The 55,769-nt window shown below is 66.6% G+C and carries 54 protein-coding genes, 3 tRNA genes and 1 riboswitch (2 of these 58 cut by a window edge); of the genes, 19 read left to right on the top strand and 38 right to left on the bottom strand.

All coding sequences use genetic code 11. The annotated features are described in order from the left end of the window. The 12 genes from NU688_RS05610 to NU688_RS05555 all read right to left on the bottom strand — a co-directional run. Positions 1 to 178 carry the 5' portion of a MotA/TolQ/ExbB proton channel family protein gene (locus NU688_RS05610; protein WP_257859533.1) on the bottom strand. It extends 296 nt beyond the left edge of the window, so 178 of the gene's 474 nt are visible here — the first part of the coding sequence; its start codon is at positions 176 to 178; its stop codon lies off the left edge, out of view. Beyond that, positions 178 to 870 carry a 5,6-dimethylbenzimidazole synthase gene (gene bluB, locus NU688_RS05605; protein WP_257859532.1) on the bottom strand — a complete coding sequence of 231 codons (693 nt, stop codon included), beginning with the start codon at positions 868 to 870 and terminating at the stop codon, positions 178 to 180. The genes NU688_RS05610 and bluB overlap by 1 nt, the downstream gene beginning before the upstream one ends. Before the next feature lie 5 nt (positions 871 to 875). Next, the gene (cobO, locus tag NU688_RS05600; RefSeq protein ID WP_013541785.1) at positions 876 to 1,445 is read right to left on the bottom strand and encodes a cob(I)yrinic acid a,c-diamide adenosyltransferase; all 570 of its coding nucleotides are present in this window, start codon (positions 1,443 to 1,445) and stop codon (positions 876 to 878) included. An 11-nt stretch (positions 1,446 to 1,456) separates the two neighbouring features. Next, positions 1,457 to 2,233: an ABC transporter ATP-binding protein gene (locus NU688_RS05595; RefSeq protein ID WP_257859530.1), complete on the bottom strand. Its 777-nt coding sequence runs from the start codon at positions 2,231 to 2,233 to the stop codon at positions 1,457 to 1,459. Then, entirely contained in the window at positions 2,230 to 3,240 is a 1,011-nt protein-coding gene (locus NU688_RS05590; protein ID WP_257859529.1) for an iron ABC transporter permease, read from the bottom strand. Before NU688_RS05590 ends, NU688_RS05595 begins: the two co-directional genes overlap by 4 nt. An 11-nt stretch (positions 3,241 to 3,251) precedes the next feature. Further along, a complete protein-coding gene (locus NU688_RS05585) occupies positions 3,252 to 4,121 on the bottom strand; it encodes an ABC transporter substrate-binding protein (RefSeq protein ID WP_257859528.1) in 870 nt (289 codons plus the stop codon). Continuing rightward, entirely contained in the window at positions 4,121 to 4,696 is a 576-nt protein-coding gene (locus NU688_RS05580) for a bifunctional adenosylcobinamide kinase/adenosylcobinamide-phosphate guanylyltransferase (RefSeq protein ID WP_257859527.1), read from the bottom strand. Before NU688_RS05580 ends, NU688_RS05585 begins: the two co-directional genes overlap by 1 nt. Then, complete coding sequence (locus NU688_RS05575) at positions 4,686 to 6,113, bottom strand: cobyrinate a,c-diamide synthase (protein WP_257859526.1); 1,428 nt, start codon at positions 6,111 to 6,113, stop codon at positions 4,686 to 4,688. The genes NU688_RS05580 and NU688_RS05575 overlap by 11 nt, the downstream gene beginning before the upstream one ends. Next, complete coding sequence (locus NU688_RS05570) at positions 6,098 to 8,059, bottom strand: TonB-dependent receptor domain-containing protein (protein WP_257859525.1); 1,962 nt, start codon at positions 8,057 to 8,059, stop codon at positions 6,098 to 6,100. The genes NU688_RS05575 and NU688_RS05570 overlap by 16 nt, the downstream gene beginning before the upstream one ends. Positions 8,060 to 8,160: 101 nt before the next feature. Beyond that, a riboswitch (cobalamin riboswitch) is annotated at positions 8,161 to 8,428 on the bottom strand. Between the two features lie 63 nt (positions 8,429 to 8,491). Further along, complete coding sequence (locus NU688_RS05565) at positions 8,492 to 9,025, bottom strand: RidA family protein (RefSeq protein WP_374684618.1); 534 nt, start codon at positions 9,023 to 9,025, stop codon at positions 8,492 to 8,494. Positions 9,026 to 9,087: 62 nt separating this feature from the next. Further along, complete coding sequence (locus NU688_RS05560) at positions 9,088 to 9,510, bottom strand: cytochrome c (RefSeq protein ID WP_257859524.1); 423 nt, start codon at positions 9,508 to 9,510, stop codon at positions 9,088 to 9,090. 25 nt (positions 9,511 to 9,535) lie between these two features. Next, positions 9,536 to 11,134: a flavin monoamine oxidase family protein gene (locus NU688_RS05555; protein ID WP_257859523.1), complete on the bottom strand. Its 1,599-nt coding sequence runs from the start codon at positions 11,132 to 11,134 to the stop codon at positions 9,536 to 9,538. Between the two features lie 115 nt (positions 11,135 to 11,249). Here NU688_RS05555 and NU688_RS05550 point away from each other — a divergent pair, with 115 nt between their 5' ends. The 4 genes from NU688_RS05550 to NU688_RS05535 all read left to right on the top strand — a co-directional run bounded on the left by NU688_RS05550 (position 11,250) and on the right by NU688_RS05535 (position 13,400). Further along, entirely contained in the window at positions 11,250 to 11,474 is a 225-nt protein-coding gene (locus NU688_RS05550; RefSeq protein WP_013541792.1) for a hypothetical protein, read from the top strand. Beyond that, positions 11,471 to 11,803: a cell division protein ZapA gene (locus NU688_RS05545; RefSeq protein WP_257859522.1), complete on the top strand. Its 333-nt coding sequence runs from the start codon at positions 11,471 to 11,473 to the stop codon at positions 11,801 to 11,803. The genes NU688_RS05550 and NU688_RS05545 overlap by 4 nt, the downstream gene beginning before the upstream one ends. 282 nt (positions 11,804 to 12,085) lie before the next feature. Further along, positions 12,086 to 12,907, top strand: coding sequence for a sulfite exporter TauE/SafE family protein (locus NU688_RS05540; RefSeq protein ID WP_257859521.1), 822 nt, complete (start codon positions 12,086 to 12,088; stop codon positions 12,905 to 12,907). A 67-nt stretch (positions 12,908 to 12,974) separates the two neighbouring features. Further along, positions 12,975 to 13,400: a universal stress protein gene (locus NU688_RS05535; RefSeq protein WP_257859520.1), complete on the top strand. Its 426-nt coding sequence runs from the start codon at positions 12,975 to 12,977 to the stop codon at positions 13,398 to 13,400. A 3-nt stretch (positions 13,401 to 13,403) separates the two neighbouring features. On the opposite strand, the gene NU688_RS05530 is transcribed toward NU688_RS05535, so the two are convergent. Then, positions 13,404 to 14,366 (bottom strand): helix-turn-helix domain-containing protein, encoded by a 963-nt coding sequence (locus NU688_RS05530; RefSeq protein ID WP_257859519.1) that lies wholly within the window; start codon positions 14,364 to 14,366, stop codon positions 13,404 to 13,406. Between the two features lie 167 nt (positions 14,367 to 14,533). Here NU688_RS05530 and NU688_RS05525 point away from each other — a divergent pair, with 167 nt between their 5' ends. The 3 genes from NU688_RS05525 (at position 14,534) to NU688_RS05515 (ending at position 18,423) form a co-directional block, all read left to right on the top strand. Further along, positions 14,534 to 15,568, top strand: coding sequence for a carbon-nitrogen hydrolase family protein (locus tag NU688_RS05525; RefSeq protein WP_257859518.1), 1,035 nt, complete (start codon positions 14,534 to 14,536; stop codon positions 15,566 to 15,568). A 16-nt stretch (positions 15,569 to 15,584) separates the two neighbouring features. After that, entirely contained in the window at positions 15,585 to 16,646 is a 1,062-nt protein-coding gene (locus tag NU688_RS05520) for a phenylacetaldoxime dehydratase family protein (RefSeq protein WP_257859517.1), read from the top strand. 73 nt (positions 16,647 to 16,719) lie between these two features. Next, positions 16,720 to 18,423, top strand: coding sequence for a serine hydrolase (locus tag NU688_RS05515; RefSeq protein ID WP_257859516.1), 1,704 nt, complete (start codon positions 16,720 to 16,722; stop codon positions 18,421 to 18,423). 13 nt (positions 18,424 to 18,436) lie between these two features. Here NU688_RS05515 and NU688_RS05510 read toward each other — a convergent pair whose 3' ends face one another. The 9 genes from NU688_RS05510 to NU688_RS05470 form a co-directional block, all read right to left on the bottom strand. After that, entirely contained in the window at positions 18,437 to 19,069 is a 633-nt protein-coding gene (locus NU688_RS05510) for a DUF4189 domain-containing protein (protein ID WP_257859515.1), read from the bottom strand. A 143-nt stretch (positions 19,070 to 19,212) separates the two neighbouring features. Further along, positions 19,213 to 20,748 carry a malonyl-CoA synthase gene (locus NU688_RS05505; RefSeq protein WP_257859514.1) on the bottom strand — a complete coding sequence of 512 codons (1,536 nt, stop codon included), beginning with the start codon at positions 20,746 to 20,748 and terminating at the stop codon, positions 19,213 to 19,215. A gap of 23 nt (positions 20,749 to 20,771) precedes the next feature. Further along, entirely contained in the window at positions 20,772 to 21,572 is an 801-nt protein-coding gene (locus NU688_RS05500; protein ID WP_257859513.1) for an enoyl-CoA hydratase/isomerase family protein, read from the bottom strand. Further along, on the bottom strand, positions 21,569 to 22,552 hold the full coding sequence (locus NU688_RS05495; protein WP_257859512.1) for a tripartite tricarboxylate transporter substrate binding protein: 984 nt from the start codon (positions 22,550 to 22,552) through the stop codon (positions 21,569 to 21,571). Before NU688_RS05495 ends, NU688_RS05500 begins: the two co-directional genes overlap by 4 nt. A gap of 78 nt (positions 22,553 to 22,630) precedes the next feature. Then, entirely contained in the window at positions 22,631 to 24,097 is a 1,467-nt protein-coding gene (locus tag NU688_RS05490; RefSeq protein WP_257859511.1) for a malonyl-CoA decarboxylase, read from the bottom strand. Positions 24,098 to 24,143: 46 nt separating this feature from the next. Next, positions 24,144 to 24,812, bottom strand: coding sequence for a GntR family transcriptional regulator (locus tag NU688_RS05485; RefSeq protein ID WP_257859510.1), 669 nt, complete (start codon positions 24,810 to 24,812; stop codon positions 24,144 to 24,146). Positions 24,813 to 24,981: 169 nt separating this feature from the next. Continuing rightward, on the bottom strand, positions 24,982 to 25,806 hold the full coding sequence (gene lgt / locus NU688_RS05480; protein ID WP_257859509.1) for a prolipoprotein diacylglyceryl transferase: 825 nt from the start codon (positions 25,804 to 25,806) through the stop codon (positions 24,982 to 24,984). A 57-nt stretch (positions 25,807 to 25,863) separates the two neighbouring features. After that, positions 25,864 to 26,133 (bottom strand): hypothetical protein, encoded by a 270-nt coding sequence (locus tag NU688_RS05475; RefSeq protein WP_013541809.1) that lies wholly within the window; start codon positions 26,131 to 26,133, stop codon positions 25,864 to 25,866. A gap of 32 nt (positions 26,134 to 26,165) precedes the next feature. Then, entirely contained in the window at positions 26,166 to 26,939 is a 774-nt protein-coding gene (locus NU688_RS05470; RefSeq protein ID WP_257859508.1) for an SDR family oxidoreductase, read from the bottom strand. Positions 26,940 to 27,071: 132 nt separating this feature from the next. Here NU688_RS05470 and NU688_RS05465 point away from each other — a divergent pair, with 132 nt between their 5' ends. Next, entirely contained in the window at positions 27,072 to 28,004 is a 933-nt protein-coding gene (locus NU688_RS05465) for a LysR family transcriptional regulator (RefSeq protein ID WP_257859507.1), read from the top strand. Here the strand turns inward: NU688_RS05465 and NU688_RS05460 are convergent. Beyond that, positions 28,001 to 28,933 (bottom strand): LysR family transcriptional regulator, encoded by a 933-nt coding sequence (locus tag NU688_RS05460; RefSeq protein ID WP_257859506.1) that lies wholly within the window; start codon positions 28,931 to 28,933, stop codon positions 28,001 to 28,003. The genes NU688_RS05465 and NU688_RS05460 overlap by 4 nt on opposite strands. A gap of 100 nt (positions 28,934 to 29,033) precedes the next feature. On the opposite strand from NU688_RS05460, the gene ilvD reads away from it, so the two are divergent. Continuing rightward, positions 29,034 to 30,728: a dihydroxy-acid dehydratase gene (gene ilvD, locus NU688_RS05455; protein WP_257859505.1), complete on the top strand. Its 1,695-nt coding sequence runs from the start codon at positions 29,034 to 29,036 to the stop codon at positions 30,726 to 30,728. 4 nt (positions 30,729 to 30,732) lie between these two features. On the opposite strand, the gene NU688_RS05450 is transcribed toward ilvD, so the two are convergent. Together NU688_RS05450 and NU688_RS05445 are read right to left on the bottom strand one after the other, a co-directional pair. Then, positions 30,733 to 31,557, bottom strand: a complete 825-nt coding sequence (locus NU688_RS05450; RefSeq protein WP_257859504.1) for a DUF3592 domain-containing protein — start codon at positions 31,555 to 31,557, stop codon at positions 30,733 to 30,735. 54 nt (positions 31,558 to 31,611) lie between these two features. Beyond that, the gene (locus NU688_RS05445; RefSeq protein WP_257859503.1) at positions 31,612 to 31,866 is read right to left on the bottom strand and encodes a TIGR04438 family Trp-rich protein; all 255 of its coding nucleotides are present in this window, start codon (positions 31,864 to 31,866) and stop codon (positions 31,612 to 31,614) included. A 108-nt stretch (positions 31,867 to 31,974) separates the two neighbouring features. Here NU688_RS05445 and NU688_RS05440 point away from each other — a divergent pair, with 108 nt between their 5' ends. After that, positions 31,975 to 32,283, top strand: a complete 309-nt coding sequence (locus tag NU688_RS05440) for a c-type cytochrome (protein ID WP_257859502.1) — start codon at positions 31,975 to 31,977, stop codon at positions 32,281 to 32,283. Positions 32,284 to 32,289: 6 nt separating this feature from the next. Here the strand turns inward: NU688_RS05440 and NU688_RS05435 are convergent, their stop codons facing one another. Both NU688_RS05435 and acs read right to left on the bottom strand, forming a co-directional pair. Beyond that, positions 32,290 to 32,796, bottom strand: a complete 507-nt coding sequence (locus tag NU688_RS05435) for a LapA family protein (protein ID WP_257859501.1) — start codon at positions 32,794 to 32,796, stop codon at positions 32,290 to 32,292. A gap of 123 nt (positions 32,797 to 32,919) precedes the next feature. Next, a complete protein-coding gene (acs, locus tag NU688_RS05430; protein WP_257859500.1) occupies positions 32,920 to 34,917 on the bottom strand; it encodes an acetate--CoA ligase in 1,998 nt (665 codons plus the stop codon). A 146-nt stretch (positions 34,918 to 35,063) separates the two neighbouring features. On the opposite strand from acs, the gene NU688_RS05425 reads away from it, so the two are divergent. Continuing rightward, positions 35,064 to 35,699: a YqhA family protein gene (locus NU688_RS05425; protein WP_257859499.1), complete on the top strand. Its 636-nt coding sequence runs from the start codon at positions 35,064 to 35,066 to the stop codon at positions 35,697 to 35,699. Between the two features lie 21 nt (positions 35,700 to 35,720). On the opposite strand, the gene NU688_RS05420 is transcribed toward NU688_RS05425, so the two are convergent. After that, complete coding sequence (locus tag NU688_RS05420; RefSeq protein ID WP_257859498.1) at positions 35,721 to 36,638, bottom strand: LysR family transcriptional regulator; 918 nt, start codon at positions 36,636 to 36,638, stop codon at positions 35,721 to 35,723. 102 nt (positions 36,639 to 36,740) lie between these two features. Here NU688_RS05420 and NU688_RS05415 point away from each other — a divergent pair, with 102 nt between their 5' ends. Further along, positions 36,741 to 37,358, top strand: coding sequence for an NAD(P)-dependent oxidoreductase (locus NU688_RS05415; RefSeq protein WP_257859497.1), 618 nt, complete (start codon positions 36,741 to 36,743; stop codon positions 37,356 to 37,358). A gap of 59 nt (positions 37,359 to 37,417) precedes the next feature. On the opposite strand, the gene fumC is transcribed toward NU688_RS05415, so the two are convergent. Continuing rightward, a complete protein-coding gene (fumC, locus tag NU688_RS05410; protein WP_257859496.1) occupies positions 37,418 to 38,815 on the bottom strand; it encodes a class II fumarate hydratase in 1,398 nt (465 codons plus the stop codon). A 507-nt stretch (positions 38,816 to 39,322) separates the two neighbouring features. On the opposite strand from fumC, the gene proV reads away from it, so the two are divergent. From proV to NU688_RS05375, 7 genes are all read left to right on the top strand, one after another. Then, positions 39,323 to 40,576: a glycine betaine/L-proline ABC transporter ATP-binding protein ProV gene (gene proV / locus NU688_RS05405; RefSeq protein ID WP_257859495.1), complete on the top strand. Its 1,254-nt coding sequence runs from the start codon at positions 39,323 to 39,325 to the stop codon at positions 40,574 to 40,576. A 21-nt stretch (positions 40,577 to 40,597) separates the two neighbouring features. Continuing rightward, on the top strand, positions 40,598 to 41,767 hold the full coding sequence (gene proW / locus NU688_RS05400) for a glycine betaine/L-proline ABC transporter permease ProW (protein WP_257859494.1): 1,170 nt from the start codon (positions 40,598 to 40,600) through the stop codon (positions 41,765 to 41,767). Between the two features lie 23 nt (positions 41,768 to 41,790). Then, positions 41,791 to 42,801: a glycine betaine/L-proline ABC transporter substrate-binding protein ProX gene (proX, locus tag NU688_RS05395; protein WP_257859493.1), complete on the top strand. Its 1,011-nt coding sequence runs from the start codon at positions 41,791 to 41,793 to the stop codon at positions 42,799 to 42,801. Positions 42,802 to 42,877: 76 nt separating this feature from the next. Further along, complete coding sequence (locus NU688_RS05390; RefSeq protein ID WP_257859492.1) at positions 42,878 to 44,431, top strand: fumarate hydratase; 1,554 nt, start codon at positions 42,878 to 42,880, stop codon at positions 44,429 to 44,431. Further along, entirely contained in the window at positions 44,428 to 45,225 is a 798-nt protein-coding gene (murI, locus tag NU688_RS05385) for a glutamate racemase (RefSeq protein WP_257859491.1), read from the top strand. Before NU688_RS05390 ends, murI begins: the two co-directional genes overlap by 4 nt. A gap of 13 nt (positions 45,226 to 45,238) precedes the next feature. After that, complete coding sequence (locus NU688_RS05380; protein ID WP_257859490.1) at positions 45,239 to 46,021, top strand: hypothetical protein; 783 nt, start codon at positions 45,239 to 45,241, stop codon at positions 46,019 to 46,021. Positions 46,022 to 46,109: 88 nt separating this feature from the next. Then, positions 46,110 to 48,308, top strand: a complete 2,199-nt coding sequence (locus NU688_RS05375; RefSeq protein ID WP_257859489.1) for an Ig-like domain-containing protein — start codon at positions 46,110 to 46,112, stop codon at positions 48,306 to 48,308. Position 48,309: 1 nt separating this feature from the next. On the opposite strand, the gene NU688_RS05370 is transcribed toward NU688_RS05375, so the two are convergent. The 9 genes from NU688_RS05370 to tig all read right to left on the bottom strand — a co-directional run. After that, on the bottom strand, positions 48,310 to 49,614 hold the full coding sequence (locus tag NU688_RS05370; protein WP_257859488.1) for an MFS transporter: 1,305 nt from the start codon (positions 49,612 to 49,614) through the stop codon (positions 48,310 to 48,312). Positions 49,615 to 49,647: 33 nt separating this feature from the next. Next, entirely contained in the window at positions 49,648 to 50,289 is a 642-nt protein-coding gene (locus NU688_RS05365) for a DUF6806 family protein (RefSeq protein ID WP_257859487.1), read from the bottom strand. 21 nt (positions 50,290 to 50,310) lie between these two features. After that, positions 50,311 to 50,402, bottom strand: a tRNA-Leu gene (locus NU688_RS05360). Positions 50,403 to 50,500: 98 nt separating this feature from the next. Next, positions 50,501 to 50,574, bottom strand: a tRNA-Cys gene (locus tag NU688_RS05355). A 63-nt stretch (positions 50,575 to 50,637) separates the two neighbouring features. Beyond that, positions 50,638 to 50,713, bottom strand: a tRNA-Gly gene (locus NU688_RS05350). Between the two features lie 54 nt (positions 50,714 to 50,767). Beyond that, positions 50,768 to 53,209, bottom strand: coding sequence for an endopeptidase La (gene lon, locus NU688_RS05345; protein ID WP_257859486.1), 2,442 nt, complete (start codon positions 53,207 to 53,209; stop codon positions 50,768 to 50,770). 10 nt (positions 53,210 to 53,219) lie between these two features. Further along, positions 53,220 to 54,485, bottom strand: coding sequence for an ATP-dependent Clp protease ATP-binding subunit ClpX (clpX, locus tag NU688_RS05340; protein ID WP_013541833.1), 1,266 nt, complete (start codon positions 54,483 to 54,485; stop codon positions 53,220 to 53,222). 108 nt (positions 54,486 to 54,593) lie between these two features. Beyond that, the gene (clpP, locus tag NU688_RS05335; RefSeq protein ID WP_257859485.1) at positions 54,594 to 55,202 is read right to left on the bottom strand and encodes an ATP-dependent Clp endopeptidase proteolytic subunit ClpP; all 609 of its coding nucleotides are present in this window, start codon (positions 55,200 to 55,202) and stop codon (positions 54,594 to 54,596) included. A gap of 113 nt (positions 55,203 to 55,315) precedes the next feature. Continuing rightward, positions 55,316 to 55,769: the 3' end of a trigger factor gene (gene tig, locus NU688_RS05330; RefSeq protein WP_257859484.1), read on the bottom strand. It continues 866 nt past the right edge of the window; 454 of the gene's 1,320 nt are visible here — the last part of the coding sequence; its start codon lies beyond the right edge, outside the window; it ends in the stop codon at positions 55,316 to 55,318.

Raw genomic sequence — 55,769 nt, 5'->3', positions numbered from 1 at the left:
CATCGGCGTGGCGCTGCAACGCGAGCACCCGCGACGGATCGCGGCGGCGCTGCAGGTACTCGATGCCGAAGGCGCCGAGGCAATACACCGCATAGACAAAAGACAGCAGCACGCCGAGCGTCACCGGCCAGAGGAACAGGCGCGCGAGTTCGAAGAGAACGGTATCGAAGGCCGGCATCAGGCGGGTTCCACGGCGGATGGGGTGAGAGAAAACAGGTCCGACGGCCGGCCCCAGCATTCATCGAACACCAGCGCCGAGAGCGGCTCGCGCTTCGCCCAGCGTTCCCGCTGCAGCATCGGCTCTTCGTAGAAATCGTGCACCGGGCCGAGACACAGCAAGGCGATGGGCTCGGCGCCTTCGGGCAGGCCGAGCAAGGCGCTCAACTCGACCGGATCGAACAGCGACACCCAGCCCATGCCCAGCCCTTCGGCGCGCGCCGCGAGCCAGAGGTTCTGGATCGCGCAGGAGGCCGAGGCCAAGTCCATCTGCGGCAGGGTGCGGCGGCCGAACACATGCTTGTCGCGATCGTCGGCGAGCGACACGGCCAGCAGCTCGGCCGCATCGAGCAGGCCCTGTACCTTCAGGCGCATGAACTCGTCTTCGCGCTCGCCGAGGGCACGCGCCGTGAGCACACGTTCGCGCTCGACCGCGTCGTGCAGGCGCCGGCGCAATGCGGTGTCGCGGATGCGGATGAAGCGCCACGGCTGCATGAAACCGACGCTGGGCGCCTGGTGCGCCGCTTCGAGCAGCCGGCACAACACCTCGGGCGCGACCTCGCCACCCGCGAAGTGCCGCATGTCGCGCCGCTCGCGGATGGCGCGGTACACCGCCTTCGCCTCATCGGCCGCGAATGCGTGCTGCTGCGCCATCGCGCTCAATCCTCGATGCCGCGCTGGGCCGGGATGCCGGCCTTGAACGCGTGCTTGACCATCGTCATCTCCGTCACGGTATCGGCCAACTCGATGATTTCGGGCGGACAGCGGCGGCCCGTGAGCGCCACGTGCACGTGCTTGGGCCGCGCGCGCAGCGTTTCGAGCACGCCTTCGAGCGGCAGCCAGCCGTAGATCAGCGGATAGGTGATCTCGTCGAGCACCACCAGGAAGAACTCGCCCGACAGGATCGCCGCCTTCGCCTTCTCCCACCCGTCGCGCGCAAGCTGCCCCGAGCGTTCAAGGTCCTGGCTCTTCCAGCTGAAGCCGTCGCCGAGCCCTTCGATCGGAATGCCGATCTGCTCGAACATGCGGTGTTCGCCGAAGCGCGCCGACGGCACCTTCATGAACTGGTAGATCTTCACGGCCTTGCCGCGGCCATGGGCGCGCAGCGCGAGGCCGAAGGCGGCCGTGCTCTTGCCCTTGCCATCGCCGGTGTTGACGATGACGATGCCGCGGCGTTCGCCCTCGGGCTTCTCGTAGGGCTTTTCGCTGGGGGGAGTTTCGATCTGCATGTGTGTGTTCCTTATTTCGGCAGTGCGATCCACTGGTCTGCCACGCGGTGCACGCGGATGCGGTGGTCGAACACCTGTTCGAGCGCGGTGTGGGTGGCCGGGTCGTCGCAGCCGCCGTGGTGCACCACGCGGCCCTTGTCCATCACGACCATTTCATCGGCCGCCAGCGCCATCGGTAATTCGTGCAGCACGCTGACCACGGTGCGGCCCCCGGCCACGAGGGCGCGGGCGGTCTGCATCCAGTCGGCCTGGTGCGGCGGGTCGAGGTTGGCAAGCGGCTCGTCCATCAGCAGCACCTGGGCCTCGACCGCGAGCGCGCGGGCGAGCAGCACGCGCTGGCGCTCGCCGCCCGAGAGCTGGCCGAGCGGGCGGTCGCGCCAGTCCCAGGCCTGGGTGCTGCGAAGGGCACGCTCCACGGCCTCGCGGTCGGCCGCGCTCGGGGCAGCAAGCCAACGCTGGTGCGGCAGGCGGCCGAGCATGGCGACGTCGTAGACCATCAGGTCATCTGCACTCGCCTCGCCCGTGCCGCTCTGGCCGAGCCAGGAGAGCCGCTGTGCGCGGATGCGGGCCGGGATTTTTCCCTGCGCCTCGCCGAGCAAATGCACTTCACCCCGATGCGCGAGAAGGCCCGCAAGCGCTTTCAGCAGTGTCGACTTGCCCGCACCGTTCGGGCCGACGATGCTGGTCCAGCGGGCGGACGAAAGCGCAAGGTCGATGCCGTGCAGCACCTCGGTCGTGCCGAGCGTGGCGCTGACACTGCGCGCTTCGATGGCTGGTGTGCCGCTCACGACAAACCTCCGCGCGCACCGCGACGATGCATGAGCCACAGCAGGTAGCTGCCGCCGAGCACCGCGGTGAGCACGCCCACCGGCAATTCCTGCGGCGCGATGAGCCAGCGCGCCAGCAGGTCGGCCGCCATCAGCAGCAGGCCGCCCATCAGCGCCGCGAGCACGATCAGCCGTGCATGCGTGGTCTTGACGACCGAGCGCACGAGGTGCGGCGCGGCCAGGCCGACGAAGGCGATCAGGCCGGTCTGCGCCACAGCCGCGCCGGTGGCCAGCGCGAGCACCACGACCAGCGCCGCGCGCATGGCGCCGAGCGGCAAGCCCAGGCTCCGGGCCGTCGCCTCGCCGAGCGCCAATCCATCGAGCACTGGCGCGAGCGCCCATGCGGCCAGCAGGCACACCGCGCAGACCGCGCCCATCACTGCACAGGCGCTCCAGCCGACCAGGCCGGTGCTGCCGAGGATGAAGCCCTGGATGGCCTGGAGGATGTCCGCCGAGGCGATGGTGATCAGGTCTTTCGCGGCGCCGAGCACCACGCCGACGATCACGCCCGCGAGCAGCAGCCGCAGCGTCTGCTGCACACCGCGCGCCAGCGTCAGCGTGAGCAGCACCGCGAGCACCGCGCCGATGAAGGCCGCGCCGGTGAGCCCGAGGCGCATCACCCACTGCGTGCTCGCGGCCGAGCCCCCAAAAAGCATCAGCGCCACCGCCACGCCCAGCGACGCGCCCGAGGCGCTGCCGAGCAGATAGGGATCGGCCAGCGGATTGCGGAACAGCCCCTGCGCCACCGCGCCCGCGAGCCCGAGCAGTGCGCCCGCGAGCCATGCACCGAGCGTGCGCGGCAGGCGGATGTCCCAGACGATCTGCAGCGCGATCGGGTCGTGCCGCGCGGCCAGCAGGCTCTCGAAGCCGGTGCTGCCGATGCCGAGGCCGAACAGCAGCAGCGCGACGCCCAGCACCAGCAAGGCCGCACCGAGCAGCACGATGCGGCGCAGGTGCGCGGTATGCATGCGCGCGGCGTTCACTTGCCCTTGTCCACCAGGCATTGCGCCATCAAGCGTGCCGCTTCGTCCATGCGTGGGCCGGGGCGCACGAGCACGTCGGATTGCAGCGCATCGAAACGGCAGATGCGGCCTTCGCGCACCGCGCGGATGCCGCCCCAGCCGGGCCGTTGCTCCAGCCCCTGCGCGCTGCGCACGCTGACCATGATGAGGTCGGGATTCGCACGCACCACGTACTCGGGGTTGAGCTTGGGAAACGGCCCGAGCTTCGCGGGCACGATGTTCTTCATGCCCAGCCGCGTGAGCGTCTCGCCGATGAACGACGACTCGCCCGCCGCATAGGGCGTGCTGTTGACCTCGAAGTACACGCGCTTGCCCTTCGCGCTCGCAGGCACCGACTGCGCCGCCGCCGACACGCTGGCATCGATCACGCGCCAGACGCGCGGCGCCTCGTGCGTGCCGAGCACCTGGTCGAGCTTGTCGAGCACGCGCTGCACATCGGCATGGCTCTTGGGTTCGAGCACCAGCACCTTGAGGCCCAGCGCCTCGAGCCGCTGCGTGACGCGCGACGATTTGGCCAGCAGCACCGCATCGGGCCTGAGCGCGACGATGGCTTCCACGTTGGGGTCGATGCCGCCGCCCATCTGCGGCAAGGCGCGCACCGCGGCGGGCGAGTTGGAATAGTTGTCGACACCCACTAACCGCTCGCAGGCGCCGAGCGCGCAGACGGATTCGGTGAGCGATGGCAGGAGCGAGACGATGCGCTGCGGCGGCTGCGGCAGGCTCACGGTGGTGCCGCGTTCGTCGACCACATCGAAGGCGTGCGCGGCGAGCGCGCACAGAGACAGGCCGATGGCGGCCAATAGCGAGGGAATCCGGTTCATCTTCATCAGGCGGGCGCCTTCAGGCTCAGCGGCAGGCCGGCCGCCATCAGCGTCACGCGGCTGCAGGCGGCGGCCACGTCCTGGTTCAGGCGGCCCAGCGCATCGACGAAGGCGCGCGTCTCGCGGCCGAGCGGAATCACGCCCAGGCCGATCTCGTTGCCGACCAGCACCACCGGTCCGCGCGCCTCGCGCAGCGCGATCTTCAGCATGGTGGCGTGCGCCGCAGGGGTGCGCGTCACCGGCCGCGCGGCTTCGGAGCGCATCGGCATCAGCAGGTTGGTGAGCCAGAGCGTGAGGCAGTCGACCACCACCAGCGTCTCGGGCGCGCTCTGCGTGACGATGGCGCGCGCGAGCTCGACCGGCTCCTCGATGGTTCGCATGCCGGGCACGCGCTCGGCGCGGTCGGCCTGGTGGCGGACGATGCGCTCCTGCATCTCGTCGTCGTAGGCCTGGGCGGTGGCGATCAGCACGGCGCGGTGGGTGCCGGGCGCGGCGGCCAGCCAGTCGATGGCGCGCTGCTCGGCGCGGCGCGACTTGCCGCTCTTTTGCCCACCGAGGATGAATTCGTGCTCAACGGTCATCGACCTCTTCCTTTGCTGCGTCGTTGCCCAGCTCGATCGGCATGGCGCCGAAGAGCCGCGCCGTGGCCTCCGGGCTGGAAGCGAACCATGCGTGGAAATAGCTGGCCCGCACCGGGCCATGCACATAGAAAGCCTCGCCGCCGCGCGCACCGACGGCCTGCGTGGCGCCGGGCCGGGCGGTATGGGCGGAAGGAACGAGCGGCGTTTCGCAGCTCGAATAGTGGAACGTGTGGCCGCGCAGGGTGTGGCTTCCAAGTCGAAGCTGTTGCGGTCCGAGGCCCGCGAGGCGCTTCTGCATGGTCACGCGGCCGGGGAGCAAACCCCACACGCGATGGACCTGCTGCGGCTCCGCATCGGTGTGCACGGCCAGTTCATCGAACAGCGCCATCATGCCGCCGCACTCGGCCCACACGGGCTTGCCTGCGGCGGCATGCGCAGTCAGGGAGGCACGCATCGATTCGTTCGCCGACAGGGCTTCGGCATACAGCTCGGGATAGCCGCCCGGGAGCCAGACGGCATCGCAGACCGGCAGTGCATCGCCCGCCAGCGGCGAGAAAAATGAAAGCCGCGCACCGAGTGCCGCGAGCACATCGAGGTTGGCGGGATAAATGAAGGAGAAGGCTGCGTCGCGCGCAATGGCGATCGTGCGGCCCGCCAGCAGTTGCGTCGTGGGCGCGCCTTGCGCCGTGGCCGCATCGAAGCGCACCTGCGGCAACTGCGAGACCGGCAATTGGCCCAGCGGCGTTTCAGTCAGCACATCGGCGGCTGCATCGAGCCGCGCCATCGCGTCGTCGAGTTCACTCACGCCGACGAGTCCCAGGTGCCGCTCGGGCAACGCGAACCTCGCATCGCGCGGCAAGGCGCCCATCCATTGCGAGGGTTCGCGCAGCGCGTCCTTCAGCATGCCCGCGTGCCGCTCGCTCGCCACGCGATTGGCCAGCACGCCGGCCCACGGCAGGCCGGGCTTGAAGTTCTGCAATCCATAGGCCAGCGCCCCGAAGGTGCCCGCCATCGCACGCGCGTCGATCACGGCCAGCACCGGCAGGCCGAAGCGCTCGGCCAGATCGGCCGCGCTCGGCGTGCCGTCGAACAAACCCATCACGCCTTCGACGATCACCAGATCGGCCTCGGCCGCCGCGGCATGCAAGCGCGCCCGGCAATCGGCTTCGCCCGTCATCCACAGGTCGAGCGAATGCACCGGCGCGCCGGTGGCGAGCGCCAGCCAGTGCGGATCGAGAAAGTCCGGCCCGCACTTGAAGGCCCGCACCCGCCGGCCCTCGCGCGCATGCAGCCGCGCGAGCGCGGCGGCCACCGTGGTCTTGCCCTGCCCGGAGGCGGGCGCGGCGATCAGCACCGCGGCACAGGTGGCTGCGGTGCCGTCGTGTCGTGGCGAGAGGTCGTTTACTGCGGTGTCCACTTGAGGCCGAGGTAGGCGCTGCGGCCCCCGTTGGCGTAGAGGCGTGCGTACTGGTAGTCCTTGTCGCCCACATTGTCGATGCGGGCCACGAGGTTCAGGTCCCGTGTGATCTGCGTACTGGCCGACAGGTTCAGCAGCGTGTAGCCGCCGAGCTTGACCTTGTTGGCCGAGTCGTCGTAGCGCTGGCTCGAGGCCTGCACTTCGGCGCCCAGCGTCCAGCCTGCCACGCGCCAGTCGGCGCCCAGCGTGCCGTGGCGCTTGGCGCGGCGTGCGAGCAGGTTGCCGGTTTCGGCGTCCTTGGGGTCCTGCACGTCGAACGAGGCGCGCAGCGTGACGTCGCCAATGCGCTGGCTGGCCGACAGCGTGGCGCCCTGCAGGGTGGCGCGCTTCACGTTGGTGTAGCAGCCGAACGACGAGGCGCAGCCGGTGGCGGTGCCCACGAAGTCGATCATGTTGCGCACACGGTTGCGGTAGACCACGATGCCGGCGGTGGTGCCGTCCTTGGCGTAGTTCAGGCCCAGTTCGACGTTGCGGCTGTCTTCGGGCCGGAGCGTCGCCACGCCGTATTCGCTGAAGCGCTGATACAGCGTCGGCACGCGGAAGGCTGTGCCGGCCGATGCGGTGAAGCGCAGCGACGGCAGGATGGCGAAGCCGTAGGCGGCGCTGCCGGTGGTCTTGCCGCCGAACTCGCTGTCCTTGTCGCGGCGCACATGCAGTTGCAGCGAATGGGGGCCCTGCACGAAGCCGTAGCCGAGCGCCAGCGCGTTCTGCGAGCGGTCTTGCGAGAGCAGCTTGGCCGAGGTGGTAGGTGCGTTTTCCAGCGCGTCTTCACGGCGTTCCAGCGTGGCCGTCACCAGGTGCGGGCCGAAGCGGAATTCGTTCTGGAACAGGTAGCCGCGCAGGTTGGTTTCGGTGCGGTAGAACGAAGGCTGCGTCTTGTAGACCGATTGCGAGTCGGTCACCTGCACGCGGGTGCTGTAGATGTCGTTCCACTTGGCCGACCAGGTGAGGCCGGCGGTGCGCAGCGTGTTGTTCGAGACGTCGTTCCTGAAGAGGATCGGCGGCCTGGTCCTGAAGCTGACCGCGTTGTCGTAGCCGGCTTCGATGTTGCTCTGGAGCAAGGTGGCGTCGATGCGCTGGTCGGGCGTGATCTGGAAGCCCAGCTTCAGGTTGCCCGAAGTGCTGCGGTAGCCATCGCGGTCGGGGCTGGTGAAGCCGTCCTTCGAGGGCGTGCGCTTGTCGGCAGGCTGCACATTGAAGCCCTTGCTCTCTTCATGCGCGACGCCAAACGAATAGTCGAACAGGCCCGACTTGCCGCTCACGCCGCCTTCGATCTTGCGCAGGCCATGGCTGCCGAAGCCGATGCCCGCATAAGGCGACACGCCCTCTTCGCCGCGCTTGGTGAAGAGCTGGATCACGCCGCCGATGGCGTCCGAGCCATACACCGCGGCGGCCGGGCCGCGCAGCACTTCGATGCGGTCGATCTGCGCGAGCGGAATGCCTTCCCAGCCGGCACCGCCGGTCGATTGCGAGTCGATGCGCACGCCGTCGAGGTAGACGGCCGTGAAGCGCGTCTCGGCCCCGCGGATGTACAGGCTGGTGGTGTTGCCCACGCCGCCGTTGCGCGTGATCTCGATGCCGGGCTGGCGCGCCAGCACGTCGGCCACGCCGGTCGCGCCGCTGCGCTCGATGGTTTGGCGATCGATGATGGACACGTCGCCCACCAGGTCCGACAGCGGCTGCGGCGTGCGGTTGGCCGTGACCACCGTTTCGCCCAGCGTGGCTGCTGCTTTTTCCTGCGCATTCGCCAGGGTGGGCAGTTGGAACAGTGCAAGGCCGCCGAAGGCCGAGGCCAGCGCGAGCGGCAGGCAGGCAAGGCCGCGATGGCGGATGGGCGCAGGCGCGCGACCGCGAGCAGCGCGGGAATGAATAACGCAGGAAATCATGAGTGAGCCGAACGAACGTCAATGCCCCTGGCCGGCCTCCCCGCCGGCGCCCTGGGCGCAATGACCGCCGCGGGCATGAACCGGTTCTATTCGTTCATGCATGCGGCAGCCGCCTTGTTGGCCGGTATCCGGGCTGGCAGAACGGCCCCTGTCGCCTTCCCAGGCGCCTGTTTCAGGGCGCCCAGTGGCTGGATGGAAAGGGGTGGCGCCTTGCGGCGCCGTCTGCTTGACCGTTGCGGGGGCAGCGCAGGCGGCTTCGGCCTTGGTCCGATGTCCGGGTTTCCGGATCTCTCGGGGCGTTCACTCCTGCTTCCCGTTGAACTGCGCCGTGTGAACCACGGCGCGAGCACCAACGGGCGGGATTTTAGGCCCTGGGGCGGTTCGGCTAAGTCGAAAGTTGTGGCTGCTGTGCCACTCTGGTCGTTGGCGGGGCTACTTCGATTTGGCCGGACGGACCGCCATCACCTCGATCTCGACCAGGTAGGCCGGGTTGGCCAGTGCGGCCACCTGCATCGTCGAGCGCACCGGCAGCTTGGGCTGCGCGGTGGTGCCGAAGAACTGGGTGTAGCCCTCCATGAAGCCGGCGAAGTCCATCTTGTTGTCCTTGGCCGGGTCGCCCACCAGGAACACCTGCATCTTCACCACGTCGCCCATCGTGAGACCAAGGCCCGTGAGGCTCTTCTCGATGGCCTTGAGCACGCCGACGGTCTGGCCCTTGGTATCGCCGCCATACGCAGCGACGGTGTTCTTGGGCGCGGCCGGATCCTGCAGCGGCGGCACCTGGCCCGAGAGGTAGACATTGGTGAACGAAGAAGGAACTTCCACTGCCGCCGCGATCGGGAAGGTGGAGTTCGGAATGCGGTGGCGAATGATTTCGTCGGCCGCATGTGCAGCACCGCAAGCGGCTGCGAACAGGGCGGCGGCGAGCGCCAGTTTCTTCGTCTGGGTGATAAGGGTCATGGTCATGCGTGTTGTCTCTCTGCTGGGTGGATGAATCAAGGAAGGATCTGCCGGATGTCGCGATGAAGTCAAGGCCGCAGCTTCTTGACGCTCTCCGCGGGAATGGCATCCGCGTACTGGTTGCCGAAATGCGTGCGCGTATAGCCGACCACCGCGGCGATCTGCTCGTCGCTCAGCATCTTGCCGAAGGCGGGCATGCCCTTCTGGCCGTTGATGACCACGTAGAGCGGGTACTCCGCGCTCGCGAGCCGCGGATTCGATGCGAGCGGCGGGTAGGCGCCCGCGCCCTTCGCGCCCTGCCCCTGCGCCATGTGGCAGCCCTGGCAGGTGGCGCGGTAGATCGACTCGCCCGAGCTCTCCTGGAACCGGGGGCCGACGGAGAACGTGGGCTCGGGCGATTGCGCAAAAGCTTGGCCGCTCATCGCGGCGATGGCGCCGAACGAAAGGCCGAGCAGTGCGCGCTGGAAGGTCGTGGGGTTGCTGTTGTTCATGGTGGGTGTGTCCTTCACTCGGCCGTTACGCGGCGACGGCGCGGGCGTGCAGCCGCTGGATGGCGTCGAGCGACGAGAGCAGCGCGCCCTCCTGCCAGGCCGGAATGTAGGAAGCGTGTTCGCCCGCGAGCGCGATGCGCCCGTCGACCTGGCACAGGTTCTTGTAGTGCTTCTGGCGCGTCTCGTCGGTCCACATGCCGTAGCAGCCGTGCGAGCCCGGCACGCGGTGCCAGCCGACCGAGATGCCGTTGTCGAATTCGCGTGCGTACTGCGGGTGCAGTTGCGTGCCGAACTCGACCGCGCGGCGCACGCGCTCCTCGGGTGCCATCGCGGTGAATTCGTAGGAGTTCGGGCCGTCGAACACGTAGGCGCCGAGCACTACGGCCTTGCCCTTGGCGCCGTAGCGTGTCGAGGGGTACGAGATGCGCGAGATCGGGAGGTCCGTGTAGCTGATGCCGCCGTAGATGTGCTCGTCTTCTTCCCAGAAGCGGCGCTTGAACTGCAGGCCCACTTTCACCGATGCGCCATAGGGCACGGCGTTGATCGCCTCCTGCATCGGGGCGCCGACCTGGATGTCGATCTGGCTCAACACCGACAGCGGAATGGTGCACAAACACCAGTCGGCCTTGGCCTGCGTGACCGCGCCGCCCTTGGCTTCGTCGGTGTAAGTGACAGTGACGCCGCGGTCGTTCTGCTCGATCTTCGTGACCTTCGCACCGTAGCGGATGAGGCTGCCGACTTCTTTCTGGAAAGCCTTGGCGATCATGTCCATGCCGCCCACGGGCTGGAAGATCGCGCTCTGGAATTCGTAGTCTTGTCCGCTTGCGATGTAACGCCAAAGGCTTGATTGCAGCAGCTCGCTCATGTCGAGCGGCTTCGAGGGCTTGGCCAGCGGCATGAGGCCGCCGCCCGCATCGACTTCGTAGCCGCGGCGGTCGCTGCTGATGGTGCCTTCGCGGTAGCGGAACTGCGTATCGAGCGCGCCCCAGCGGCGCAGGCCCTCGAGCAGTTTTTCCTTGTCTTCTTTCGTCAGGGCCGCATCGAGGTTGCCCTGCTGCGTCGCCTTGCCGAGCAACTCGGCCACATAGCCCTGGTAGTCGGCCTGCACATGGCGATAGCGCTGCGGCTTGCCGCCATAGGCCTTGGTCGAATGCACGAGCGCGTTGTAGTTGACTTGAATGAAAGGCTCGAGCGCAACGCCCAGCCGCTTGCAGTAGCCGAGCACCGCGTGGTGATGAAAAGGTATGCGCCACGGACCGGGATTGAAGTACTCGCCCTTCGCGAAACCGCACTGCTGCACCGCGCCACCGAGTTCGGTGAAGGTGTCGCCGCCGCGCAGCGTCCAGCAGCGGCCGCCTGCACGGTTGCTGAACTCGAGCACCTTCACCGAGTAGCCCGCGGCGCGCAGCTCGAGTGCAGCGGCCATGCCGGCCAGACCTGCACCAAGAACCAGCACCGAAGCGCCCTTCTTTGCACCATCGAGTTTCGGAGGGCCGCTGTAGTTGGACTCGGCAGCGAAACCGAGAGAAGTCATCGCCTGGTACATCGCGCCGCCGCCGGCGGTCTTGCCGATGAGCGTGAGCAGATCACGCCGACTGAATAGAGTGTTGTTCTTCGTGGTCATGAGGTGGCTATAAATGTTTGAAAGGCCACTGCGAAGGCAGCAGAATCCATGCCAGACAAGGCACCGCGCGCCCTGCCGGCGGGCCCCATTCCCCGGGAAACTACAATCGCCAACCATGCCCGCCTCCAGCCCCATCGATCAGATCGCCGAGCGTGTGGAACGCTTGCTCGTGCGTCACGAAGAGGTACAGCGCACCAATGCGCTGCTCCAGGAACAGGTCGATGCGCTCGTGCGCGAACGCGACGGGCTCAAGTCGCGACTCGCCGCGGCACGCACGCGCCTGGATGCACTGCTCGAGCGGCTGCCGGCTGAACCACCTCCCGAAGACTCCACCGCATGAAGCAGATAGAAGTACAGATCATGGGCCAGAGCTATTTGCTCGGCTGTCCCGACGGCGGCGAGCCGCAGTTGCGCGACGCGGTCGAACGCGTGGATGCCGCCATGTGCAAGATCCGCGATGCGGGAAAAGTCAAGGCGCGCGATCGCATCGCGGTGCTGGCTTCATTGAACCTGGCCTTCGACCTCGCGGCGCAGCAGGCGGCTGCAGTTGCGGCGCCTGCCGCGGCGCCCGCGCCTACCACGGCTGAGCCCGGAGAAGTCGATGCCAAGGCGGCCCAGCTCATTCAAAAGCTCGATCAGGCGCTGGCCGGCGATGGTCATTTGCTCTGAATGAACACCATGGACTCATACGGAGCGTAAAATCCGAACTGTCTGCGGTGCGCGTCGGGCTTAATATTTCCTTGTTCCAATGCTCTCCGGAGCCGGGCTTGGTACATCGCTTGACGGGCGTGATCATCTCGCGTCAGATGAACCCGAAGTCTTGCTGCCCTCGCCCACCTGAACCCTGGTTCAGGATGCGGGTTCGGCGCCCACTTGCAGACACCTTTTTCCATCGGCACGGCCCCCAGCACACACTGCTCGGGGCCGTTGCTTTGTCCGAAGACCCGCAGCGTGACCGAATTCCTCGACCCCCTCCTGATTCTTGAACTGGCCGCGCTCGGCCTGGGCACCGGCTTTCTCGCAGGCCTCCTGGGCATCGGCGGCGGCATGCTGATGGTGCCGTTCATCACGATCATCATGGGTCACCGCGGCGTGTCGTCCGACCTCGCGGTGAAGATGGCGATCGCCACCTCGATGGCCACGATCATCTTCACCTCGGTCTCCAGCGTGCGCGCGCACCACAAGCGCGGCGCGGTGCGCTGGGACATCGTCAAGCGCCTCGCGCCCGGCATCGTGATCGGCAGCCTGGCCGGGAGCCTGGGCGTGTTCGCGCTGCTCAAGGGCACGGCCCTGGCCATCTTCTTCGCGCTCTTCGTGGGCTTCTCGGCCACGCAGATGTTCCTCGACAGGAAGCCCAAGCCCACGCGCCAGATGCCGGGCACCGGCGGCCAGCTTGCGGCCGGCGGGGTGATCGGCTTCATCTCGGGCCTGGTGGGCGCGGGCGGCGGCTTCATCAGCGTGCCGTTCATGACGTGGTGCAACATCTCGATCCACAACGCGGTGGCCACCAGCGCTGCGCTGGGCTTTCCCATCGCGGTGGCCAACGTGATGGGCTATGCGATCAGCGGACAGTCGGTGCAGGGCCTGCCCGCGGGCTCCTTCGGCTACATCTGGCTGCCGGCGCTGGTGGTGATTGCCGTCTGCAGTGTGTTCACCGCGCCGCTGGGCGCCAAGGCCGCGCACACGCTGCCCGTGAAGAAGCTCAAGCGCGTGTTCGCGAGCATCCTGTACCTGCTGGCCGCCTACATGCTCTGGAAGGGCCTTCAAGGCTGAAGTAAAGGCCCCATGGTCTGGGGTGTGACCCGTTGCGATGCGCCAGGCGCAGCCGTATAACGGTTTCATGAAAATCCTCATCGCCGTCGACGGCAGCGCCTACACCCGCAAGGCGCTGGACTACCTGGTCGCCAATCGCACGATGTTCGTGGACGGACACGAACTCGTGGTTGTCAACGTGTGCACCGGCATCTCGGGCCATGTGACGCGGCACCTCACCAAGGAGATCGTGGCGGAGTACTACGCCGAGGAGAGCGCCAAGGTGCTCGATCCGGTGAAGGCGCTCCTCTCCGAAAAGGGCATCGGCAACTACACGATCGACAAGCGCCACGGGCATGCGGCCGAGGAAATCCTCAAGTCGGCCGCCGCCGCGCAAGCCGAGCTGATCGTGCTCGGCACCCACGGCCATGGCCTCTTCGGACGCGCGCTGATGGGCTCGGTGGCCACCAAGGTGATCGGCGAGACCGACATCTCGGTCCTTCTCGTCCAGTAAGCGCTACTGCACCCGCTGCTGCCGCCACTCGCGCGGCGAGCAGCCGAATCTCTCGCGGAATGCGCGGCTGAAATGCGCCGCATCGTTGAAACCGCGCCCATACGCGATCTCCCCTACCGGCTTGCCCGCAAGCCGCGGCTCCAGCAGGTCGCGGCTGCAGGCATCGAGCCTGCGTTCCCAGATGTACTGCGAGGGCGTCAGCGGCTCGCTCTTGAACACGCGATGGACGTGGCTCGCCGACACCCCGAGCGAAGCCGCGATGCTGCCGACTGACAGCGAAGGATCGGCCAGTTGCTCGTCGATGCACCGCTTCACGCGCGCGAGGTGGTACGCCGTGAGGTTGCTCAGCGAGGGCGCACGCGCCGCCGGCAGCGTCTGCAGGCCTGCCACGAGGATGCTCTGCACGCCGTTGGCGACGGCCAGCGCCGATGCGGGCTGCAGCGTGTCGATGTCTTCGCGCAGCGTGCGGATCATGCCGAGCAAGAGATGCCCCGCGCCCTCCTTGCCCGACACCGTGGTCGCCGTCAGCGCCTCGGTGTCGCGCAGTTCGCTGCGCAGGCGCTCGCCGGGCAGCTTGAGCACGATCTGCTCGAACTTGTCGTCGAAGAGCAGCTGGTAGGGCCGCGTGCTGTCGTACAGCGCGAAGTCGCCGGCCGAGAGCACCGCATCGCGCCCGTCCTGGCGCACCACGCCACGCCCCTGCGCCTGGATGCTCACGAGGAAGTAGTCGTCGCCCGAGCGCGCGATGTGCCCGCTTGTGCGCATGACCTTCTGCGCGCCTGACTTGACCACCGACACATCGAGGCTCGGCAGCGAGTGCTGTCGGATGCTGCCTTCGAAGCGGCCGATGTCGTCCGGCCGCACCGGGTCGCACCCGAGCTGCACGTAGACGTTGCAGATCATGTCGGTCCAGTAGGCCAGGCGCTGGTCGCGCGCCACGGCATCGGTGCTGAGCAACTGGTTCATGGGGGTCCCCGGAAAGCGCGTGCAACGCTGGAACAAGAACGCCGCCAGTTCGGATCAAGGCGTTCCGCGGCGGCGAATCTACGCTTCAAGCAACCCGCATGCCACCGCGCAAACCCGCGTTTGGGGGTGTGCGAAGTTGTTTCATCCACCACCTCCGGAAGCCCGCCATGCCCACCACCGTTCACCCCCAGCTCCGCGTCGCCGCCGTGCAGGCCGCGCCCGTGTTCCTCGACCTCGACGGCACCATCGACAAGACCATCGACCTCATGGCCCAGGCCGCGGGCCAGGGCGTGAAGCTCATCGCCTTTCCCGAGACCTGGGTGCCCGGCTACCCGTGGTGGATCTGGCTCGATTCGCCCGCCTGGGGCATGCAGTTCGTGCAGCGCTACCACGACAACGCGCTGGTGGTCGGCTCGGCCGAGTTCGACCGCATCAAGGACGCGGCGCGCAAGCACCGCATCTGGGTGTCGCTCGGCTACAGCGAGAAGGCCGCGGGCAGCCTCTACATCGCGCAAGCGCTGATCGACGACCAGGGCAACACCGTGCAGACGCGCCGCAAGCTCAAGCCCACGCACGTGGAGCGCACTGTGTTCGGCGAAGGCGACGGCTCCGACCTCGCCGTGGCCGAGACGGCCATCGGCAATGTCGGATCGCTCTCGTGCTGGGAGCACCTGCAGCCGCTCAGCAAATACGCGATGTATGCGCAGAACGAGCAGATCCACTGCGGCGCATGGCCCAGCTTCTCGCTCTACCGCGGCGCGGCCTATGCGCTCGGGCCGGAGGTCAACAACGCCGCGAGCCAGGTCTACGCAGCCGAGGGCCAGTGCTTCGTGGTCGCGCCGTGCGCCACGGTCTCGCCTGCGATGAGCGAGCTGATGTGCACCGATGCCGGCAAGCAACAGATGCTGCGCACCGGCGGCGGCTACGCACGCATCTATGCGCCGGACGGCTCGCCGCTCGGCACGCCACTGGCCGAAGACCAGGAAGGCCTGGTGATCGCCGACATCGACCTCGGCATGATCTCGCTCGCCAAGGCGGCGGCCGATCCGAGCGGCCACTACTCGCGACCCGACGTCACGCAGCTGCTGCTCAACAAGACGCGCCGCGAGCCTGTGGTGCTGCAGCGCTCGCCCGAGCCCGAGAGCAGCGTGCCGGAAGCGGTGGCCGCGGGCACCGAGCCGCGCCTGCAGCTCGCTGCCTGACGCCCGGAGCCCCGCCATGGAATCCGCCATCGCCGAACACCTGAAATGCCCCCGTACGCGGCACCGCCGCGTCGAGGACGACTACACACCGCCCTACCCCGTCTGGTCGGCCCGCGCGCCGGCCTCGATGACGCAGGTGGTGATGGGCTATTTCGGCGTGCAGTCGCGCGGCCCCGAGATGCAGGGCCGCGCCTGCGCCGCGCTGATGAAGATCGCGCGCGATTTCGCGGAGCCCGACGGACCGGGCCATCACGACCTCACGCACTACGTCGATGCCGATGGCTACGACAACATGGTCGCCATCGCCTACTGGGACGACGCCGCAGCCTTCGCGCGCTGGAGTGCCACGCCTGCCATCGACGCATGGTGGCACTCCAACGAACGATTGAACGAAGGCCTCGGCTACTTCCGCGAAATCGCCTCGCCGCGCGTCGAGCACTTCGAGACGATGTTCAACACGCCGGACCGCTTCGAGGGCGTCGGCGTGGTGATGGGTGAGGTCAGCGGCGAGCTGCAGGAGCACGGCTACTGGGGTTCGATGCGCGACCGCATTCCGCTCTCGCAGACCGATGCGCTGTCGCCCTCGGGCACGCGCGCGGTCATCGCAGGCACGCCGGCATCTGGCCAGCGCGTGCGCATCGCGGGCCACGAGAACATCGCGATGATCCGCTCCGGCCAGGAGTGGACCGACACCACCGGCCAGGAACGCACGCTCTACCTGGAAGACATGGAGCCGGTGCTGCGCGAAGGCATGGATTTCTTGCGCGACCAGGGCCTGGGCATCGGCTGCTACAGCAACCGCTACATGCACCACCTCGACGCGAAGGGCGCGCCGCTGCAGAAGTCCTTCGGCCTGAGCTACTGGCGCTCGCTCGCCGACATGGAGCGCTGGGCGGAGTCGCACCCGACGCATGTCGCGATCTTCGGCAGCTTCATGCGCTATGTGCAGGCGCTGAACTTCCAGCTTCAGCTTCGCGTGTACCACGAGGTGTCGGTGCTCAAGGCAGACGAGCAGAGCTACGAGTACATCAACTGCCACGCGCGCAGCGGGCTCATGAACGGGCTCGCCGCAACTTAGGAAAGAGGCCCCGGCGGGGATTGCTTTAGGATGCGCGGCCCTCTTTCAAGGCCGCAAGGCAAGGACCCCGACCATGTGGAGCGATCTCGAAAACCTCGTCGAAGCCTCGATGCAGGAATGGAAAGTGCCCGGCCTCGCACTAGCCGTGATACAGGACGGCGAAGTGGCCCTGCTCAAGGGCTACGGCGTGCGCGACACCGACGCCGGCCTGCCGGTGACCACCGACACGCAGTTCCTGCTGTGCTCGATCACCAAGTCGTTCACCGCAGCGGGCCTCGGCCTCCTGGTCGACGAACGCAAGCTCGACTGGGACCGGCCGGTGCGTGAGGTGCTGCCCGAGTTCCGCCTGCAAGACCCGGTGGCGACCGAGCGGCTCACGGTGCGCGACCTCTTGTGCCACCACAGCGGGTTGCCGCGCCACGACTGGATCCACATGCCCGGCGACCTGAGCAACGCACAGATGCTGGCGGCGCTCAGGCATCTCGCGCCGAACAAGGACCTGCGCGACACCTTCCAGTACTCGAACCTCGGCTACCTCGTCGCGGGAATGATCACCGAGCGGATCAGCGGCCAGAGCTACGAGGAATTCACCAGCGAGCGCCTGATGAAGCCGCTGGGCTTCAGGCACTTCGGCTTTTCCATCGAGGCGCTCGGTGCCGCGGAAGACGGCGCCCGGCCGCATGCGATCGATGGCGACGAACGCCACCGATCGCCGCTGTCACCCATCCGCGCCACGCCTGCGGGCGGCATCAACACCTCGGTGGCCGACCTCGCGAAATGGGCGTGCTTCCTGCTCGACGGCAAGGTGGACGGCCGCCCCTTGCTCTCTGCGCAATCGTTGCGCGAAATGACGACGCCGCGCGTGCACATGGGCCGCTCCGAATACGCCGAGATCGGCGACTCGCACTACGGCCTGGGCCTTTTCTGCGAGCAATACCGCGGGGAGCGCACCGTGGCGCATTCGGGCTCGTGGACCGGCTGGAGCACGCTCATGACGTTGCTGCCGGAACGCCGCGCAGGCGTCGTGGTGCTGACGAACCGCACGCCGGGCGGCGCCACGCCCATCCTCACCTTCGCGGCGCTCGACCGCCTCTGCGGCCGCGAACCCATCGACTGGTTCGGCCGTTTGGCACCAAAGCGCAAGCAGGCCGTGGCACAGCAGAAGCTCGACAAGAAAGCCAGCGCGGAAGTTCGCCACAGCGAAACCCGGCCAAGCCATGCGCTCGAAGACTATGCCGGCGAGTACGAGCACCCGGCGTATGGGCGCATCCGCATCGAGCAACGAGGGGATGGGCTCGCGTGGCACTGGCGCGGCGTGGAGGACCTGCTCCAGCACCGCCACTACGACGTCTTCATCACGCCCGACCGGCCGACGATCATGCATCCGAGCGACCGGACTCTCACTTTCCGCTACGACCGGCAAGGCCGCATCGATCGCGTCGAAGTGCCATTCGAGCAGATGGTGGAGGACATCGTGTTCCGCCGCGTCGCGGCTGGCGACGTACTGGACCCGGCATTCCGTCGTCTCTGCGCCGGCGACTACCTGCACAGCGGCCGCGTGATCGAGATCCGGCTCGATGCTGGCGACCAGCTCAACATGACGATCCCGGGCCAGCCGACCTACCGGCTGCTGCCAGCCGGCGGGCGGCGTTTCAACGTCGAGACGCTCGAAGGCTTCGGCGTGGAGTTCCGCCGGCCTTCACCGGAGGTGGTGGATGCGCTCATCTTTCACGAGCCGCGCGTCACCGCGCTCGCGCCGAGGACGAGCAGTGTCTAGTTGACCTGTCGCCTCACCGCAGCCCGCGTTCCGCGGTAGCCGTCCATGAGCGCACCTGGGCTTCGTACTCGCTGGGATCCCATTTCTTCGAGGCGTTGAAATCGGACCCCACGTAGTCGTTGCCGGCGCAGATCGGCAGCTTCCACAGCCGGCACTGCCCCGCCTTGCCGCTGGCGCGGACGCAGGCGCCCATGGCCTCGCTCACCGCCTTGCGAGGATCGTTGTCGACGCCCCGGTAAGGCGTGTTCTTCCGATCGAATGCGAACCCCTGGCAGGTGTCCTTGAAGACGCCGAGCACCTTGCATTCCTTGCCGCTCCGTTCACGGCAGAAATCCAGCACGAGCTTTTGCGCGCTGTTTGAACTGAGGCTGCCCGTTCCGCCGAACAGCGACTCGTTGTCCGTCGTCATCGCGTGGGCGCCGTACTCGATGACCGGCAGGATCGGCGGTGGGGGGAGATCCCTGTAGCGCGGCGGCGGCGCCTCGGGGGCGTACTGCGGCTGCTGGTATCCGCCACCCCTGTTGCTGTTCTCGATGTAGTCGCGCGGGACGCATCCCGCGCCCGGAACGGTGGGCATGCCGGCCTGGCATTGCGCAGCGGCCGAGCCGGCCATGCAGAGCATCCAGACTGCGACGATCGCGTGCATGACGCGTAGATTCATTGAGGGCCTTCCACTGACTTTTTCGACGCGAGGAACTCGCTTCGAAATGCTAGCAGCGGGGCCGTGCAGGCACCAGTGCCGGAAGTAACGCACAGGCACCCGGCAGTGGCAACTTTCTCAGTACCTTCCTAGGCGAACAGCCCCTTGTGCTCGGCGCGCAGCAGCGCCTTTTGAACCTTGCCCATCGTGTTGCGCGGCAGCTCCGGAACGACAAAGCAGCGCTTCGGAATCTTGAAGTTCGCGAGCTTCGACTTGAGCTCCGCCACGATGGCATCGGCCTCGATGGCCGAGCCCGCCTTGGCGATCACGATGGCCACGCCCACCTCGCCGAAGTCGGGGTGCGGCACGCCGATGACCGCGCTCTCGGCCACGCCGGCCATCTCGTTGATGTAGCCCTCGATCTCGGCCGGGTAGACGTTGTAGCCGCCGCTGATGATCAGGTCCTTGCTGCGGCCGACGATGGTGATGTAGCCGCTGCCGTCGATCTTGCCGACGTCGCCGGTCTTGAAGAAGCCATCGGCGGTGAACTCCTCGGCCGTCTTCTCGGGCATACGCCAGTAGCCGGCGAACACGTTCGGGCCATCGACCTCGATGCCGCCGATCTCGTCGGTGGTGCAGTCGTTGCCCTTCTCGTCGCGCACACGCAGTTGCACGCCCGGCAACGCGAAACCGACCGTGCCGCCACGGCGCTCGCCCTGCTCGGGCTTGTAGGGGTTGGAGGTGAGCATGACCGTCTCGCTCATGCCGTAGCGCTCGAGGATGGTGTGGCCGGTGCGCTCCTGCCACTCGTCGAAGGTCTCGATGAGCAGCGGCGCCGAGCCCGCGACGAAGAGCCGCATGTTGCGCACCGCCTTGCGCGTGAGGCCGGGCTCGGCCAAGAGGCGCACGTAGAGCGTGGGCACGCCCATGAACACGGTGGCCTCGGGCAGCTTGGCGACGATGCGCTTGGGGTCGAACTTCGAGAACCACAGCATCTTGCTGCCGTTGAGCAGCGCGCCGTGCAATGCGACGAAGAGGCCGTGCACGTGGAAGATCGGCAGCGTGTGGATGAGCACGTCGCCCGGCGTCCAGCCCCAGCAGTCCTTGAGCACCTCGGCGTTCGACAGCAGGTTGCCGTGCGTGAGCATCGCGCCCTTGCTGCGGCCGGTGGTGCCGCTGGTGTAGAGGATGGCGGCGAGGTCGTCCGCCGACTTCTTGGCCGGCGTGTGCTTGTCGCTGCACTGCGCCGCCACTTCGAGCAACGTGCCGGTGCGGTCGTCGTCCAGCGTGAACACGTGTCGCGTGCCCGCCGCGTTGGCGATGGGCCCGACCCACGATGCATTGCGGCTGGTGCACACCACGACTGCGGGCTCGGCGTTGCCGATGAAGTATTCGATCTCCGCGCTCTGGTAGGCCGTGTTGAGCGGCAGGAACACATAGCCCGCGCGCAGCGTGGCGAGGTACAGCAGCATCGCCTCGACCGATTTCTCGACCTGCACCGCGATGCGCGCGCCCTTCTCGAGCTTCAGCGCATCGAGCAGGTTGGCGATCATCGCGCTCGCGCGTTCGAGGTCGCGCCACGAATAGAACAGGCCGTTGTCGGTCTCGACCGCGATGCCGTCGAGGTCGGCGGGAAAGGCCGCGCGCAAGGCGGCGAACAGGTTGGCGTTGGTTGGCTTCTTCATCGCTTCGTCTTTGAACCGGTACTTCAGAAATTCGGGGTGCGCTTGGCAAGGAAGGCAGCGATGCCTTCGCGGTGCTCGGCGGAATCGGCGTAGTCGTAGGCCGTGGCGAGCAGGCTCTCAGTGGATGGCCCGCCAGCCTTGAGCATGGCGAAGGTGTGCTTGTGCAGGCGTGCGGCCTGCGGCGCGAGCGCGGCGATGCGGTCGGCATGCACCTGCACGGCCGTCGCGACCTCGTTGTCGGGCAGCACCTGCAGCAGGAAGCCCGCGTCGTACAGGCGTTGGGCGCCATGCACGCCAGCGGCCAGCAGCATGTCGCGCGCGAGCACGTCGCCGATGGCGCCATGCACAAGGGCCGCTTCGCGCGGCGCCATGGGAAAGCCCAGCTTGGCAATCGGCGCACCGAACTTTGCGGAGGCCCCGGCAATGCGGATGTCGCAGCAGCTCGCGATCTCGATGCCGGCGCCCATGCAGGCGCCTTCGATCTGCGCGACCAGCGGCACCGGGCAATCGAGCAGCGCCTGCAGCGCGGCCCAGACTTCGTTCTCGTGGAATTCGCGCAGGCTCGGCTCTTCGAAGCGGAACGACGGGTATTCGGAGATGTCGCCGCCCGCGCAGAAGGCACCGCCCTCCCCGCGAATCACGATGCATCGAAGACCCGCATCGTCCAGGCCCGCGAACACGGCGAGCAGCGCGCGCCACATCGCGCGCGTCATCGCATTGAGGCGGCCCGCATTCGACAGCGTGACGACCGCCACAGCGCCTTCGCGCTGCACCGATACGGACGCGCGTTCGCGCCTGGGCGACGCAGTGCCCGCAGCCGTCATTCGAGCTTGGTGCCCGACGCCTTCACGACCGTGGCCCAGCGCTTGATTTCGGAACTGACGAAGCTGCCGTAGGCCGCCATGGTGAGGGTCGGAATCTCGGAGCCGTTCTGCGCCCAGATGGTCTTGAGCTCGTCGGTGGCGAGCGCCTTCTTCATGTCGTCGATGGCGCGCGCCTGCGCGTCGGCGGGCGTGTTCTTGGGTGCCCAGAGGCCATACCAGGTGGTCACGGTGTAGTCGGGCAGGCCCACTTCGGCGGCGCAGGGCACGTCGGGGAAGGCCGGATTGCGCTTGGTGCCGGCGACCATCAGCGCCTTGATGCGGCCGCTCTTGATGTGCTGGGCCGAAGAACCCAGGCCGTCGAACATCAGGTCGACGTTGCCCGAGATCAGGTCCGACAGCGCCGGGCCCGCGCCGCGGTACGGGATGTGGGTGATGAAGGTGCCGGTCTGGATCTTGAAGAGCTCGCCCGCCAGATGGTGCGAGGTGCCCGAGCCGGCCGAGCCGTAGTTGAACTTGCCCGGGTTGCGCTTCACCAGCGCGATGAATTCCTGGATGGTGTTGGCCTGCACGCGCTTGGGGTTGATGACCACCACCTGCGGCACGTTGGCCAGCAGCATCAGCGGCACGAAGTCCTTCTCGATGTCGTAGTCGAGCTTGGGGTACACCGAGGGTGCGATCGCGTGGTGCACGGCGCCCATGAAGAGCGTGTATCCATCGGCCGGCGCCTTGGCCGCGATGCTCGCGCCCAGCGTGCCGCCGGCGCCGCCCCGGTTGTCGATCACCAGCGTCTGCCCTGCCACCTTGGTGAACTGGCCTGAGAGCGGCCGCGCGAAGGCGTCGGTGCCGCCGCCCGCGGGGAACGGCACGATCATCGTCACCGGTTTGGTTGGCCAGCTCTGCGCGCGCGCGGCGCCGCAAAGAACGGCCGCACCGGCGGCGGCCACACGCAGAACGTCACGTCGCTGAAAACTCTGGTTCATTTGCCTCTTCTCCTGTGATTGTGGATTTTGCCGCCCGATGCGGCGGCGAGTGCTCTTTTCGTACCCGGTTTTTCGGACTCAGCCTTTTTTGAAGAACAGGCTTTCGATGTCTCCCGATACCGCGACCTTGCCGTCGCCCAGCCAGGTCCGATGCTTGTCCAGGCGCTTGAGGTCATAGAGATAGTTGACCATGAGCCCGTACGACTGCTTCTGCCCCTTGGGCGACGGATCGCCGGCCCAGTTCAGCCGCTCGACCCGCGCACCGTTGCCCAGGTGGAAGCGCGCGACCGGGTCGGCCGGCGTGCCGTCGACCAATGCGTGGCCCAGGTACTCGGCAGCGGCCTGCAGCAGCCATTGGCGCAGCGGCGACTTGGCATCGAAGGTGGCGGCGGCTTCCACAGCGGCGAGCAGGCGCTCGGCCGTGGGCGGTACGGAGCCGACGAGGCGGCCGAGCTCGGCCTCGCGCTTTTCGTCCAGGCGAGGCATGAGATCGGCCGCGTTCTTGGCGAGCCAGGTGCGAAAGCCCGGAATCGGCGAAAGCGTGGCGAAGGTCTTCAGGCGCGGCAGTTCGTCCTGCAGCGTCTCGACCACGCGCTTGATGAGCGAATCGCCGAAGCTCACGCCGCGCAGGCCGTTCTGGGTGTTGCTGATCGAATAGAAGATCGCGGTGGTCGCCTTGGCGGGCAGCACCGGCACGGCGGCCTCGTCGAGCAGCGGCGTGATGCCGTCGCTGATGCGGTCGACCAGCGCCACTTCGACAAAGATCAGCGGCTCGTTGGGCAGGCGCGGGTGGAAGAAGCCGTAGCAGCGGCGATCGCTGTCGTCCAGCCGGTTCTTCACATCGGACCAGCTCTTGATGTCGTGCACCGCCTCGTAGCGGATGAGCTTCTCGATGAGCGAAGCCGGCGAATCCCAGTCGATGCGGCGCAGCTCGAGAAAAGCGACGTCGAACCAGGTGGAGAAGAGTTGCTCGAGTTCGGCATCGAGCGACAGCAGGCGCTTGTCGGCCTTCAGGCATGGCAGCAGGTCGGCGCGCAGGTCGACCAAAAAGCGCATGCCCGTGGGCTCGACCGCGAAGCGCTGCAAGAGGCGCATGCGCGGCGAGACGAGCGCGCGGCGCAACTTCAATTCGGCCTGCCCTTCGTCGGGCGTGCCGACCGCGGCCTGGTGCTGGTCGCGCGCAGTCTTGAGCTTTTGCGCATCGGCGGCGAAGTGCTCGCTCATCAGTGCCCAGTAGTCGCGGCGCTCTTCGGGCGTGGCCGCAGCGTAGGCCTGCGCGATGGAATGGGCCCGGCGGCCGCCTTCGACCTCGCTCACGCGCGGATCGATCACCGCCTGCAGGTCGGCGAGCACGCGGCGCAGTGCGCGCGGCGACAGGGCCTCGTCGGCCTTGCGCAGCGTGACCTGCAGTCGCTCGGCGGTTGTGCGCTCGCTGGGCTTGAGCGTGTTCTTGGTCACGCTCTTTGCCACGCTCTCGGGCGCCACGGGCACCTTGGACTTTTCGCCAGAACGCAGCCGCGCCTGGAACCATTCGGTCGCACTCATCGATGGACTCCCCTGTAGATGGGCTCGGGCGCGCCGCGGCAAATGGTCACGGCATCACCCTGGATTTCTGTTGCCGCGCGACCTCGCGCAGCGCCTCGCGCTGGCGTGTCAGGTGCGTGCGCATGGCGGCATCGGCGCCTTCGCTGTCGCGCGCCTTGAGCGCCGCGAACACGGCCAGGTGCTCTGACAGGCTCTGGTCGAGCCGGCCTGGCGCATGCAGCTGCTGCAGGCGCGCGAGCTTCAATATCTTGCGCAGGTCGCCGATCACCTGCGCGAGCCACCGGTTGTCGGCGAGCTTGATGATCGCCTCGTGAATGATGTGGTTGGTGGCGTAGTAGTCGTTGATGCGGCGCGCCTTGGCGTGGCACTCCAGGCGTTCGTGCAGCCCGTCGAGCTCGTGCAGCTCGGCATCGCTCGCGTTGCGGGCGGCCTCGTAGGCGCAGCGGCCTTCGAGCAGCGCGATGACCGGGAAGATCTCGTCGAGGTCGCGCTCGGTGACTTCGTTGACGAAGCAGCCGCGCCGCGGTTCGTGCCGAAGCAGGCCTTCGGCGGTGAGCACCTTGAGCGCCTCGCGCAGCGGCGTGCGGGAGATGGAAAGCCGCTCGCACAAGGCCACTTCGTCCAGGAAACTGCCCGGCGCCAGCGCGCCCTCGAAGATCTGCTCGCGCAGCGTGGCGGCGACTTCGTCGTGCAGGGAGTTGGGGACCAGGCGCATGGGGATTGGGGCTTTTGACCTCGGGTGTCTCGGCGTAATTTCCTGTAATTACGCGTAATTGTGAGCGCGCAAACAATGTTGCGCAAGTGTCACGGGCACCCCGCGCGGCCCGTGATTACCCTGAGATTGAGATTGCCCGGAGCGCTCGGGCTGCCCCGGAGCGCTCAGCTCAGGCGCGTGCGGCGACCGTCTTCGTGCGACCGAACCAGAACCACAGCGCAATGCCGCCAATCACCATCGGCACGCTGAGCCACTGCCCCTGGCTCAGGCTCAACGCCCTGAGGCCGAGGAAGTCGTCGGGCTCGCGGAAGTACTCGGCAAAGAAGCGCAACGCGCCGTAGCCGATCAAAAACACCGAAGCCACCTGCCCTGGCTTGCGTTCCTTGCGCGCGTAGAGCCACATGATCACGAACAGCAGCAAACCTTCGAGCAGGAACTGGTAGATCTGCGAAGGATGGCGCGGCAGCATCGAGCCGCTCTGCGGAAACACCATGCCCCAGGGCAGGTCGGGACTGCTGAAGCGGCCCCAGAGTTCGCCGTTGATGAAGTTGCCCACGCGGCCTGCGGCGAGCCCGGTCGGCACGCAGGGCGCGACGAAGTCCATCACTTGCCAGAACGGCCGTGCGCGCGAACGCGAGAACCAGACCATCGCACCGACCACGCCCAGCATGCCGCCATGGAAGCTCATGCCGCCCTGCCATACGTAGAGGATTTCGAGCGGATGGGTCAGGTAGAACTCGGGCTTGTAGAACAGGCAGTAGCCGAGCCGCCCGCCGACGATCACGCCCATCACGCCGAGGAAAAGGATGTCCTCGATGTCCTTGCGCTGCCAGGCGCCCTGCCCGACCAGCGAGCGGTACGGCTCGTGGCGCAGCCGGCGGGTGCCGAGAAAGTAGAACAGCGCGAAGGCCGCCAGGTAGGTCAGGCCGTACCAGTGAATGGCAACGGGCCCGAGCTGCAGGGCGATGGGGTTGATCTGCGGATACATGAGCATCCGCCGATTGTGCCGCGCGCGAATGACGCGGCCGGCACGGGGACATTCAGGCCAATCTCAGCGCCCGAACTTCCACCACAGGAGCCCCGCCACCACGGCCGGCACCGCGAAGATCAGGAGAAAAATCGGCAGCTCCTCGGCCACCGAGTACCCCGCCTTGATCACGCCCACCGCCATGTTGATGCCGGCGCCGATGAACCACGCCGGAATGAACCACTTGGCGGCGGTGGCCAGCGCCAGCGAAGAGCCATCGCCGATGAAGCGGCTGGCCAAAAGAAACACCACCAGCAGCACGAAGCCGCCGCCCATCACCATGACTGTGTGCATATGCGTTGTCCTCCGGGGGCCATCTTGCCGGATCAGCGGGTGGTGTAGCCACCGTTGGCAAAAATCGTCTGGCCGGTGATCCACCAGCCTTCGGTGACCAGGAAGCGCACGATCGGCGCGATGTCCTCGATGTCGGTCAGGCCCTTCTTCGAGAACTTGCTGAGCGCCGCGGCGCTGCTGTGGTACTCGACGGCTTCCTTGCTCTCCTGCCCGTAGAAGAACGGCGTGTCCATCGGGCCGGGGCCGATACCATTGACCGAGATGCCGCGATCGCCGAACTCCTTGGACGCCGCGCGCGTGTAGTGCTCCACAGTGGCCTTGGAGCCCGGGTAGATCGAATAGAACGGCGTGTAGGCCGCCAGCAGCGAGCTCACGATCGTCACGATGCTGCCGCCATCGGCCATCGTGCGGCCGGCCTGCTGGATGAAGAAGAAGGCGGCCTTGGCGTTGGCGTTGAAGCTCTTGTCGTAGTCGGCCTCCGTCACGTCGAGGATCGGCTTCTTGATGACCACGCCTGCGGTGTTGATCGCGATGTCGACCTGGCCGAATTGCTTGACGGCCTGGTCGAACAGCTTGACGCTGTTCTCCACCACCGAAAGATCGCCCTGCACCAGCAGCGTGTCGGCGCCCTTGGCCTTGAGCGCGGCGGCGGTTTTTTCGGCGTCGCCACGCGAGGCGTCGCTGTTGTAGTGGATCGCGATGCCGCGGGCGCCGCCATCGACCAGCTGGTGGCCGATGAGTGCGCCGAGGTTCTTGCCACCGCCGGCGATGACGGCGACCTTGTTCTTGAGGGTGCGTGCGGACATGGATGGATCTCCTGTTGAAAAAGCGTGATGTGTGACTGGACGTCGCAGTCTATTGATTGAACGCATCGAGATAAAGCGACCCGACCTCGCTAGACTGTTCAAAAAATCACGAACAATCGAGGCAGTACCTCCATGGACCGCATCGACCTGCTCAAGGTCTTCCTGAGCGTTGCCGAAACCGGCAGCTTCACCCGCGCGGCCGACCGCCTCGCGCTGCCGCGCGCCGCCATCTCGACGGCGGTGCAGCAGCTCGAAGCGCGGCTGGGTTCGCGCCTCCTGCACCGGACCACGCGGCGCGTCGGCCTCACGCCCGACGGCGAAGCGCTGCTGGAACGCGCACGTGCGCTCGTCACCGACATGGAAGACATCGAGCAGCAGTTCCTGCCGGCGCACAGCAACGTGAGCGGACGGCTCAAGGTCGATGTGCCGAGCCGCATCGCGCGGCTGCTCATCGCGCCGGCGCTGCCGGATTTCTTCGCGCGCTTTCCGGCCATCGAGCTGGAGCTGGGCTCGAGCGACCGCGCGGTGGACCTGGTGCTCGAAGGCGTCGATTGCGCCTTGCGCGTCGGGCCGCTGGCCAGCAGCAGCCTGGTGGCTCGGCCGCTCGGGCACTTCACGCTGATCAACTGCGCGAGCCCCGCCTACCTCGCGCGCCACGGCACGCCGCGAACGCCGGCCGACCTGCCAGCGCACATCGCGGTCAACTACGCCTCGCCGACCAGCGGCCGCGCCGCGCCGTGGGAATGGCAGCGCGACGGCGAGACCGCGACGCTGCGGATGCGCAGCCAGGTGGCCGCGAACAATGCCGAGACCTACATCGCCTGCGCGCTGGCGGGGCTGGGGCTGATCCAGATCCCGGCCTACGACGTGCGCGGACACCTCACGGCTGGAGAACTGGTCGAGGTGCTGCCCGAGGCGCGTGCCGAGCCGTTGCCGGTGCAGCTGGTGTATCCACACCGGCGCAACCTATCGCGACGGATGCAGGCCTTCGCGGGGTGGCTCGAAACGCTGCTTGCCGATTCGCTCGACAAGCCTTCCGGCCCTCGCTCCCGCAGGCCCCGTTAGCCGCGCTCGCGCACGAACGCCACGAAGCGCGCGAGCGCCGGGTTGTTCGCCCCCTCGGGCCACACCAGGCTGGTCTCGCAGACGGGAAGCCCCGGCGAATTGCGGCGCCGCGCGGCCGGTGCGAATTCCGCGGCGCGACGATAGACCACCCCCGCGCGCCGGAACTGCGTGACGCTCTCCGGCACCCAGGCCATGCCGATGCCTCCGGAAACCAGGTTGACGATGGTCTGCATCTGGATGGCCTCCTGCGCGAGCTGCGGCACGCGGCCCGCCGCGTGATAGAGCCCGAAGATCGCGTCATGCAGCGAAGGCACGATGCGGCGCGGAAAGATCACCAAGGGCTCGGCCAGCACGTCGGCCAGCAGCAGCTTCTCTGTGCGGGCCAGCGCGTGCCGGGCCGGCAGCGCGAGCACCAGCGGCTCCTCGGACACGGCCAGGCGCGTGAGCCCCGGCGGCGCGGCGCCGGGCGAATGCAGCATCAGCCCCGCATCGATCTCGCCGCGCGCGAAGGCTTCGAGCTGCACGTCGCCGGTGGCCTCGACCAGTTCGAGCGCCACCTCGGGGCACAGCACGCGGAACTCGCGCACCCAGGCGGGCAACTGCTCGAAGCCGACCGTCGAGACGAAGGCGATGCGCACCCGCCCCACCTGCCCCGCCGCCGCGGCGCGCGCCCTTGCCGGCAGCGCTTGCGCCCGTGCCAGCAGCTCGCGCACATCGGGCAGCAGCGCCTCGCCGGCGGGCGTGAGCGCCACGCGCCTGCGGGTGCGGTCGAACAGCACCACGCCCAGCGTCTTCTCGAGCTGGGCGATGGCCTGGGTCACGGGCGGCTGCGTCATGTGCAGCCGCAGTGCGGCGCGGCCGAAGTGCAGTTCCTCGGCCACGGCGACGAACTGGCGCCAGGCGCGCAGGTCGATCAATGCTTCATTCATATGCCGAGCATATCAATCCACGCAAAAAATTGGATTGGAACGAATCAATCAGAAGTCCGATACTTGGCTCCCCCGATCTCCCCACGATAGAAGAGACACCATGGACACCAAGCCAATCCAGATCAATCGCCGCAGCGCCAACATCGTCGAAGGCAAGAGCCGCGCCCCCAACCGCTCGATGTTCTACGCCATGGGCTACGAAGAGAGCGACTTCAAGAAGCCGATGGTCGGCGTGGCCAACGGCCACAGCACCATCACCCCCTGCAACTCGGGCCTGCAGAAGCTGGCCGACGCGGCCATCGCGGGCATCGAGGAAGCCGGCGGCAACGCGCAGGTGTTCGGCACCCCCACCATCTCCGACGGCATGGCCATGGGCACCGAAGGCATGAAGTACTCGCTGGTGAGCCGCGAAGTCATTTCCGACTGCATCGAGACCTGCGTCGGCGGCCAGTGGATGGACGGCGTGCTGGTGGTCGGCGGCTGCGACAAGAACATGCCCGGCGGCCTCATGGGCATGCTGCGCGCCAACGTCCCCGCCATCTACGTCTACGGCGGCACGATCCTGCCGGGCCGCTACAAGGGCCAGGACCTGAACATCGTGAGCGTGTTCGAAGCCGTGGGCCAGAACGCCGCCGGCAACATGAGCGACGAGGACCTGCACGAGATCGAGAAGCGCGCCATTCCCGGCACCGGCTCCTGCGGCGGCATGTACACGGCCAACACCATGTCCAGCGCATTCGAGGCGCTGGGCATCTCGCTGCCCTACTCGTCCACCATGGCGAACCCGCACGACGAAAAGGCCAACTCGGCCAAGGAATCGGCCAAGGTGCTGATCGAGGCCATCAAGAAAGACCTGAAGCCGCGCGACATCGTGACCAAGAAGGCCATCGAGAACGCCGTGGCCGTGATCATGGCCACCGGCGGCTCGACCAACGCGGTGCTGCACTTCCTGGCGATCGCGCACGCGGCCGAAGTGGAGTGGACCATCGACGACTTCGAGCGCATGCGCAAGAAGGTGCCGGTGCTGTGCGACCTGAAGCCCTCGGGCAAGTACCTCGCGGTCGACCTGCACCAGGCCGGCGGCATTCCGCAAGTGATGAAGGTGCTGCTGAACGCAGGCCTGCTGCACGGCGACTGCATCACCATCAGCGGCCAGACGATTGCCGAAGTGCTCAAGGACGTGCCCGATGTGCCGCGCGCCGACCAGGACGTGATCCGCACTATCGACAAGCCGATGTACGACGAAGGCCACCTCGCCATCCTGAAGGGCAATCTCTCGCCCGAAGGCGCGGTCGCCAAGATCACGGGCCTGAAGAACCCGGTCATCACCGGCCCGGCGCGCGTGTTCGATGACGAGCAGTCGGCGCTGCAAGCCATCCTGGCCGGAAAGATCGTCGCCGGCGACGTGATGGTGCTGCGCTACCTCGGCCCCAAGGGCGGCCCGGGCATGCCGGAAATGCTGGCCCCCACGGGCGCGCTGATCGGCGCGGGCCTCGGCGAAAGCGTGGGCCTGATCACCGACGGCCGTTTCTCGGGCGGCACCTGGGGCATGGTGGTCGGCCACGTCGCACCCGAAGCGGCGGCCGGCGGCACGATCGCGTTCGTGAACGAAGGCGACTCGATCACCATCGACGCGCACAAGCTGGTGCTCGAACTCAATGTGCCAGAAGCCGAACTGGCCAAGCGCCGCGAAGGCTGGAAGGCCCCGGCTCCGCGCTACACGCGTGGTGTGCAGGCCAAGTTCGCGTTCAACGCATCGAGCGCGAGCTCGGGCGCGGTGCTCGACAAGTTCTGATCGATCACATCATCATCCAGGCACCGTAGCCGAAGGCGATGAAGCCCAGGCCCACGATGCCGAGGATGCTGCGTGACTCGAACGCCATCGCCGGCGGAAAGCTCTGCACCACGAGGTGCAGCAAGGCGCCGGTGCCGATGGTCATGAACCCGGCGCCGAGCCCCTTGCCGAAGTCCTCGTCCGGATAGACGAAGCACACGGCAAAGCCGGCGAGGAACACCACGTTGGCCAGCACCGTGCCGCGCGTGCGCCATCGCTTTTGCGCGGGTGTGGCCTCGGGTTCCTTCTCCCAGGCGTTGGACGACGGGCGCCCTTCCTTGATCGCCATGCCGGTGAAGAACAGGCCGAACATCGCCGGGAACCCGCCGAAGAGGCCGAGACCCCAGACGATGCCCCACATGTTCTGGAAATCGGCCACCAGCGCTTGAGAAGGATCGGCCGGTTTGTAGCGCACGTCGACCGCATCGCCCGGTTCCTTGTCGGAGAGCCCGCCGCCCAGCCCCTTGACTCGCCGCGCCACGCCGTCGGCGGCGGTGTATTCGACGACCGGCGCGCGCGTGGTGGTGGTGCGGCCCTTGTCGTCCTTGCTGCGCTCCTCCACGAATTCGACGAGGCTGCCTTCCACAAGCACCGTGTCGGCAATCGATTGGTAACGCTGCCAGCCGACCGTGGCCGCGCCGTAAAGGCCTGCGCAGCCGATCAGCAGCGCCCCGACGCCGACACCCCAGAAGAGCTTCTTGCGCCAGCCCACGAGCGCACCGATGGCCGGCCCGACAAAGAGGGAGAGCCCGAAGACGAGCAGTGCGTGGGTGGCGGCTTCGTCATCCATGGCGCGCTTTCGTTCATTCGGCGCGGGGATGATTGCCGGGGAGCGGCTACGCGCTCAGCGGCGCGGGCGCTGGCCGTTGCTGGTCGGCACGCCCATGTTGGACTTCTGGCGACTGATGCGCGCTTGCTTGCGGCGGTCTTCGCGCTCGATCACCTTGCGCTTGGTGTAGCCCGACGAATCGGCCCAGGCCCACCACGCGACGGCCAGTGCGAACGGCGACAGCACGATCCACCAGCTCCAGCCGGCGACCATGCCGACTTCGAAATACTTGAGGGCGAGGCTCAAGAGGCCCAACAGCAGAAACCACATCGCGAATCCCTCCGGGTTGTTGTCAACGCATCCGGACGCCGGCGGGCGGCGCTACCTACAATCGCGTTGGCATCGAATGTAACCCAGCCCTTACGAAATAAATCCCCCATGAAAAGAGTTCTGTTCGCCGCTGCCCTGGGCCTTGGCCTCGCAGCCCCCGCCTTCGCAGACCTGGCCCTGGCCACGTCGAAGAACTGCATGAGCTGCCACGCGGTCGACCGCAAGGTGCTCGGCCCGTCCTTCAAGGACGTGGCCACGAAATACAAGGACGACAAGGGTGCCGTCGACTCCCTCGCCACCAAGATCGTGAAGGGCGGCTCCGGCGTTTGGGGCCCGGTGCCGATGCCGGCGAACAACCAGGTCAGCGAAGCCGATGCGAAGAAGCTGGCGGCCTGGATTCTTGCAACGCCGCGCTGAGCCAGCTCAACCCTGAGGGTTGATATCGGCCGGCACCGCCACCGGCCGGCGCTCGATGCGGTCTTCGAGTTGGCCGATGTGCGCAGCCAAGGTGTTGTCGGTCTGCTCGGAGCGCAGCCGCACCGCGTTCTCGAGCTGATCGATGCGCGCCACCAGCGCCGTATGGCGGTCGGCGTTGTGCGCCATGTGCTTGTTCTCCTGCGCCTCGAGGAAGTTGCGCAATTCGGTGAAGCGCGAGGCTTCGGCCTTGTCGGCGAGGTCGCGCTGGACCTGCATTTCCTTCGTGTGGCGCTTGGTGTCGATGAGGACGGAGCTGTGCAGGTACAGCACGTAGACCAGGAAGAAGGCGGCCAGCACAACCGTGAGGCCCAGCATGATCAGCCCCAGCGGCGCCGAGACGGTCATGAAGCCCAGCCAGACATCGGTGGGGGCCGACAGCGTCCCCCAGTTCAATGCGGCGAGCGCTGCAATCAGCAGCACGATGACGAACAGGAAAGCGGATCTCACGCCCATTGGGGGCCTCCTCTGAAAAGATAGAACACAACGGCCGCGCGCGTCGAGGCACGCAGCAACTGTCGGGTTTTACCTCAGGCAAAGGGCCCGTCCGGCGCTGCCGGACGGACAGGCGGCCACGTCCTACAGCCGTTCTGACAACTGTTCGAGGATTGCGGGATTTTCCAGCGTCGAGGTGTCCTGCGTGATCTCCTCGCCCTTGGCGATGCTGCGCAAGAGGCGCCGCATGATCTTGCCGCTGCGCGTCTTGGGCAGGTTGTCGCCGAAGCGGATGTCCTTGGGCTTGGCGATGGGGCCGATCTCCTTGGCCACCCAGGCACGCAGCTCGTTGGCGATCTGCTTGGCCTCTTCGCCGGTCGGGCGTGCGCGCTTGAGCACGACGAAGGCGCACACCGCCTCGCCCGTCACATCGTCAGGGCGGCCCACCACCGCAGCTTCGGCCACGAGGTCGGTCTTGGACACCAGCGCCGATTCGATTTCCATGGTGCCCAGGCGGTGGCCCGACACGTTCAGCACGTCGTCGATGCGGCCGGTGATGCGGAAGTAGCCGCGGTCTTCGCTGCGAACCGCGCCGTCGCCGGCCAGGTAGATCGTGCCGCCCATTTCCTCGGGGAAGTAGCTCTTCTTGAAGCGCTCGGGGTCGTTCCAGATCGTGCGGATCATCGAGGGCCAGGGCCGCTTGATGACCAGCATGCCGCCCGCGCCGTTGGGCAGGTCCTTGCCCGTCTCGTCGACGATCGCGGCCATGATGCCCGGCAGCGGCAAGGTGCACGAACCCGGCACCAGCGGCGTGGCGCCCGGCAGCGGCGTGATGACGTGGCCGCCGGTCTCGGTCTGCCAGAAGGTGTCGACGATCGGACATTTCTCATGGCCGATATTGCGGTGGTACCACATCCACGCCTCGGGATTGATCGGCTCGCCGACCGAGCCGAGGATGCGCAGGCTTGAGAGATTCCAGTTCTTCGGATGCACCTTCTCGTCGCCCTCGGCTGCCTTGATGAGCGAGCGGATGGCCGTGGGCGCGGTGTAGAAGATCGAGACCTTGTGCTTCTCGATCATCTGCCAGAAGCGGCCCGCATGCGGGAAGGTAGGGATGCCCTCAAACACCACCTGCGTGGCACCGGCCGCGAGCGGGCCGTAAGCCACGTAGGTGTGGCCGGTGATCCAGCCGATGTCGGCCGTGCACCAGAACACGTCTTCGGGCTTGATGTCGAAGGTCCAGTCCATCGTGAGCTTGGCCCACAGCAGGTAGCCGCCGGTGGCGTGCTGCACGCCCTTGGGCTTGCCGGTCGAGCCCGAGGTGTAGAGGATGAACAGCGGGTGCTCGGCGTTCACCGGCACGGGCGCGCACTCGGTGCTCTGGCCCTGGAGCGCTTCGGTGAAGGTCTTGTCGCGGCCTTCGACGCGGCTCCACGCGGTGGGCGTGCGCTCGTAGACGAACACCGTCTTGATCGACTCGCAGCCGCCCAGCGCGATGCCGTCGTCCACGATGGCCTTGAGCGGGAGTTCCTTGCCGCCGCGCAATTGGTAGTTGGCGGTGATGACGGCCACTGCGCCGGCGTCGATGATCCGCTCCTGCAGTGCCTTGGCCGAGAAGCCGCCGAACACCACGCTGTGGGTGGCGCCGATGCGCGCACAGGCCTGCATCGCGATCACGCCCTCGACCGTCATCGGCATGTAGATGACGACGCGGTCGCCCTTCTGGATGCCCGCGGCCTTGAGCGCGTTGGCGAACTGGCTCACGCGGGCGAGCAGTTCCTTGTAAGTGACGTTGGTGACGGTGCCGTCGTCGGCTTCGAACACGATGGCGGTCTTGTTCTCGACCGGGGTGCCGATGTGCTTGTCCAGGCAGTTGGCGCTGGCATTGAGTTCGCCGTCGCCGAACCATTCGTAGAACGGGGCCTTCGATTCATCGAGCGTTTTGGTGAAGGGCTTGGTCCATTGCAGGTTGCCCTTGGCCAGGCGGGTCCAGAACCCTTCGAAGTCGTCTTCGGCCTCCTTGCACAGCGCGTCGTAGGCGGCCATGCTGGAAATCCGGGCGCCTTCGGTGGCACGGGCGTCGGGGGGGAACACGCGGTTCTCGACGAGGACGGATTCAATGTTTTTCGATGGGCTGCTCATTCTCTTTGTCTCCTGGGTGGATGCGGCCGTAATGTCGGCGCGCGCACTTACGGGTCACTGACGCGTCCGATGTTAGTTCGCAGGGTTATCACGAGTGCGTCACGGCCCCCCCCTAAAATCGCCGGTCCCCAACGAACCCCCACCCGATGTCCGCTCCCGATCCTTTCGACCCCCTGAACCCGCCCGCCACCCGTACCTATCCGATGGGGCCGCTGCCCCGGCTGATCTTTGCGAGCCGCTGGCTGCAACTGCCGCTGTACCTGGGCCTGATCGTGGCGCAGGCGGTGTACGTGGTGCACTTCCTGGTCGAGTTGCTGCACCTGGTCGAGGCCGCATTCGGCAGCCAGACCGCGCTGCAGGCGCTGATCACCAGCATCGGCTACAAGACCACCGCGCCGGTGGGCACGCTCAACGAGACGGTGATCATGCTGGTGGTGCTGGCGCTGATCGACGTGGTGATGATCTCCAACCTGCTCATCATGGTGATCGTGGGCGGCTACGAGACCTTCGTGAGCCGCATGAACCTGGAAGGCCATCGCGACCAGCCCGAGTGGCTCAGCCATGTGAACGCCTCGGTGCTCAAGGTGAAGCTGGCCACCGCCATCATCGGCATCAGCTCGATCCACCTGCTCAAGACCTTCATCAACGCTGACAACTACACCGACCGCGTGCTGATCGCGCAGACGGTGATCCACATCGCCTTCCTGTTCTCGGCCATGGCCATCGCCTACACCGACAAGCTGATGAACCAGGCGGCCGCTGCCGGCTCCTCCCGTCATTGAGCGGGATCACGCCGCCCTGCCTCAGCGGGGCGGCGGCAAGTCCCACGACGGCACTTCGGTGAAGCGCTCGGCCAGGAAGTCGAGCATCGTGCGCAGCGTGGCCGGCATGTGCTTGCGCGAGGTGTACACGGCGTACATGCCGACGACCTGCGGCTCGCAATCCTCAAAAAGCGATACCAGTTCGCCCGACTGAAGCAGCGCCGCCGTCAGGTAGGTCGGCAACATCGCGATGCCCGCCCCCGCCCGCGCGAGGCACATCAGGCTCGCGGCATCGTTGGCCGACACGTTGCCGTTCACCGCCACGGAGAGCGGCTCCCCATCCGCCTTGCGGGTGAAATTCCAGAGGCTGTGGCCGAAGTACGAATGCGTGAGGCAGTTGCGCTGGGCCAGTTCGTCCACACGCAGCGGCTTGCCGTGTTCCTTCAGGTACGCGGGCGAGGCGCAGACGACCGAACGGCAGTCGGTGAGCCGGCGCGCGATGAGGTTGGGATCGATCTCCGCCGCCGTGCGGATCGCCAGGTCGATGCGCTCGTCCACCAGGTTGACAGTGCGGTCCAGCAGCACTAGGTCGACCGCCACGCCCGGGTAGAGCCGCACGTAGTCCGCAATGGCGTCGGCCAGCTGCGCCTGCGCGAACGAGGTGCCGGTCGTGATGCGCAACTGGCCCTGCGGCGCTTCGGCCGGATGCCGCACCGCGGCCTGCATGTCGCCCGCGAGTTCGAGCACCTGGCGGCAGCGCGGCAGCAGTTCCTCGCCGGCGGCGGTGAGGCTCAGGCGGCGCGTGGTGCGATGCAGCAGCCGTGCGCCGGTCCATTGTTCGAGTTCGGCCACATAGCGCGTGACCACCGGGCGAGACATGTCCAGCTTCTCGGCTGCGGCCGACAGGCTGCCCGAATCCACCACGTTCACGAACACCCGCATTGCATTCAATCGATCCATTCGAACGATTCTAGGAATAAAGAAGCGCGTATTTCGAGGTATTTCTTTCGAAACCAGAAACCTAAGATGAGCTTCATCCCATCCACCATCCCGGAGTCATTCATGAGCCACATCGCCATCATCGGCGCCACCGGACGCGCCGGCGGCCGCCTTCTCGAAGAAGCACTGCGCCGCGGCCACACTGTCACCGCCATCGCGCGCAAGGCCAGCGAGAAGCTGTCAGGTCGCGCCAACGTGAATGCCGTCGACGTCGACGCGCTCGACGCCCCCGCGCTGGAGAAGGCACTGGCCGGCCACGACGCCGTGTTCAGCGCCGCGCACTTCGCCACCGTGCCGCCCGCTGCCATCATCGAGCCGGTCAAGCGCGCGGGCGTGAAGCGCCTGCTGGTGGTCGGCGGTGCCGGAAGCCTGTTCGCGGCACCGGGCCTCAAGGTGATCGAGACGCCGAACTTCCCCGATGCCTACCGTGCCGAAGCCACGGCCGGCGGCGTGTTCCTCGACGCACTGCGCAGCGAAAAGGACCTCGACTGGACCTTCCTGTCGCCCTCCGCCGAATTCGTCGACGGCGAGCGCACCGGCAAGTTCCGCCTCGGCAAGGACGACCTGCTCGTGAGCGCCGAAGGCCGCAGCTGGATCAGCTTCGAGGACTACGCGATCGCGTTCATCGACGAACTCGAGAAGCCTGCGCATTCGCGCCAGCGCTATACGATCGGCTACTGACCGGCCGGCAACGAAAAAAGGACCCTCTCGCGGGTCCTTTTTTCATGGCGCGGCGCGGATCAACGCCCTGTCATGTTCTCCGGCACCACCCACTGGTCGAACTGCTCGGCCGTGAGGTGCCCCGAAGCGATCGCGGCCTCGCGCAGGCTCGTGCCTTCCTTGTGCGCCTTCTTCGCGATGTAGGCCGACTTGTCGTAGCCGATGTGCGTGTTCAGCGCCGTCACCAGCATCAGCGAACGCTGCACCAGCTCCGTGATGCGTTCGCGGTTCGGCTCGATGCCCACGGCGCAGTGGTCGTTGAAGCTCACCATGCCGTCGGCCAGCAGGCGCACGCTCTGCAGGAAGTTGTGGGCCACCATCGGGCGGAACACGTTCAGCTCGAAGTTGCCCGAGGCGCCGCCGATGTTGATGGCCACGTCATTGCCGAACACCTGCGCGGCCAGCATCGTGACGGCTTCGCTCTGGGTCGGATTGACCTTGCCCGGCATGATCGACGAGCCGGGTTCGTTCTCGGGAATGCTCAACTCGCCGATGCCGCTGCGCGGGCCGCTCGCGAGCCAACGCACGTCGTTGGCGATCTTGTTCATGCTGGCGGCGAGCGTCTTGAGCGCGCCGTGGGCGTGCACCAGCGCATCGACGCTGGCCATCGCCTCGAACTTGTTCGGCGCGGTGATGAACGGCAGGCCGGTGAGCTTTGCCAGCTCGGCCGCCACCTGCTCCGCGTAGCCCTTGGGCGCATTGAGCCCGGTGCCCACAGCCGTGCCGCCCAGCGCCAGTTCGCACAGGTGCGGCAGCGCGGCGCGCACATGCGCTTCGCCGTGCGCCAACTGCGCGACGTAGCCCGAGAACTCCTGGCCCAGCGTGAGGGGCGTGGCGTCCTGCAGGTGGGTGCGGCCGATCTTCACGATGTCGGCGAAGTCCTTGGACTTTTTCTCCAGCGTGCCGCGCAGCTTGGCGATGGCGGGCAGCAGCTTGTGGGTGATGGCCTCGACGGCGGCCACGTGCATCGCGGTCGGGAACACGTCGTTGCTCGACTGGCTGCGGTTCACGTCGTCGTTCGGGTGCACAAGGCGCCCTTCCCCGCGCTCGCCGCCGAGGATTTCGCTCGCGCGGTTGGCCAGCACCTCATTGACGTTCATGTTGCTCTGCGTGCCCGAGCCGGTCTGCCAGACCACCAGCGGGAACTCGCCCGGGTGCTTGCCGGCGACGACTTCGTCGGCCGCGGCCACGATGGCCTGGGTCTTCTTCTCGTCCTGCAGGCCCAGCGCGTGGTTGACCACGGCCGATGCGCGCTTGACTTGCGCCAGCGCCTTGATGATTTCGCGCGGCTGCTGTTCGCCGGAGATGTCGAAATTCTGCAGCGAGCGCTGCGTTTGCGCACCCCACAGCTTGTCGGCCGGCACGTCGATCGGACCGAAGGTATCGCGCTCGGCACGGGTCTTGGGGGAAGTCGTCATGAGAAAAAGCTCCGCAGTCTTGGATGGTTGCGCCGCCTGGTCGGGCGCGGCCCGAGTATCGACCAACAAGAATAGCTCGCATCTGACGGGGCCATTGGGCCGCCGCCGACATCACGGTACGCCCGTTGGGTTGACTCGCGTCATGTCAAAAAGTTATAATCATTGGCTTCAGACGACCAACAAGTCATGTAAGTCCTGTTGGTTGGCCCTGCACTACTCGCGGATCTCGAATCCCGTCGCGGTGCAAGGTTCTCCCCCGCCGGGCCCTGCCCGGCAAACCGGCCGGATCTTTCCGGCCCCACTGCCACGCCACCCTTCGGCGGGCACTGGTTTCGTCGCCACGTCGTCTTCAGTGCCTGTCGGCAGCCCCAAGGCTCGCCGGGCCATTGCACGCGTCTTCTCGCGCTCTCTGTTCGGACGGCCCATCGGCTGATGGCGTGACCGTTGCCGTCCTGTGCTTTGCCGGGGCGGTGCTGTGTCCAACCTTTCAACAAGGAGCCCCGGCATATGGCCAAAGGAATTCTCATCGACCATGTCTTCAAGGTGTTCGGCGATTCGCCCGAGCAAGCCCTCGAACTGGTCCGCCAAGGTTTTTCGAAGAAGGAAATCCTCGCGCAAACGGGCCAGTCGATCGGCGTGTTCGATGCCACCTTCGAGATCCAGGCCGGCGAGATCTTCGTGATCATGGGCCTGTCGGGCTCGGGCAAGTCGACGCTGGTGCGCCTGTTGAACCGGCTGATCGAGCCGACCGCCGGGCGCATCGTGATCGACGGCGCCGACATCAACGAGCACTCCGACGCCAAGCTGCGCGCGCTGCGCCGCAAGGACATCAGCATGGTGTTCCAGTCGTTCGCGCTGATGCCGCACATGACGGTGCGCGAGAACACCGCGTTCGGCCTGGAGCTCTCGGGCACGAGCAAGAAGGAACGCCTCGCGCAGGCCGACAAGGCGCTCGCGCAGGTGGGCCTCGCGGGCTGGGGCGACAGCTACCCCGACGAGCTTTCCGGCGGCATGCAGCAGCGCGTGGGCCTGGCGCGCGCGCTGGCCTCCGACCCGTCGATCCTGCTGATGGACGAGGCCTTCTCGGCGCTCGACCCGATCATCCGCACCGAGATGCAGTCGGAGCTGCTGCGGCTGCAGCAGGAGCAGCGCCGCACCATCGTCTTCATCTCGCACGACCTCGATGAAGCCATGCGCATCGGCGACCGCATCGCGATCATGAAAGACGGCCAGGTGATCCAGGTCGGCACGCCCGACGAGATCCTGCGCAGCCCCGCCGACGACTATGTGCGCAGCTTCGTGCGCGGCGTGGACGCGGCGGCCGTGTTCAAGGCGGCGGACATCGCACGCAAGTCGCTCACCGTGGTGTGCGAGCACCCCGAGCGCGGTGCGCGCGCGGCGCTCAAGCTGCTCGAAGACCAGGACCGCGACTTCGCCTACGTGACCAGCCCGAACAAGCGGTTCCTTGGCGTGGTGTCGGCCGACACGCTGCGTGGCGCGCTCGACGGGCATTCGGGTCCGCTGGGGTTGCAGCACGCGTTCCTGGCCGACCTGCCGCGCATCGACGCCGAAGCGCCGGTGGCCGGCCTCATCGGCCAGCTCGCGCAGGCGCCGTGCGCGCTGCCGGTGGTGGCTGCCGACGGCCGCTTCTGCGGCGCGATCAGCAAGACGACGCTGCTCAAGTTCCTGGACCGCGAGACGCCGCCGATCGAGCCCGTGTCCCCGCACGCCGCGCCTGCGCTCGCCGCCGAGCCGCACTGAATTCACGAAGGAACCTGAACGATGACCGACACCACATTGCCTTCCGACCCGAACATGCAAGACCTGGGCGCCGCATTGAACACGGCCCCGGAGCCCGCCGCCTTCGTCGATCCGTGGGAGGCGCTCTCGGCCGCACCCGACACCTCGGCCACCAGCGCCTGGCTCGATGCACCGATGAACGCCGCGCACCAGCTCGCTGGACAGGCCGACACCGCCACCGGCGGCTTCCAACTGCACCGCCTCTGGGACGGCTCCCTCCCCGTCGAGTCCTGGATCAACCAGGGCCTCGGCTGGGTGGTCGAACATTTCCGCCCCTTCTTCCAGACGGTGCGCCTGCCCATCGACAGCACGCTGAACTGGGTGCAGGGCCTCCTCACCGGTCTGCCGACGCTCGCGATGATCGCGTTGATCGGCCTCTTCGCCTGGCAGTTCGCCGGCCGCGCGCTCGCCATCGGCACCACGGTCGCGCTGTTGCTCGTGGCGATGCTGGGCATCTGGCCCGAGGCCATGGTCACGCTGTCGCTGGTGCTGACCTCGCTCGTCTTCTGCATGGTCATCGGCCTGCCGCTCGGTGTGCTGCTGGCCAGCAGCGACCGGGCCCAGCGCCTCATGCGGCCTGTACTCGACGCGATGCAGACCACGCCGGCCTTCGTGTACCTCGTGCCGGTGGTGATGCTGTTCGGCATCGGCAACGTGCCGGGCGTGATCGTGACGATCATCTTCGCGCTGGCGCCACTCGTGCGCCTGACCAACCTGGGCCTGCGCCAGGTGCGCCCCGACCTGATCGAGGCCGCGCGCGCCTACGGCGCTTCGCCCTGGCAGATGCTGGTGAAGGTGCAGCTGCCGCTGGCCATGCCGTCGATCATGGCGGGCATCAACCAGGCGCTGATGCTGTCGCTGTCGATGGTGGTGATCGCTTCGATGATCGCGGTCGGCGGCCTCGGCCAGATGGTGCTGCGCGGGATCGGGCGGCTCGACATGGGCCTGGCGACCGTGGGCGGGCTGGGCATCGTGCTGCTGGCGATTTCACTCGACCGGCTGACGCAGGCGATGGGCAAGTCGCGCCGCAGCGCGGGGCGGCGCTGGTGGCACACCGGGCCGGCCGGGCTGGCACTGCGTGTGCTGCAGCGCCTTGTGGGCACGCCGTCGCGCGAAACGGGCGCGCCCGTTCCCGCACTCTCCACGCAATGACACGTCTCGGAGGAAATCAACGCATGAAGAAAACCAGTCTCATCGCCCGCAGCCTCCTTGCGCTCGGCTTCGTCGCCTTCGGCATGGCCGCGCAGGCGGCCAACGACCTGCCCGGCAAGGGCGTGACCGTGCAGCCGCTCAAGAGCTCGCTCGCCGAAGAAGCGTTCCAGACGCTGCTCGTGATGCGCGCCCTCGAAAAGCTCGGCTACACAGTCGAGCCCATGAAGGACCTGGAGCCCGCCACCGAGCACCTGGCCATTGCCAATGGCGATGCCACCTTCATGGCCAACCACTGGAGCCTGCTGCACGCCGACTTCTACAAGAACAGCGGCGGCGACGCCAAGCTCTCGCGCACCGGCGTGTACTCGGACGGCGCCGTGCAGGGCTACTTGATCGACCGCAAGACGGCCGAGCAATACAACATCACGAACATCGCGCAGCTGAAGGATCCGGCGATTGCCAAGCTCTTCGACGCGGACGGCGACGGCAAGGCCGACCTCACGGGTTGCAACCCCGGCTGGGGGTGCGAACTGGCCATCGAGAACCACCTGAGCGCCTACCAACTGCGCGACACCGTTACCCACAAGCAAGGCAGCTACGCCGCGCTGATGGCCGACACGATTGCCCGCTTCAAGCAGGACAAGCCGGTGCTGTACTACACGTGGACGCCGTATTGGGTGAGCGCCGTGCTGCGGCCCGGTGCGGACGTGGTGTGGCTGCAGGTGCCCTCCTCGTCGTCGCAGGAAGGCCAGGCCCAAGCCGACACGCAGTTGCCCAATGGCAAGAACTATGGATTCCAAGCCAACCGGGAGCAGATCGTCGCGAACAAGGCCTTCGTCGAGAAGAACCCCGCTGCCGGCAAGCTGTTCGAGGTGATGAAACTGCCGATCGGCGACATCAACGCGCAGAACCTACGCATGAGCCAGGGCGCCAATACGCAGCGGGACGTGGAACGGCATGCGGATGGGTGGATCCGGGTGCACCAGCAGCTCTTCGACGGCTGGATTGCCGAGGCGCGGGCTGCTGCGAGGTAGCACAGCAGCCCTGGGCGGCGGCTGAGATAATCGGGGGGCGTTTTCCCGTGTTTCCCATTACAAAAAGCCCCCCACCATGACGACCACGATCCAGCAGGCCGACCTGATCGAATCGATCAGCGCCGCGCTGCAATACATCAGCTACTACCACCCCAGCGACTACATCGCCCATCTGGCCAAGGCCTACGAGCGCGAACAGAGCCCCGCCGCCAAGGACGCCATCGCGCAGATCCTCACCAACAGCAAGATGAGCGCCACGGGCCACCGCCCCATCTGCCAGGACACCGGCATCGTCAATGTGTTCCTCAAGGTGGGCATGGACGTGCGCTGGGGCGGCTTCACCGGCTCGCTGGACGACGCCATCAACGAAGGCGTGCGCCGCGGCTACAACCACCCCGACAACACGCTGCGCGCCTCGGTTGTGGCCGATCCGCAGTTCGACCGCAAGAACACCAAGGACAACACGCCCGCGGTGATCTTCACCGAGATCGTTCCGGGCAACACCGTCGAAGTGACGGTCGCAGCCAAGGGCGGCGGCAGCGAGAACAAGAGCAAGCTGGTGATGCTGAACCCCGGCGACAGCGTGGTCGACTGGGTTCTGAAGACCGTGCCCACCATGGGCGCCGGCTGGTGCCCGCCGGGCATGCTGGGCATCGGCATCGGCGGCACCGCCGAGAAGGCCGCGCTCATGGCCAAGGAAAGCCTGATGGACGACCTGGACATGCACGAGCTGCAGGCCAAGAAGGCCTCGGGCGCGGAGCTGAGCAAGGTCGAGGCGCTGCGCATCGAGCTGTACGAGAAGGTCAATGCGCTGGGCATCGGCGCGCAGGGCCTGGGCGGCCTGGCCACCGTGCTGGACATCAAGATCAAGATGTACCCGACGCACGCGGCCAGCAAGCCGGTCGCGATGATCCCCAACTGCGCGGCCACGCGCCATGCGCATTTCGTGATGGACGGCAGCGGCGCGGTGTACCTCGATCCGCCCTCGCTGGACCTGTGGCCCGACGTGAACTGGGCGCCCGACGAAAAGAAGAGCAAGCGCGTGAATCTCGACAAGCTCACGCCCGCCGAAGTGGCGAGCTGGAAGCCCGGCGACACGCTGCTCCTGAACGGCAAGATGCTCACCGGCCGCGACGCCGCGCACAAGCGCATCCAGGACATGCTGGCCAAGGGCGAGAAGCTGCCGGTGGACTTCACGAACCGCGTCATCTACTACGTCGGCCCGGTCGATCCGGTGGGTGACGAAGCAGTAGGCCCGGCCGGCCCGACCACCGCCACGCGCATGGACGGCTTCACCGAGATGATGCTGGCCGAGACCGGCCTGATCGCGATGATCGGCAAGGCCGAGCGCGGCCCGGTGGCCATCGAGGCGATCAAGAAGCACAAGAGCGCCTACCTCATGGCCGTGGGCGGCGCCGCCTACCTGGTGAGCAAGGCCATCAAGACCGCCAAGGTGGTGGGCTTCGAGGACCTGGGCATGGAAGCGATCTATGAATTCGACGTGGTCGACATGCCAGTGACGGTGGCAGTCGATGCGGGCGGTACCAGCGCGCACATCACCGGCCCGGCCGAGTGGCAGAAGCGCATCGCCAGCGGCGAGTTCAAGACCATCATGATGGAAGAAGCTTGAGCCTTGTAGGCGTTTTCGATAGCGGCGTGGGAGGCCTCAGCGTGCTCGCCGCGCTGCGCGCCGAGTTGCCGCGCGAGCGCTTCGTGTATTTCTCGGACGCGGCCTACGCGCCCTATGGCGAGCGTGGCGATGACTATGTGATCGAGCGCTCGCGCAAGGTGACGGAGCAGTTGATCGCCGAGCACGGCATCAAGGCGCTGGTGGTGGCCTGCAACACGGCCACGACAGCGGCGATCCACCTGCTGCGTGCCGAGCATCCGGCACTGCCCATCGTGGGCCTGGAGCCGGCGCTCAAGCCCGCTGTGGCAACTAGCCGCACGGGCCACATCTCGGTGATGGCCACGCGCGGGACGCTGGCCAGCGTCAAGTACGCGGCCCTGCGCGATTCGTTTGCCGGGTCCGCCCATGTTCGCTCGGTGCCGTGCGACGGGCTCGTCAAGGCCATCGAAGGCTTCGACACCGAGGCCATCGCGACGCTGTGTGCCCGTTACATGGCGGAGGCCGGTCCCTTCGGCGATGCGCCCGGCGAAGTCGACACCGTCGTGCTCGGCTGCACGCACTACCCGCTCGTGAAGAACGAGCTCCAGCGGCATGCACCGCCCACGCTGCGCTTCATCGACACCGGTGCGCCGGTCGCGCAGCAGACACGGCGCGTGCTGGCTGCTGCCGGCGGCCTCTCGGACGGCGAAGGCGGGCTGATCCTACAGAGCAGCGGCGACCAGTCCGTGCTCGAAGCGGCCGCCGCGCGCTGGCTGCAAACCTCGCCGCAAGGTACAACGGCAACTTCCGCCTGAAATTACCGCCGTCATGCGCCCTCTTTTGCGCCACGCCCTGCTCTTGCTGTGCCTCTCAGCCGCCGGCCTGAGCCATGCCGCCTGCGAAAGCGGCCTCGCCGAGCGCATGCACGCCAAGCTCTACCCCAAGCGCCCGCTCGACGAGCGGCTCGCGGCCTGCAAGGTGTGGCCGGCCTTCCCCGGCCGCAGCATCGTGGTGCTGCCCATGCCGCGCGAAACCACCGACAAGGGCGCCAAGGTCTTCGACCTCGAGGTGTTGCTGATCCAACGGCCCGACAACGGCAACACCGAGCGCGACACCGTCATCGGTCGCCTCTTGCAGCCCGAGGCGCTCGACGAGGACGCGACCACGGCGATCCAGGACATCCGCATCGACACCTCGCGCTACGTGCTCGCCTCCGACGCCCGCGCCTTCGGCCTGCGCGTGCGCTACCGCGGCAGCAGCGCGCCGGGAAGCCCGCTGGCCAGCGAGACGGTGCGCCTCTACGTGCAGCACGGCAGCAAGCTGCGCGAGGTGTTGCAGGAGATCGAGCTCGACCACGACAACGGCGGATGGGATTCGACCTGCACCGGCCACTTCGAGAAGCTGCGCACCATGCTGTCGGTGGGCAAGGCGACCAGCAACGGCTTTGCCGACCTGCAGCTCTCGCGCACCCTCGTGCAGAGCCACGCGCAGGAGCAGGAGGACCAGGGCTGCATCGAGAAGGCGCTGCCCGCGAAGTTCAGCACCGTGACGCTGCGCTACGACGGCGAGCGGTTCAAGGTGCCGAAGTCGCTGCTGCAGCAATCGCCCTGACGGGCAGCTGAATTCGTGCCGCTTTTCACGGCATCGTCACACGAAAGTACCAGCATGCGCGGTTTGTCCAGAACAACAACCGCGCACCATGACCACTCTCTCCGCCTCCCGCATTCCCTTCAAGCCCATGCTGCTCGCCAGTGCCTTGTCTGCTGTCCTGCTGGCTGCGTGCGGCGGCGGTAGCGACGGGGGTGGCAGCTTCCTGCCGATCGTGCCGCCCGCGGCGGTCGCGCCCCCGGCAACGCAGCCGCCAGCCGCGGAGCCGGACCAGCTGGTTTCCAAAGCACGGTTCACGCCCAATGCGGGCACGACCGAAGGCTCGTCGGACGCATCGACCGCCTTCGCCCTGCCCGACAACTTCATGCTCGTGGCCGACGACGAAGCCAACGTGTTGCGCGTCTACCCGCGCGCCGGCGGCGCCGCGGTGAAGGAATGGAGCTACGAGCTCGAAGGCCCGAAGCTCGGCAAAGAGCTCGACCTCGAAGCCGGCACGCGCATCGGCGACACGCTGTACCTCACCGGCTCCAACAGCAACAAGAAGGACGGCGGCGATGCGGCCGCGGACCGCTCGCACCTCTTCGCGGTGAAGGTCACAGGCACGGGCGCGGCCACCACGTTCAGCTATGTGGGGCAGTTCTCGCTGCTCGAAGCGCAATTGATCGCCTGGGACAAGGACAACACCCACGGGCTGGGCGCCAATCACTTCGGCTTTGCCGTGTCCGCTGCGGCGGGCATCGTGCCCGAGCGCGTCGACGGCTTCTCCATCGAAGGCATGACCAGCGCACCGGGCGACAGCGCACTGTGGCTCGGCTTCCGCGCACCGCAGACCGGTGCATCGACGCGCGCCAAGGCGCTGATCGTGCCGGTGCAGAACTACGCCGCGCTGGTGGGCGGCACGGCCACGCAGGCCGCGTTCGGTGCGCCCATCGAGCTGGAACTCGGCGGGCGCGGCATCCGCTCGATCGACAAGGGCACCGATGGCAACTACCTGATCGTGGCCGGCCCCGCAGGCGCGGCCAGCGCGGACGTGGACCGCAACTTCGCGCTCTTCTCGTGGAACGGCAATCCGGCCACGGCACCGGTCGAGCTGTCGAACGACCTCGACAAGCTGCGCAAGGAGACGGGCGGCAGCTTTGAATCGACCGTCGAGGTGCCAGGGCCGGTGAAGGCCGGCACGCAGGTGCAGTTGCTGCTCGACAACGGCGACACCGTCTGGCCGGGCCAGACCGAGGTATCGAAGGACCTCGACGCGGCCGACCAAAAGTTCGACGGCTACGTCGTTCGCCTGGGTCAGCCGTGGGTGGACACGGCCGGCCCGGTGCTGAAGACCGCCTCGCCCACCGCGGGCCGCGTGGGCGTCAACTTCGACACGTCGATCGTGCTGTCCTTCAACGAAGCGATCCGCCTGGGCGCGGGCAGCATCGTGCTGCACAAGGCCGACGGCAGCGTGGTCGAGACCTTCAACGCCGCCAGTCCGGCCGCGCGCGTGAAGCTGGCGTTCAACGTGCTGACGATCGTGCCGACCACCAAGCTCACGGCCGACACGGGCTACTACGTGACGGTGGATGCCAACGCCATCACCGACCCCGTCGGCAACGCCTTTGCCGGCATCGCCGATGCAACGAAGCTGAACTTCATGACGGCCGGCGCGCCGACGCAACTGGTGGCCGGCGACCTGCTGTTCATGGCCGGCAACGCCGAGGCGCCCGACGCCTATGCCTTCGTGCTGCTGAAGGCAGTCAACGGCGGCACGCAGGTGACCTTCACCGACCGCGACCGCAAGGCGGGCGCGCTGGAGTTCACCGACATCACCAACGAGACAGCCTTCGTCTGGACCGCGGACCAGAACCTGCCCGCCGGCACCATCGTGACCATCCAGACCGACGTCACCGGCAATCCGATCGCGGACAAGGGCACCACGCTGGGCTCGCCGGGCGGCATCGGCAAATCCGAGACGGTCTACGCGTTCACGGGCGGCACCATCGATGGATTGGGCGTCGGAACGGCGGGCAAGATCACCTCGGTCGGCAGCTACCTCGCGAGCCTCACACTGGGTGGCGCCGCGGGCACCATTCCCGATGCGATCACGACGGCAGGCACGGGCTTCTCGTTCACGGTGTTGCCGGCCAACCAGACCAACGCGATCTACACCGGATCGCTGGACCGCTCGGACCTGGGTGCGTTCGCAGCTCGCGTGAAGAACCCGGCCAACTGGACCGTGCGCTATGCGCCGGCAGTGGGCTGGCCGCTGACCAACAACAGCCTGTTCGGCGACAAGCTGCCCTGATCTACGAACTGCGCAGTGCGGCCTCGCGGCCGCGCCGCATGTCGATCGGCAGCAGCAGCAACAACCCCGCCACGAACAGCACCGCGGTCGAGAGGATCGCGATGCGCTGGTTGCCGCCCGTGGCCCAGGTGATCGCGCCGAAGCTCAGCGGGCCGATGATGCTGGCCAGCCGGGTCGCGAAGGTCCAGAGCCCGAAGAACTCCGCCAGTTGCTGCGGCGGCGCGAGATACCCCGTCATCGCGCGGCCGGCGGACTGGCTCGAGCCCATCGCAAGCCCCGCGATGGCGGCGGCCCACCAGAAGCCGCCCTTTGTTGTCACCACGGCGGCGATCACACAGACCGCGATCCACGCCACCAGCGTGACCGCCAGCGAGACCTTGTGGCCGATGCGGTCCTGGATGTAGCCGAACGAGAAAGCACCGATGGCGGCGGCGACGTTGAGCACGAAGATCAGCACCATGGTCTCGCTCGCCACGAAGCCGATCACCTGCTCGGCGTAGATGGCCGCGAGCGTGATGGCGACCGCCACGCCGCCCTGGTAGCAGACGGTGCAGACCAGCAGCCACATGAAGTCGCGGTAGGCACGCGCTTGCCTGTAGGTGGCGCGCAATTGCTGCCATGCGCCAAGTTCACCGCCGGTGGTTTTCGGCTGCGCCCGTTCGGGCAGCAGCGCGAAGGTGGCGCAGGCTGCGGCGCCGTAGATCGCGGCCGTGATCAGCATCGTGACCGGCACGAAATGCGAAGCCGGCAGCCCCTTCGCCTGCGACCACAGCACGTAGGCCAGGCAGATGCCGAGCGTCAGCATGCCGCCGACGTAGCCGAAGCTCCAGCCCCATCCGCTCACCTTGCCCATGCCTTCGGGCGTTGCAAGCTCGGGCAGGAAGGCGCCCGTGAGCGACTCGCCGTAGGAATAGAAGGCGTTGGAGACAATCACCAGCAACATGGCCATCGCAACACCGCCCGATACGCCCGCAAAGCGCGGCGTGAGCGCCAGTGCGGCCGTGGCCAGCACGCAGCCGCTGGTGGCGATGACCAGCACCCGCTTCTTGGCACCGCGCAGGTCGGCCCAGGCGCCGATCGCGGGCATCGTGAGCATCACGATGGCGTAGGAGATGCTGAGTGCCGCGGTCCACGCAAAAGCGGCCCAGGGCGCGCCTTTCGCGATGCCGCCCACGAAGTAGGCGGCGAACACGGCCGTGATGACGACTGTCGTGTAGCCCGAGTTGGCGAAGTCGTACATCGCCCAGCCGAAGACCTCGCGCTTGCGCACGCCGGGGCGCAGCGCGGAGGCGGGAAACAGGGCCATGCGGCCTTGATCGGGCGAGTGGTTGCGGGTTAGTTAGTGCAGGTGCCGCGGACGGCGACCGCCGCCGTGGCCACCGCCGCTTCCGCCGCTACCGGGACCACCCGTGCCGCGCGGACGCTTGCCGATTTCGAGCGAGTTCACGAGCGCATCGAAACGGTCGCTGAAGAGGCGATCGATCTCGGAGACCACGCCACCCAGTTCGGCACCATCGAAATGACGTTCCATGAGGTTGACTACGTCTTCCACCAGCAGATCGCGCTGCACCTGCATGATCGCGGCCGGGTTGGGGCCGACGAACAGCATCAGGAAATCGTCGCGCGATTCTTCGTCGGGGTCGCCTTCTTCCTCGTCGAAGTCGGTGTCGTAGAAGGTGACTTCGATCGCGGCGCCGCGGTCCGACAGTTCGTTCAGGGCCATGCACATCTCGTCCAGGGCCTGACGGAAGTCTTCGTCGCCGGGCACGGTCCAGCAGATCTGCAGCGTGTGGTCTTTCTGCTCGAAGCGGATGCCGGGCTCTTCTTCGTAGGTGCTGGTGGCGCCGTCGGCGAGCGACTTGGCGCCTGCATATTTCCAGAGCGGCTTGAGCGCTTCCTGGATCTGCTCGAAGCTCACGTCCGAACGCAATGGCACGTCGCCATGCACATGGATCTCAAATGGAGCGTTGTAGCGAGGCATCGAATGCTCCTTTTTTAAGTTTGGTACCCGGAACGGGGGTCGAACCCGTATGCCCCGATCAAGGAAGCGGCGGATTTTAAGTCCGATGTGTCTACCAATTTCACCATCCGGGCGTCAGGTTGAGCATCGACGATAACCCAAACGAAACAAGCCCCGGCAACGGTGGTTGGCGGGGCCTGTTTGTCGGATCGAATCGTGTCTAACGAGAAGGTGGAGGCGCGACCCGGAGTCGAACCGGGCTAGACGGATTTGCAATCCGTTGCATAACCGCTTTGCTATCGCGCCACGCAGAAAAACGAAAACGAACTTGCGAAAAAAAGGGAAGCATTTGCTTCCCTTTTTCAAAACTGGAGCGGGAAAAGAGTCTCGAACTCTCGACCTCAACCTTGGCAAGGTTGCGCTCTACCAACTGAGCTATTCCCGCGTTTCGAGCCTCTAATTATATACCAGTTTTTCGAGACCCGGCAAGTTCACACGATCAATGTTTGACCGAGCCCTCGGCAGCCGGGGTGCCCGCACGCTGCTTGGCCAACTCGGCCACTGCGGCGGCAGAGGCGGCGACCTCTTCGTCCGACAGGGGCTCTGGCATCTTCTCGAGCGCGATCTCCAGGACCTTGTCGATCCACTTCACAGGCACGATCTCCAGGCCGTTCTTCACGTTCTCGGGAATGTCCTGCAGGTCCTTGGCGTTCTCTTCGGGGATCAGCACGGTCTTGATGCCACCGCGCAAGGCGGCCAGCAACTTTTCCTTCAGGCCACCGATGGCCGTGACCTCGCCGCGCAGCGTGATCTCACCCGTCATCGCCACATCGCCGCGCACCGGGATGCCGGTGAGCGCCGACACGAAGGCGGTTGTCATCGCGGCGCCCGCGCTCGGGCCATCCTTGGGCGTTGCGCCGTCGGGCACGTGGATGTGGATGTCACGCTTCTCGAACATCTCGTCCTTGATGCCCAGGCGGCGCGAGCGGCTGCGCACCACGGTGCGTGCGGCCTCGACCGATTCCTTCATGACATCGCCCAGCGATCCAGTGCGGCTGATCACGCCCTTGCCGGGCATGGTGACCGCTTCGATCGTCAGCAGGTCGCCGCCGACCTCGGTCCATGCGAGACCGACCACCTGGCCGACCTGGTTCTGCTTCTCGGCGAGGCCGAAGCTGTACTTCCGCACGCCCAGGAACTCGTTGAGGTTCGAGCCGTCGACCGTGACCTTCGGCGTCATCTGCTTGAGCAGCAGGCCCTTGACCACCTTGCGGCAGATCTTGGACAGCTCGCGCTCGAGCGAACGCACGCCGGCTTCACGCGTGTAGTAGCGGACGATGTCGCGCACGGCTTCTTCGGTGACCAGGAGTTCTTCTTCCTTGACGCCGTTGTTCTTCAGCTGCTTGGGCAGCAGGTACTTGATCGCGATGTGCGTCTTCTCGTCCTCGGTGTAGCCCGAGAGGCGGATGACTTCCATGCGGTCCAAGAGCGCCGGCGGAATGTTCATCGAGTTCGAGGTGGCGACGAACATCACGTCGCTCAGGTCGAAGTCGACTTCCACGTAGTGGTCGCCGAAGGTGTGGTTCTGCTCGGGGTCGAGCACCTCGAGCAGCGCGCTCGACGGGTCGCCGCGGAAGTCGGTGCCCAGCTTGTCGATTTCATCGAGCAGGAACAGCGGATTGCGCGTGCCGATCTTGCTCAGCCCCTGCAGCACCTTGCCCGGCAGCGCGCCGATGTAGGTGCGGCGATGGCCGCGGATCTCGGCTTCGTCGCGCATGCCGCCCAGCGCCATGCGCGTGTACTTGCGACCGGTCGCCTTGGCGATCGACTGCCCCAGCGATGTCTTGCCGACACCCGGTGGGCCCACGAGGCACAGGATCGGCGCCTTCACCTTGTCGACGCGTTGCTGCACCGCGAGATATTCAAGGATGCGGTCCTTGACCTTCTCGAGGCCATAGTGGTCGGCATTGAGCACGGCTTCGGCATTGGCCAGGTCGTGCTTGATCTTGGTCTTCTTGCTCCACGGCAGGCCGATGAGCACGTCGATGTAGTTGCGCACCACGGTGGCCTCGGCCGACATGGGCGACATCAGCTTGAGCTTCTTGAGTTCGCCTTCGGCCTTCTTGAGCCCCTCTTTGGACATCTTGGCGAGCTTGATCTTCTTCTCGATCTCCTCGATGTCCGCGCCCTCTTCGCCTTCGCCGAGCTCCTTCTGGATGGCCTTGACCTGCTCGTTGAGATAGAAGTCGCGCTGGTTCTTCTCCATCTGGCGCTTCACGCGGCCGCGGATCTTCTTGTCGACGTTGAGGATGTCGACCTCGCGTTCGAGCTGACCGAACAGGTTTTCCAGGCGCGCCTTGACGTCGTCCAGGTCGAGCACGGCCTGCTTGTTGTCCAGCTTGAGCGGCAGGTGCGCGGCGATGGTGTCGGCCAGGCGGCCGGCATCGTCGATGCTCGAGATCGAAGTCAGGATCTCGGGCGGAATCTTCTTGTTCAGCTTGACGTACTGGTCGAACTGCTGCATCACGGCGCGGCGCAGGGCCTCGACCTCGGTGCCCTTCTCGCCGCCTTCGGTCGCCTCGACGGGCGTCACGTTGGCCGTGAAGTGCGTCTCGCCGTCATCGATGCGGTTCACGCGTGCACGCTGCTGGCCTTCGACCAGCACCTTCACCGTGCCATCGGGCAGCTTGAGCATCTGCAGGATGGTCGAGACGCAGCCGACTTCGAACATGTCCTCGACAGAGGGCTCGTCCTTGGCGGCGGCCTTCTGGGCCACCAGCATGATGCGGCGCTCGGCCTCCATGGCCAGTTCGAGCGCCTTGATGCTCTTGGGGCGTCCCACGAAGAGCGGGATCACCATGTGGGGAAACACCACAACGTCGCGCAGCGGCAGCAGCGGCAGGTCGAGTGCTTCGGGAGGCAGGGGGGTATGACCAGACATGCGAAATCCTTTACGCCTTCTTCGCCGCTTCGCGGTACACGAGCAGCGGTGGCTTGTTTTCGTCGATGGTCGATTCCTCGACCACCACCTTGTCGACATTGGTCGCGTTCGGCAATTCGAACATGGTGTCGATCAACGACTGTTCAAGGATCGAACGCAGACCGCGTGCACCGGTCTTGCGTGCCAGGGCCTTGCGTGCGATCGCCTTGAGCGCCGCCGGGCGAATCTCGAGGTCCACGCCCTCCATCTGAAGGAGCTTGGTGAATTGCTTGACCACCGCATTCTTCGGCTCGGTCAGGATCTGGACCAGTGCGTCCTCGGAGAGTTCCGCGAGCGATGCGACCACGGGCATGCGGCCCACGAGTTCGGGGATCAGGCCGAACTTGATCAGGTCTTCGGGTTCGACTTCGCGGAACACCTCGGTGATGCTGCGCTGGGCCTTGCTCTTGACCGTGGCGCCGAAGCCGATGCCCGAGGCCTCGGTGCGGTTTTCGATGACCTTCTCGAGGCCGGCGAATGCGCCGCCGCAGATGAACAGGATGTTGGTCGTGTCGATCTGCAAAAAGTCTTGATTTGGGTGCTTGCGCCCGCCCTGCGGCGGCACGCTGGCCATGGTGCCTTCGATGAGCTTGAGCAAGGCCTGCTGCACGCCCTCGCCCGACACGTCGCGCGTGATCGAGGGGTTGTCGGACTTGCGCGAGATCTTGTCGATTTCGTCGATGTAGACGATGCCGCGCTGGGCGCGCTCGACTTCGTAGTTGCAGCTCTGCAGCAGCTTCTGGATGATGTTCTCGACGTCTTCGCCCACATAGCCGGCTTCGGTCAGCGTGGTGGCGTCGGCCATCACGAAGGGCACGTCGAGCATGCGCGCGAGCGTTTGCGCGAGCAGCGTCTTGCCCGAACCCGTGGGGCCGATCAAGAGGATGTTGCTCTTGCTGAGCTCGACGTCGTCGCCCTTGGCCTTTTCCTTGTGACGCAGGCGCTTGTAGTGGTTGTAGACCGCCACCGACAGCATGCGCTTGGCCGGCTCCTGGCCGATCACGTAGTTGTCGAGGTTGGTCTTGATCTCCAGCGGCGTGGGCAGGTCGCTGCGTGCTTCGCGCGCTTCTTCACCGGCCGGCAGTTCGTCGCGGATGATTTCGTTGCAGAGATCGATGCACTCGTCGCAGATGAAGACCGAAGGGCCCGCGATCAGCTTCTTGACCTCATGCTGGCTCTTGCCGCAGAACGAGCAATAAAGCGTTTTTTCGCTGGAAGAGCCTTTTTTTTCGGCCATGGACAGGTGCCTCGTGACAGGGTATGGACAATGATAACTAAACAAAAACGGCGTTTCCCGTGTGGAAAACGCCGTTTTTTGCCTTTTGCGCCACAGGCGCCGGCAGCTTCAACCGCGCTTGGCAACGACCTGGTCGACCAGACCGTAGTCCTTGGCCTCGTCGGCCGTGAGGAAGTAGTCGCGCTCGGTATCGGTCTTGACCTTTTCCAGCGGCTGGCCGGTGCGCTCGGCCAGGATGCGGTTCATCTGGTCCTTGGTGCGCAGGATGTCGCGCGCATGGATCTCGATGTCAGTCGCCTGGCCGCGTGCGCCGCCGAGCACCTGGTGGATCATGATCTTCGAGTTGGGCAGCGAGAACCGCTTGCCCTTTTCGCCGGCCGCCAGCAGGAAGGCGCCCATGCTGGCCGCGAAGCCGAGGCACATGGTCGACACGTCGGGCTTGATGAACTGCATGGTGTCGTAGATCGACATGCCGGCGCTCACGCTGCCTCCCGGGGAGTTGATGTAGAAGGAAATGTCCTTCTCCGGGTTCTCGCTCTCCAGGAACAGCAGCTGGGCCACCACGAGGTTGGCGGTCTGGTCGTTGACCTCGCCCACTAGGAACACGATGCGCTCCTTCAGGAGGCGCGAATAGATGTCATAGGACCGCTCGCCACGGCCCGATTGCTCGACGACCATCGGGACCATGCCGAGGCCTTGAATTTCGTTTGCGATCATGAATTAGCTCTCCGGAAGATGAAATCGTTCGCTGTGTATGAACTGTACGCCTGAGTGAAATGGGGCTCGTGCCGCAAAGCACAAGCCCCATTGGCGTTGCGGGCAGCAGCGGATCAACCTTGCTGCTGCTGCGCCATCAGTTCGTCGAACGACACCGACTTCTCGGCGACCTTGGCCTTGGCGAGCACGAAATCGGTCACGTTGTTCTCGATGACGACGGCTTCGACTTCGGCCAGGCGGTTGTTGTCGCTGAAGTACCAGCGCACCACGTCGGCCGGCTTTTCGTAGCTGGCGGCCAGTTCGTCGATGTGGGCCTTGATCTGCTCGGGCTTAGCCTGCAGGTTGTTGGCACGCACCAGCTCGGCGACCACGAGGCCCAGGCGCACGCGGCGCTCGGCTTGCGGACGGAACACTTCATCGGGAATCGGTGCCTTGTCGGCGTCCTTGATGCCGCGCTGCTTGAGCTCGGCGCGGGCGCCTTCGATCATGCGGCTGACTTCGGACTGCACGCTGGCGTTGGGCAGGTCGAGTTCGGCGTTGGCAACCAGCGCGTCCATCACGGCGTTC

This window comes from Variovorax sp. ZS18.2.2 (assembly GCF_024701975.1).
Classification (GTDB): Bacteria; Pseudomonadota; Gammaproteobacteria; order Burkholderiales; family Burkholderiaceae_C; genus Variovorax.
This window is presented reverse-complemented; position numbering and strand designations above follow the sequence as displayed.

Coding starts and splice junctions, on each gene's coding strand:
- clpX (WP_013541833.1), bottom strand. CDS start 54,485: ATGGCCGAAAAAAAAGGCTCTTCCAGCGAAAAAACGCTTTATTGCTCG.
- NU688_RS05505 (WP_257859514.1), bottom strand. CDS start 20,748: ATGAAGAAGCCAACCAACGCCAACCTGTTCGCCGCCTTGCGCGCGGCC.
- NU688_RS05495 (WP_257859512.1), bottom strand. CDS start 22,552: ATGAACCAGAGTTTTCAGCGACGTGACGTTCTGCGTGTGGCCGCCGCC.
- NU688_RS05370 (WP_257859488.1), bottom strand. CDS start 49,614: ATGGCCCTGTTTCCCGCCTCCGCGCTGCGCCCCGGCGTGCGCAAGCGC.
- NU688_RS05545 (WP_257859522.1), top strand. CDS start 11,471: ATGAAGCAGATAGAAGTACAGATCATGGGCCAGAGCTATTTGCTCGGC.
- NU688_RS05485 (WP_257859510.1), bottom strand. CDS start 24,812: ATGCGCCTGGTCCCCAACTCCCTGCACGACGAAGTCGCCGCCACGCTG.
- NU688_RS05450 (WP_257859504.1), bottom strand. CDS start 31,557: ATGGATGACGAAGCCGCCACCCACGCACTGCTCGTCTTCGGGCTCTCC.
- NU688_RS05365 (WP_257859487.1), bottom strand. CDS start 50,289: ATGCCTCGCTACAACGCTCCATTTGAGATCCATGTGCATGGCGACGTG.
- NU688_RS05490 (WP_257859511.1), bottom strand. CDS start 24,097: ATGAGTGCGACCGAATGGTTCCAGGCGCGGCTGCGTTCTGGCGAAAAG.
- NU688_RS05415 (WP_257859497.1), top strand. CDS start 36,741: ATGAGCCACATCGCCATCATCGGCGCCACCGGACGCGCCGGCGGCCGC.
- NU688_RS05550 (WP_013541792.1), top strand. CDS start 11,250: ATGCCCGCCTCCAGCCCCATCGATCAGATCGCCGAGCGTGTGGAACGC.
- NU688_RS05580 (WP_257859527.1), bottom strand. CDS start 4,696: ATGACCGTTGAGCACGAATTCATCCTCGGTGGGCAAAAGAGCGGCAAG.
- NU688_RS05420 (WP_257859498.1), bottom strand. CDS start 36,638: ATGGATCGATTGAATGCAATGCGGGTGTTCGTGAACGTGGTGGATTCG.
- proW (WP_257859494.1), top strand. CDS start 40,598: ATGACCGACACCACATTGCCTTCCGACCCGAACATGCAAGACCTGGGC.
- NU688_RS05390 (WP_257859492.1), top strand. CDS start 42,878: ATGACGACCACGATCCAGCAGGCCGACCTGATCGAATCGATCAGCGCC.
- proV (WP_257859495.1), top strand. CDS start 39,323: ATGGCCAAAGGAATTCTCATCGACCATGTCTTCAAGGTGTTCGGCGAT.
- NU688_RS05435 (WP_257859501.1), bottom strand. CDS start 32,796: ATGGGCGTGAGATCCGCTTTCCTGTTCGTCATCGTGCTGCTGATTGCA.
- NU688_RS05565 (WP_374684618.1), bottom strand. CDS start 9,025: ATGACCATGACCCTTATCACCCAGACGAAGAAACTGGCGCTCGCCGCC.
- NU688_RS05585 (WP_257859528.1), bottom strand. CDS start 4,121: ATGAAGATGAACCGGATTCCCTCGCTATTGGCCGCCATCGGCCTGTCT.
- NU688_RS05465 (WP_257859507.1), top strand. CDS start 27,072: ATGGACCGCATCGACCTGCTCAAGGTCTTCCTGAGCGTTGCCGAAACC.
- NU688_RS05510 (WP_257859515.1), bottom strand. CDS start 19,069: ATGCACGCGATCGTCGCAGTCTGGATGCTCTGCATGGCCGGCTCGGCC.
- NU688_RS05530 (WP_257859519.1), bottom strand. CDS start 14,366: ATGAACCAGTTGCTCAGCACCGATGCCGTGGCGCGCGACCAGCGCCTG.
- NU688_RS05380 (WP_257859490.1), top strand. CDS start 45,239: ATGCGCCCTCTTTTGCGCCACGCCCTGCTCTTGCTGTGCCTCTCAGCC.
- NU688_RS05570 (WP_257859525.1), bottom strand. CDS start 8,059: ATGATTTCCTGCGTTATTCATTCCCGCGCTGCTCGCGGTCGCGCGCCT.
- NU688_RS05590 (WP_257859529.1), bottom strand. CDS start 3,240: ATGCATACCGCGCACCTGCGCCGCATCGTGCTGCTCGGTGCGGCCTTG.
- NU688_RS05470 (WP_257859508.1), bottom strand. CDS start 26,939: ATGTCCGCACGCACCCTCAAGAACAAGGTCGCCGTCATCGCCGGCGGT.
- proX (WP_257859493.1), top strand. CDS start 41,791: ATGAAGAAAACCAGTCTCATCGCCCGCAGCCTCCTTGCGCTCGGCTTC.
- NU688_RS05440 (WP_257859502.1), top strand. CDS start 31,975: ATGAAAAGAGTTCTGTTCGCCGCTGCCCTGGGCCTTGGCCTCGCAGCC.
- cobO (WP_013541785.1), bottom strand. CDS start 1,445: ATGCAGATCGAAACTCCCCCCAGCGAAAAGCCCTACGAGAAGCCCGAG.
- bluB (WP_257859532.1), bottom strand. CDS start 870: ATGGCGCAGCAGCACGCATTCGCGGCCGATGAGGCGAAGGCGGTGTAC.
- NU688_RS05445 (WP_257859503.1), bottom strand. CDS start 31,866: ATGTGGTTTCTGCTGTTGGGCCTCTTGAGCCTCGCCCTCAAGTATTTC.
- NU688_RS05460 (WP_257859506.1), bottom strand. CDS start 28,933: ATGAATGAAGCATTGATCGACCTGCGCGCCTGGCGCCAGTTCGTCGCC.
- NU688_RS05515 (WP_257859516.1), top strand. CDS start 16,720: ATGTGGAGCGATCTCGAAAACCTCGTCGAAGCCTCGATGCAGGAATGG.
- NU688_RS05425 (WP_257859499.1), top strand. CDS start 35,064: ATGTCCGCTCCCGATCCTTTCGACCCCCTGAACCCGCCCGCCACCCGT.
- NU688_RS05520 (WP_257859517.1), top strand. CDS start 15,585: ATGGAATCCGCCATCGCCGAACACCTGAAATGCCCCCGTACGCGGCAC.
- clpP (WP_257859485.1), bottom strand. CDS start 55,202: ATGATCGCAAACGAAATTCAAGGCCTCGGCATGGTCCCGATGGTCGTC.
- acs (WP_257859500.1), bottom strand. CDS start 34,917: ATGAGCAGCCCATCGAAAAACATTGAATCCGTCCTCGTCGAGAACCGC.
- lon (WP_257859486.1), bottom strand. CDS start 53,209: ATGTCTGGTCATACCCCCCTGCCTCCCGAAGCACTCGACCTGCCGCTG.
- lgt (WP_257859509.1), bottom strand. CDS start 25,806: ATGCTCATGTATCCGCAGATCAACCCCATCGCCCTGCAGCTCGGGCCC.
- NU688_RS05535 (WP_257859520.1), top strand. CDS start 12,975: ATGAAAATCCTCATCGCCGTCGACGGCAGCGCCTACACCCGCAAGGCG.
- NU688_RS05475 (WP_013541809.1), bottom strand. CDS start 26,133: ATGCACACAGTCATGGTGATGGGCGGCGGCTTCGTGCTGCTGGTGGTG.
- NU688_RS05555 (WP_257859523.1), bottom strand. CDS start 11,134: ATGACCACGAAGAACAACACTCTATTCAGTCGGCGTGATCTGCTCACG.
- fumC (WP_257859496.1), bottom strand. CDS start 38,815: ATGACGACTTCCCCCAAGACCCGTGCCGAGCGCGATACCTTCGGTCCG.
- NU688_RS05500 (WP_257859513.1), bottom strand. CDS start 21,572: ATGACGGCTGCGGGCACTGCGTCGCCCAGGCGCGAACGCGCGTCCGTA.
- NU688_RS05560 (WP_257859524.1), bottom strand. CDS start 9,510: ATGAACAACAGCAACCCCACGACCTTCCAGCGCGCACTGCTCGGCCTT.
- NU688_RS05525 (WP_257859518.1), top strand. CDS start 14,534: ATGCCCACCACCGTTCACCCCCAGCTCCGCGTCGCCGCCGTGCAGGCC.
- NU688_RS05375 (WP_257859489.1), top strand. CDS start 46,110: ATGACCACTCTCTCCGCCTCCCGCATTCCCTTCAAGCCCATGCTGCTC.
- ilvD (WP_257859505.1), top strand. CDS start 29,034: ATGGACACCAAGCCAATCCAGATCAATCGCCGCAGCGCCAACATCGTC.